The sequence below is a fragment of the Bradyrhizobium sp. CCBAU 53351 genome, from assembly GCF_015291745.1.
GTDB lineage: Bacteria > Pseudomonadota > Alphaproteobacteria > Rhizobiales > Xanthobacteraceae > Bradyrhizobium.
Genome location: NZ_CP030059.1, coordinates 7,298,424 through 7,355,699, shown reverse-complemented (window position 1 = coordinate 7,355,699; position 57,276 = coordinate 7,298,424). Strand labels below are relative to the sequence as shown.

At 64.7% G+C, this 57,276-nt stretch carries 51 protein-coding genes and 1 tRNA gene (2 of these 52 running past the window's edge); 25 read left to right on the top strand and 27 right to left on the bottom strand.

Translation table 11 applies throughout. From position 1 onward, the window contains the following. Both XH83_RS34965 and XH83_RS34960 read left to right on the top strand, forming a co-directional pair. Positions 1-1,469, top strand: partial view of a molybdopterin cofactor-binding domain-containing protein gene (locus XH83_RS34965; protein WP_194405092.1) — the 3' portion only. The gene continues 826 nt to the left of window position 1, outside the view; only the last 1,469 of its 2,295 coding nucleotides appear in the window; its start codon lies off the left edge, out of view; its stop codon occupies positions 1,467-1,469. Between the two features lie 408 nt (positions 1,470-1,877). Next, complete coding sequence (locus XH83_RS34960; RefSeq protein WP_194405091.1) at positions 1,878-2,972, top strand: HD-GYP domain-containing protein; 1,095 nt, start codon at positions 1,878-1,880, stop codon at positions 2,970-2,972. Between the two features lie 114 nt (positions 2,973-3,086). Here the strand turns inward: XH83_RS34960 and XH83_RS34955 are convergent, their stop codons facing one another. Together XH83_RS34955 and XH83_RS34950 are read right to left on the bottom strand one after the other, a co-directional pair. Further along, a complete protein-coding gene (locus XH83_RS34955) occupies positions 3,087-4,667 on the bottom strand; it encodes an AMP-binding protein (protein ID WP_194405090.1) in 1,581 nt (526 codons plus the stop codon). Between the two features lie 208 nt (positions 4,668-4,875). After that, complete coding sequence (locus tag XH83_RS34950) at positions 4,876-5,286, bottom strand: VOC family protein (RefSeq protein ID WP_194405089.1); 411 nt, start codon at positions 5,284-5,286, stop codon at positions 4,876-4,878. A 124-nt stretch (positions 5,287-5,410) separates the two neighbouring features. On the opposite strand from XH83_RS34950, the gene XH83_RS34945 reads away from it, so the two are divergent. The 3 genes from XH83_RS34945 to XH83_RS34935 all read left to right on the top strand — a co-directional run bounded on the left by XH83_RS34945 (position 5,411) and on the right by XH83_RS34935 (position 7,101). Beyond that, on the top strand, positions 5,411-6,385 hold the full coding sequence (locus XH83_RS34945) for a tripartite tricarboxylate transporter substrate binding protein (RefSeq protein ID WP_194405088.1): 975 nt from the start codon (positions 5,411-5,413) through the stop codon (positions 6,383-6,385). Between the two features lie 76 nt (positions 6,386-6,461). Continuing rightward, the gene (locus XH83_RS34940; protein ID WP_194405087.1) at positions 6,462-6,728 is read left to right on the top strand and encodes a DUF3551 domain-containing protein; all 267 of its coding nucleotides are present in this window, start codon (positions 6,462-6,464) and stop codon (positions 6,726-6,728) included. Positions 6,729-6,822: 94 nt separating this feature from the next. Then, complete coding sequence (locus XH83_RS34935; protein ID WP_194405086.1) at positions 6,823-7,101, top strand: DUF3551 domain-containing protein; 279 nt, start codon at positions 6,823-6,825, stop codon at positions 7,099-7,101. Between the two features lie 12 nt (positions 7,102-7,113). Here XH83_RS34935 and XH83_RS34930 read toward each other — a convergent pair whose 3' ends face one another. Further along, positions 7,114-8,358, bottom strand: coding sequence for a S1C family serine protease (locus tag XH83_RS34930; protein ID WP_194405085.1), 1,245 nt, complete (start codon positions 8,356-8,358; stop codon positions 7,114-7,116). Positions 8,359-8,558: 200 nt separating this feature from the next. On the opposite strand from XH83_RS34930, the gene XH83_RS34925 reads away from it, so the two are divergent. The 6 genes from XH83_RS34925 (at position 8,559) to XH83_RS34900 (ending at position 12,351) form a co-directional block, all read left to right on the top strand. Beyond that, entirely contained in the window at positions 8,559-9,176 is a 618-nt protein-coding gene (locus tag XH83_RS34925) for a hypothetical protein (RefSeq protein WP_194405084.1), read from the top strand. Then, a complete protein-coding gene (locus XH83_RS34920) occupies positions 9,163-9,537 on the top strand; it encodes a transcriptional regulator (protein WP_194405083.1) in 375 nt (124 codons plus the stop codon). The genes XH83_RS34925 and XH83_RS34920 overlap by 14 nt, the downstream gene beginning before the upstream one ends. 30 nt (positions 9,538-9,567) lie before the next feature. Next, entirely contained in the window at positions 9,568-10,323 is a 756-nt protein-coding gene (locus XH83_RS34915; protein WP_194405082.1) for a di-trans,poly-cis-decaprenylcistransferase, read from the top strand. Positions 10,324-10,445: 122 nt separating this feature from the next. Then, positions 10,446-10,982, top strand: a complete 537-nt coding sequence (locus tag XH83_RS34910) for a GNAT family N-acetyltransferase (RefSeq protein WP_194405081.1) — start codon at positions 10,446-10,448, stop codon at positions 10,980-10,982. 122 nt (positions 10,983-11,104) lie between these two features. Next, positions 11,105-11,791 carry a DNA-3-methyladenine glycosylase I gene (locus XH83_RS34905; protein WP_194405080.1) on the top strand — a complete coding sequence of 229 codons (687 nt, stop codon included), beginning with the start codon at positions 11,105-11,107 and terminating at the stop codon, positions 11,789-11,791. Positions 11,792-12,057: 266 nt separating this feature from the next. Then, positions 12,058-12,351: a hypothetical protein gene (locus tag XH83_RS34900; RefSeq protein ID WP_194405079.1), complete on the top strand. Its 294-nt coding sequence runs from the start codon at positions 12,058-12,060 to the stop codon at positions 12,349-12,351. Positions 12,352-12,447: 96 nt separating this feature from the next. Here XH83_RS34900 and dinB read toward each other — a convergent pair whose 3' ends face one another. Then, the gene (gene dinB / locus XH83_RS34895; RefSeq protein ID WP_194405078.1) at positions 12,448-13,548 is read right to left on the bottom strand and encodes a DNA polymerase IV; all 1,101 of its coding nucleotides are present in this window, start codon (positions 13,546-13,548) and stop codon (positions 12,448-12,450) included. 42 nt (positions 13,549-13,590) lie between these two features. Between dinB and XH83_RS34890 the strand changes: the two genes are divergently transcribed. Next, positions 13,591-14,034 carry a TspO/MBR family protein gene (locus XH83_RS34890; RefSeq protein ID WP_194405077.1) on the top strand — a complete coding sequence of 148 codons (444 nt, stop codon included), beginning with the start codon at positions 13,591-13,593 and terminating at the stop codon, positions 14,032-14,034. A 94-nt stretch (positions 14,035-14,128) separates the two neighbouring features. After that, positions 14,129-14,338, top strand: a complete 210-nt coding sequence (locus XH83_RS34885; protein WP_194405076.1) for a hypothetical protein — start codon at positions 14,129-14,131, stop codon at positions 14,336-14,338. Positions 14,339-14,365: 27 nt separating this feature from the next. Here XH83_RS34885 and XH83_RS34880 read toward each other — a convergent pair. The 13 genes from XH83_RS34880 to XH83_RS34820 form a co-directional block, all read right to left on the bottom strand. Then, positions 14,366-14,442 (bottom strand) — tRNA-Arg (locus XH83_RS34880). Positions 14,443-14,503: 61 nt separating this feature from the next. Further along, complete coding sequence (locus XH83_RS34875; RefSeq protein WP_246776383.1) at positions 14,504-15,598, bottom strand: diguanylate cyclase; 1,095 nt, start codon at positions 15,596-15,598, stop codon at positions 14,504-14,506. After that, on the bottom strand, positions 15,598-18,720 hold the full coding sequence (locus tag XH83_RS34870; RefSeq protein ID WP_194405075.1) for an EAL domain-containing protein: 3,123 nt from the start codon (positions 18,718-18,720) through the stop codon (positions 15,598-15,600). Before XH83_RS34870 ends, XH83_RS34875 begins: the two co-directional genes overlap by 1 nt. A 175-nt stretch (positions 18,721-18,895) precedes the next feature. Further along, the gene (locus XH83_RS34865; protein WP_194405074.1) at positions 18,896-19,978 is read right to left on the bottom strand and encodes a branched-chain amino acid ABC transporter permease; all 1,083 of its coding nucleotides are present in this window, start codon (positions 19,976-19,978) and stop codon (positions 18,896-18,898) included. Then, positions 19,975-20,985, bottom strand: coding sequence for a branched-chain amino acid ABC transporter permease (locus XH83_RS34860; protein WP_194405073.1), 1,011 nt, complete (start codon positions 20,983-20,985; stop codon positions 19,975-19,977). The genes XH83_RS34865 and XH83_RS34860 overlap by 4 nt, the downstream gene beginning before the upstream one ends. After that, on the bottom strand, positions 20,982-21,704 hold the full coding sequence (locus tag XH83_RS34855) for an ABC transporter ATP-binding protein (protein ID WP_194405072.1): 723 nt from the start codon (positions 21,702-21,704) through the stop codon (positions 20,982-20,984). Before XH83_RS34855 ends, XH83_RS34860 begins: the two co-directional genes overlap by 4 nt. Then, positions 21,701-22,474, bottom strand: a complete 774-nt coding sequence (locus tag XH83_RS34850) for an ABC transporter ATP-binding protein (protein ID WP_194405071.1) — start codon at positions 22,472-22,474, stop codon at positions 21,701-21,703. Before XH83_RS34850 ends, XH83_RS34855 begins: the two co-directional genes overlap by 4 nt. Before the next feature lie 171 nt (positions 22,475-22,645). Beyond that, the gene (locus XH83_RS34845) at positions 22,646-23,830 is read right to left on the bottom strand and encodes a substrate-binding domain-containing protein (protein WP_194405070.1); all 1,185 of its coding nucleotides are present in this window, start codon (positions 23,828-23,830) and stop codon (positions 22,646-22,648) included. Positions 23,831-23,936: 106 nt separating this feature from the next. Then, a complete protein-coding gene (locus tag XH83_RS34840; RefSeq protein WP_194405069.1) occupies positions 23,937-25,964 on the bottom strand; it encodes an acyl CoA:acetate/3-ketoacid CoA transferase in 2,028 nt (675 codons plus the stop codon). 108 nt (positions 25,965-26,072) lie between these two features. Continuing rightward, complete coding sequence (locus XH83_RS34835) at positions 26,073-27,383, bottom strand: MFS transporter (protein WP_246776382.1); 1,311 nt, start codon at positions 27,381-27,383, stop codon at positions 26,073-26,075. Positions 27,384-27,579: 196 nt separating this feature from the next. Further along, entirely contained in the window at positions 27,580-29,019 is a 1,440-nt protein-coding gene (locus tag XH83_RS34830; protein WP_194405067.1) for a sigma-54-dependent Fis family transcriptional regulator, read from the bottom strand. Positions 29,020-29,172: 153 nt separating this feature from the next. Beyond that, positions 29,173-30,909 carry a bifunctional diguanylate cyclase/phosphodiesterase gene (locus XH83_RS34825; RefSeq protein WP_194405066.1) on the bottom strand — a complete coding sequence of 579 codons (1,737 nt, stop codon included), beginning with the start codon at positions 30,907-30,909 and terminating at the stop codon, positions 29,173-29,175. Between the two features lie 220 nt (positions 30,910-31,129). Beyond that, entirely contained in the window at positions 31,130-32,095 is a 966-nt protein-coding gene (locus XH83_RS34820) for a sensor histidine kinase (RefSeq protein WP_194405065.1), read from the bottom strand. Positions 32,096-32,274: 179 nt separating this feature from the next. Here XH83_RS34820 and XH83_RS34815 point away from each other — a divergent pair, with 179 nt between their 5' ends. Beyond that, positions 32,275-33,111, top strand: a complete 837-nt coding sequence (locus tag XH83_RS34815) for an SDR family NAD(P)-dependent oxidoreductase (RefSeq protein ID WP_194405064.1) — start codon at positions 32,275-32,277, stop codon at positions 33,109-33,111. Positions 33,112-33,264: 153 nt separating this feature from the next. Here XH83_RS34815 and XH83_RS34810 read toward each other — a convergent pair whose 3' ends face one another. Both XH83_RS34810 and XH83_RS34805 read right to left on the bottom strand, forming a co-directional pair. Next, positions 33,265-34,641 (bottom strand): cytochrome P450, encoded by a 1,377-nt coding sequence (locus tag XH83_RS34810; RefSeq protein ID WP_194405063.1) that lies wholly within the window; start codon positions 34,639-34,641, stop codon positions 33,265-33,267. Between the two features lie 145 nt (positions 34,642-34,786). Beyond that, the gene (locus XH83_RS34805) at positions 34,787-36,022 is read right to left on the bottom strand and encodes an LLM class flavin-dependent oxidoreductase (protein WP_194405062.1); all 1,236 of its coding nucleotides are present in this window, start codon (positions 36,020-36,022) and stop codon (positions 34,787-34,789) included. Positions 36,023-36,272: 250 nt separating this feature from the next. Here XH83_RS34805 and XH83_RS34800 point away from each other — a divergent pair, with 250 nt between their 5' ends. Continuing rightward, the gene (locus tag XH83_RS34800) at positions 36,273-37,676 is read left to right on the top strand and encodes an MFS transporter (RefSeq protein WP_194405061.1); all 1,404 of its coding nucleotides are present in this window, start codon (positions 36,273-36,275) and stop codon (positions 37,674-37,676) included. 147 nt (positions 37,677-37,823) lie between these two features. Then, the gene (locus tag XH83_RS34795; RefSeq protein ID WP_194405060.1) at positions 37,824-39,029 is read left to right on the top strand and encodes a PHB depolymerase family esterase; all 1,206 of its coding nucleotides are present in this window, start codon (positions 37,824-37,826) and stop codon (positions 39,027-39,029) included. Between the two features lie 155 nt (positions 39,030-39,184). Here the strand turns inward: XH83_RS34795 and XH83_RS34790 are convergent, their stop codons facing one another. After that, positions 39,185-39,508 (bottom strand): hypothetical protein, encoded by a 324-nt coding sequence (locus tag XH83_RS34790; protein ID WP_246776381.1) that lies wholly within the window; start codon positions 39,506-39,508, stop codon positions 39,185-39,187. A gap of 118 nt (positions 39,509-39,626) precedes the next feature. Here XH83_RS34790 and XH83_RS34785 point away from each other — a divergent pair, with 118 nt between their 5' ends. Further along, complete coding sequence (locus XH83_RS34785; RefSeq protein ID WP_194405058.1) at positions 39,627-39,992, top strand: helix-turn-helix domain-containing protein; 366 nt, start codon at positions 39,627-39,629, stop codon at positions 39,990-39,992. 4 nt (positions 39,993-39,996) lie between these two features. Here XH83_RS34785 and XH83_RS34780 read toward each other — a convergent pair whose 3' ends face one another. Beyond that, the gene (locus XH83_RS34780; protein WP_194405057.1) at positions 39,997-40,665 is read right to left on the bottom strand and encodes an MBL fold metallo-hydrolase; all 669 of its coding nucleotides are present in this window, start codon (positions 40,663-40,665) and stop codon (positions 39,997-39,999) included. An 88-nt stretch (positions 40,666-40,753) separates the two neighbouring features. Continuing rightward, on the bottom strand, positions 40,754-41,872 hold the full coding sequence (locus XH83_RS34775; RefSeq protein ID WP_194405056.1) for a VWA domain-containing protein: 1,119 nt from the start codon (positions 41,870-41,872) through the stop codon (positions 40,754-40,756). 225 nt (positions 41,873-42,097) lie between these two features. Here XH83_RS34775 and XH83_RS34770 point away from each other — a divergent pair, with 225 nt between their 5' ends. Continuing rightward, positions 42,098-43,696, top strand: a complete 1,599-nt coding sequence (locus XH83_RS34770) for an alpha-amylase family glycosyl hydrolase (RefSeq protein WP_194405055.1) — start codon at positions 42,098-42,100, stop codon at positions 43,694-43,696. Positions 43,697-43,783: 87 nt separating this feature from the next. Here XH83_RS34770 and XH83_RS34765 read toward each other — a convergent pair whose 3' ends face one another. Beyond that, complete coding sequence (locus tag XH83_RS34765; protein WP_194405054.1) at positions 43,784-45,484, bottom strand: alpha-amylase family protein; 1,701 nt, start codon at positions 45,482-45,484, stop codon at positions 43,784-43,786. A 154-nt stretch (positions 45,485-45,638) separates the two neighbouring features. On the opposite strand from XH83_RS34765, the gene XH83_RS34760 reads away from it, so the two are divergent. Further along, a complete protein-coding gene (locus XH83_RS34760; RefSeq protein WP_194405053.1) occupies positions 45,639-46,130 on the top strand; it encodes an MmcB family DNA repair protein in 492 nt (163 codons plus the stop codon). A 153-nt stretch (positions 46,131-46,283) separates the two neighbouring features. Here XH83_RS34760 and XH83_RS34755 read toward each other — a convergent pair whose 3' ends face one another. Together XH83_RS34755 and XH83_RS34750 are read right to left on the bottom strand one after the other, a co-directional pair. Continuing rightward, a complete protein-coding gene (locus tag XH83_RS34755; protein WP_008141807.1) occupies positions 46,284-46,838 on the bottom strand; it encodes an ActR/PrrA/RegA family redox response regulator transcription factor in 555 nt (184 codons plus the stop codon). A 102-nt stretch (positions 46,839-46,940) separates the two neighbouring features. Then, a complete protein-coding gene (locus XH83_RS34750) occupies positions 46,941-48,263 on the bottom strand; it encodes an ActS/PrrB/RegB family redox-sensitive histidine kinase (protein ID WP_194408498.1) in 1,323 nt (440 codons plus the stop codon). Between the two features lie 106 nt (positions 48,264-48,369). Here XH83_RS34750 and XH83_RS34745 point away from each other — a divergent pair, with 106 nt between their 5' ends. From XH83_RS34745 to XH83_RS34725, 5 genes are all read left to right on the top strand, one after another. Next, complete coding sequence (locus XH83_RS34745) at positions 48,370-49,161, top strand: ABC transporter ATP-binding protein (protein WP_194405052.1); 792 nt, start codon at positions 48,370-48,372, stop codon at positions 49,159-49,161. Positions 49,162-49,270: 109 nt separating this feature from the next. Further along, positions 49,271-50,089 (top strand): ABC transporter permease, encoded by an 819-nt coding sequence (locus XH83_RS34740; RefSeq protein ID WP_194405051.1) that lies wholly within the window; start codon positions 49,271-49,273, stop codon positions 50,087-50,089. Between the two features lie 121 nt (positions 50,090-50,210). Then, positions 50,211-51,539: a polyhydroxyalkanoate depolymerase gene (locus XH83_RS34735; protein ID WP_194405050.1), complete on the top strand. Its 1,329-nt coding sequence runs from the start codon at positions 50,211-50,213 to the stop codon at positions 51,537-51,539. 217 nt (positions 51,540-51,756) lie between these two features. Then, on the top strand, positions 51,757-52,596 hold the full coding sequence (locus tag XH83_RS34730; protein ID WP_194405049.1) for a M48 family metallopeptidase: 840 nt from the start codon (positions 51,757-51,759) through the stop codon (positions 52,594-52,596). A 195-nt stretch (positions 52,597-52,791) separates the two neighbouring features. Next, the gene (locus tag XH83_RS34725; protein WP_194405048.1) at positions 52,792-53,547 is read left to right on the top strand and encodes an SDR family oxidoreductase; all 756 of its coding nucleotides are present in this window, start codon (positions 52,792-52,794) and stop codon (positions 53,545-53,547) included. Between the two features lie 156 nt (positions 53,548-53,703). Here XH83_RS34725 and XH83_RS34720 read toward each other — a convergent pair whose 3' ends face one another. Next, positions 53,704-55,920: a transglycosylase domain-containing protein gene (locus XH83_RS34720; RefSeq protein ID WP_194405047.1), complete on the bottom strand. Its 2,217-nt coding sequence runs from the start codon at positions 55,918-55,920 to the stop codon at positions 53,704-53,706. A 167-nt stretch (positions 55,921-56,087) separates the two neighbouring features. Between XH83_RS34720 and XH83_RS34715 the strand changes: the two genes are divergently transcribed. Then, positions 56,088-56,513: a DUF1330 domain-containing protein gene (locus XH83_RS34715; RefSeq protein WP_128928526.1), complete on the top strand. Its 426-nt coding sequence runs from the start codon at positions 56,088-56,090 to the stop codon at positions 56,511-56,513. 137 nt (positions 56,514-56,650) lie between these two features. Here XH83_RS34715 and XH83_RS34710 read toward each other — a convergent pair whose 3' ends face one another. Further along, positions 56,651-57,276, bottom strand: partial view of an ABC transporter substrate-binding protein gene (locus tag XH83_RS34710; RefSeq protein ID WP_194405046.1) — the 3' portion only. Its footprint extends 601 nt past the window's final position; the window shows 626 of its 1,227 coding nt (coding positions 602-1,227); the start codon falls outside the window, past its right edge; the stop codon is at positions 56,651-56,653.

Here is a 57,276-nt window from a genome sequence, read left to right as displayed (position 1 = left end):
AGACCGGAACGACGTCCGGCTGGGTCGTCGCCGTGGCCAACACCTATGCCAACGCGCGCAAGGCCGCCGACGCGCTGAAGATCGCCTATGACGGCGGTCCGAACGCAAAACTGTCGAGCCAGTCGCTGCTGGATGAAGCCAAGCGGCTTCAGGGTCTGGATGATTCCGGCCAGTTCTTCGTCAAGGACGGCGATCCCGTTGCTGCCTTCGGCTCGGCGGCGAAAGTGGTCGAGGCCGAATACACCACCAGCATCAACATCCATGCGCCGCTGGAGCCGATGAACGCCACTGCGGAGTTCAAGGGCGACATCCTGCACATCTATTCCGGCAACCAGTTCGCGACGCGCTCCGGCGCGATCGCTGCGGGTGCAGCCGGGATCGATCCCAAGTTCGTGGTGATGCACCAGCATTGGCTGGGCGGCGGCTTTGGCCGCAGGCTCGATGCCGACATGATGATTCCGGCCGTGCAGGCGGCGAAGGCAGTGGGCAAGCCGGTCAAGGTGATCTACTCGCGCGAGAACGACATGACTATGGATTTCTCGCGCCCGCTCACCTACCAGAAAGTGAAAGCCGGCGTCGACGGCGACGGCAAGCTCGTCGCGCTCAGCCACGACGTGGTCTCGGCCTGGCCGACCGCGCGCTGGGGAATCCCTGATTTCCTGACGCCCTCGGTCGACAAGAAGGGCCCGCTCGACAGCTTCACGGTCAACGGCGCGGACTTCTTCTACACCGTGCCCAACCATTATGTGCGCGCGATCAAGAACGAGCTCGCGCACAATGCGACGCCTTCCGGCCAGCTCCGCTCGGTGGCGCCGGGCTGGACCTTCTGGGCGGTCGAAAGCATGATCGACGAGATCGCGGCGGCCACGGGCAAGGATCCCGCGCAGTTCCGCATCTCGCTGCTCGACGGCGCCGGCAAGAACGACGGCGGCGCGCAGCGCTTGCGCAACACGCTGCTCGCCGCGATGGGATTGTCGGGCTACGGCACCAGGCCATTGCCGAAAGGCGAGGGCATGGGCGTGGCCTGCGTGTCGTCGCAGGAGCGCGCGACCGCGAGCTGGACGGCATGCGTCGCCCATGTCGCGGTGGCGCCGTCAGGTGCGGTGACCGTGAAGAAGCTCACGGTCGCAACTGACGTCGGCACGCAGGTGCATCCCGACAACATCCGTGCCCAGGTCGAGGGCGCGGCGTTGTGGGGCCTGTCGCTGGCGATGTACGAGAAGGCGACGCTGAAGGACGGTGGCATCGAGCAGACCAATTTCGATACCTACACGCCCTTGCGCATGAGCCAGATGCCCGAGGTCGCGGTCGCCGTGATCGCCAATGGCGAGAAGGCCACCGGCGTCGGCGAGCCCGCGGTGACGGTGGTCGCGCCCGCCATCGGCAACGCCATCTTCAACGCGAGCGGCGCCCGCGTGCGCGCGCTGCCGATCACGGCGGAGGCCGTGAAGGCGAGCATGAAGGCGTAAGGCGAGCTTCGATTGCCGAATGAGATGATCCGCCGGAGGGCAACCTCCGGCGGATTTGTTTTGCGAGGCTACATCCCCATTCTCGGTGTCATGCCCAGCGCAAGGCGGGGCATCCCGTACGCCGCGGCGCCTCGGTTCCAGCCGCGCCGTCTCGGCGTACGGGGTCGCCCGGTCTAGCCGGGCGACGACATGGGGGTGGGGCGAACGCGTCAAAAATTCCCTGTATTTTCAATGCCCGCTCTACTGTGCATGGGGTTGTTTTCGCACTTTTGCGGGGAGCCCCCGGGAACCCAATCTCTAAAATTGCGTGCAATTCTGGAATGTTCCCTTGAGCACGCCTCTTAAGGGCCGGAGAACCTGATCCGGCTTAGGCTGATGCGGAATCCAGTCCCATGCTTTGGGGAAGCCATGAACGCGCCAGCCAAATCCGCCGCCAAACGCCGGCTTCTGCTCGCCTCCGACCGGAGCGACGAGAGCTCCGAGCTCGCCAGCATCCTGAAGGCGGTCGGCGACGTTTCGACGGTGACGACGCAGGAGATCCCCGACAAGCCCGCGCGCGATCTCTCCGGCCTGGTGGTCGACATCAATCTGCGCTCGCCCGAGAGCGTGCAGCGGGTGCGCAACAAGCTGCGCGGCGATGCCTATCGTTCGATGCCGCGCCTGTTCGTGCTGGCCGATGCGCTGCATCACGGCACCATGCAGGCCTGGGCGCTGGGCGCCACCGACACCATTTCGCGGCCGCTCCAGGCCGACGCCATCCTGCAGCGCATCCGCGCCGCCTTCCCGGACACCGCCGTCTATGACGCGACCGATCGCGGCAAGACGCTCAACCGCGGCGTCGAGGCGGCGCATGCGTTGCTGGCGAAGATGTTCGAGAAGCTGCCGCTCGGCGTGCCCCTGACCTTCGACGACGTCATCGCCGCCGAAAGCAAGATCCTGAAAGCGATCAAGCATTCCTCGCTGCGCGAATGGCTCACCACGGTGGGTTGCCACCATGTCGGCAGCTATCGGCACTGCCTGTTCGTCACCGGCTTCGCCGTCGCCTTCGCGCAGCATCTCGGCATGCGCGAGGACGACCAGCGCCGCCTGACCCGCGCCGCGCTGCTGCACGACGTCGGCAAGGCCTTCGTTCCCTCCGCGCTGCTCGACAAGCCCGGCAAGCTCACCGACGAGGAGATGGCCGAAGTCCGCCAGCATCCGCGCCGCGGCTATGACGCGCTGGCCGCCCAGGGCGGCTTCCCGCCGGAGATGCTCGACGTGATCCTGCATCACCACGAATTTCTCGACGGCTCCGGCTATCCGAACGGCCTGTCGTCGAACCAGATCAGCGACATCGTGCGCCTCACGACGATCGTCGACATCTATGCCGCGCTGGTCGAGAAACGGGCCTACCGCATGCCGTTCACGCATTCCCGTGCGTTCGGCATGATGGAAGGCATGGGCGGCAAGCTGGATCAGCAGCTCCTGCAGGCGTTCCGCCCGGTGGCGCTGGGGTCGTTCTGATGATCCAATCCGTGATTCCGGGGCGCGCGTAGCGCGAACCCGGAATCTCGAGGTTCTCAGTTGCGCCAGTGCGCACCGGAGTTCGGTGCTGCGCACCGCCCTGGAGCGACGCTGCTACCCCACCATCTTCCGCAGCTCCGCCTTCGCCACCTTCTCCAGTGTCGAGCGCGGCATGTCGTCGACGAACCGGATCTCGCGCGGCAGCTTGAAGTCGGCGAGGCCCTTGCGGCAGGCTTCCATCACGCGCTCCTGCAGATCGGGCGCAGCGCCGGCGACGCCGCCCTGCGGGATGATGAAGACGACAGGCACCTCGTCCAGCATCGGATGCGACTTCGCCACCACGGCGTTCTCGCGCACGCCTGCGACCAGCGCGATCACCTGCTCGATCTCGGAGGCCGCGACGTTCTCGCCGCCGACCTTCAGCATGTCCTTGGCGCGGTCGCCGAACTTGATGAAGCCGTTCTGCAGTCGCTCGACGCGGTCGCCGGTGAGGAAAAAGCCGCGCTCGTCGAAGCTTTCGCGCGTCGCTTTCTCGTTGTGCAGATATTCGGCGAACAGCGACAGGCCGGGAATGCCCCTGATCGAAAGATTGCCGGTGCCGCCGATTTCGGTGGCCCGCCCGTCGTCGTCGGTGATGCGGATTTCATATTCCGGCGCAGCGCGGCCGATCGACATCGGGATGTTGGGCTGGTCGACTTCGCCGACGATGCCGTGGGTGATGGTCTCGGTCATGCCCCACCAGCCGATCATCTTGATGCCGAACGCGGCAAAGGCCGGCGGCTCGTTGATGGCGGTGCCCCACAGGCGGAATTTGTGGTCTTTCGGGATCTCCTGGTCGAGCAGCGCCTTCATGCAGAACGGTATCGTCGAGGTCCAGGTCGCGCCGTGCTCGCGCGCGACGCCCCAGAACCGGCTCGCCGAGAAACGCGGCTGGATCACGCAGGTCGCCCCGACCCACAGCGTCGCCAGCATGGAATAGGCGAGCGCGTTGGTGTGGAATAGCGGCAGGTAAGCCTGATGCACGTCGCTCGCATGCAGGTCCTCATGCGCGGCGTTGATCTTGGCGCCCCACAGCGCGTTGGCATGGGTCCACAGCACCGCCTTGGGCCGCGACGTCGTGCCCGAGGTGTATTGCACGCTGCATGGCGCGAGCGGATCGGCCGCGCGTTTCGGACGGTCGGCGCTGTCGGCGAACAGGGATTCAAAACTGTCGCCGCGCGAGACCGCCTGCGCCGGTGCCGCGCCCGCATCGTGCGAGGTCACCGCGAGCCAGCGGAGGTTGCCGCAATTCCGCGCGACGATGTCCGCATAGGCGGGCTGCGTGATCGCGGCGACCGCACCGCAATGATCGGCGAAATAAGCGATCTCGGCCGGCGCCGAGCGGGTGTTGGTGGTGACCGCGATGGCTCCGAGCTCGACACAGGCAAACCAGGCCAGCATCGCCTCGATGCAATTGTCCAGGTGAATGAGCACATATTCGCCCGGCTTCACGCCGCGCCGTGCCAGTCCCGCCGCGAGCGCACCGACCCGCTCGTGAAACTCGCCATAGCTCCAGCGCCGCGCCGGCGCATCGAACGGCGCCCAGATCAGGAACGGATGATCACGCCGGACCTCGGCGCGCATCCTCAAGAGCCAGGGCACGTCGAGCCCGTCGAACGGCCCGACGATTCCGGCTGTGGCTTGTTGAAGTGGCATGGCTCCTCCCCGTGCAGCCTGCATCTTGATGGCGGCCGTCTTTCGATGATTGCGTCTTCCTGCCATCGGATGAGGCGGGGCGCAAATCGGAAGGGGGGAGGGGCATGGTGCATCGTGCGTCGTGAGGCGCGTACTCTCTCCGTCGTCATGGCCGGGACAAGCCCGGGCATGACGACGGAGTGTGCGGCCGGCAGCGCGCTTCTGTGCGCTAATCCCCGTACGACGAAATCTCGATCAGGCTGCCATCCGGGTCCCGGCAATAGACCGAGCGCAGTGTGCCGCGTGCGCCCTGCTTGGGAACCGGGCCTTCCTCGATCGCGACGCCGTGGGCCTGCAAATGCGCCACCACCTCGTCGGGGACGGCGGAGGTGAGGAAGCAGAGGTCCTCGCTGCCGGCCGTCTGGTGGTCGGCGGTGAACCATTCCACCTTGTCGGCATCGCGCGGCCGGACGTTGATCTTCTGGTTACCAAAGTGAAGCGAAGTCCGCGGCGCTTTGCCGCCGCCGGGATCGAACACCTTGACTTCCATGCCGAGAATCCTGCGGTACCACTCCGTCGTGGCCGCGACATCGGCGACGTTGATCACGAGATGATCGAGAGCTTCGACCTTGACCGGCATGCCTTATCCTTTCGTCGTGATGCGCCCCGTGCACTTTCCGCCTGCGGCAAGCTTTGTTACAACCCCACCGACGCCGGGTTCAAGCTATCTGGCTTCAAGAACAACACTTGGGAGAACCCTTGAGATGATCACTCGCCGTACCGCGCTGGGCCTGCTCGCCGCCAGTCCGCTTGCAGCCACCCCGCTGTCGAAGGCCTTTGCCGCCGATTATCCGGCCCGGCCCGTGAAATGGGTGGTCGGCTATCCGCCGGGCGGCGCCACCGACATCCTGGCGCGGCTGATCGGCCAGCGGCTCTCGGAAAAGCTCGGCCAGCAATTCGTGATCGAGAACAAGCCGGGCGCCGGCAACAACATCGCCACCGAATCGGTCATCAATGCCGAACCAGACGGCTACACGCTGCAGCTGGTCAATCCGGCCAACTACATCAACACCTCGCTCTACAAGAATCTGAAGTTCAACTTCGTGACCGACATGGCGCCGGTCGCCTCGTTCCAGCGCGTGCCGAACGTGATGACCGTCAACAAGGACGTGCCGGCGAAGAACGTCGCCGAGTTCATCGAATATGTGAAGGCCAATCCCGGCAAGGTGAACATGGCCTCGTCCGGCAACGGCACCTCGGTGCATCTGTCTGGCGAGATGTTCATGGCCATGACCGGCTGCAAGATGCAGCACGTGCCCTATCGCGGCGCGGCGCCCGCGATCACCGACATGCTCGGCGGTCAGGTGCAGGTGATCTTCGACAACATGCCCTCGATCATCCAGCACATCCGCTCCGGCTCGCTTCGTGCGATCGGCGTCACCACCACGGAGCGCTCGGCGCAATTGCCCGACGTGCAACCGATCGCCGACACCGTGAAGGGCTATGAGGCCAGCGCACTGTTCGGCATGGGTGCGCCGAAGAACACTCCGAAGGAGATCATCGCCAAGCTCAACGCCGAGGTCAACGCGCTGATCAAGGAGCCCGACATGGCCAAGCGTCTGGTCGAGCTCGGCGGCGAGCCGCGGGCGCAGACGCCCGAGGCGTTCGGCGAGGAGATCAAGGCCGAGACCGAAAAGTGGAAGAAGGTTGTCGAGTTCGCCGGCCTGAAGGTCGAGTAGGCGATAGCAACCTTGCGGCCTTGCCGGCGTTCTCAGGAGGCCTATTCTTCTGAGGCATCCGGCAAGGAGCACGCAAATGCGCAAGGCAATATTCGCAATGGTCGCGCTGGCTGGATTGGGCGTCGGCAGCCTTGCCGGCATCAGTCCAGCTGCGGCTTATGATTATCCCTGGTGTGCCCAGGGCAGGGGCACCGGCTACCCCGGTGAATGCTCCTATCGGACGTTGCAGCAATGCCAGGCCAGCGTCTCCGGGCGCCTCTTGACCTGCGGGGTCAATCCGCGCACGGCGTACAACCAGCAGCGGCCATCGCGGCGGTATCTGCGTGAGTATGCGCCTTATTAGGACGCGACCCAGCGACGCGATCTGGAATAAAGTGGCTTGAGGCGACCTCGTTAAAGGGGGCGCGCCTTATCTTCATTGCACGGGAGACCGGATCGTGACCAGGAATCAATGTCTGTTCGCCGCGCTGGGGGCCATCGCTCTCGGCTTCGCCGCCGTCCCGCCCGCAGCTGCCCGCGACTATCCATGGTGCGCCCAGGGCGGGGACTATGATTATCCCGGCGAATGCGCCTACGCGACCTACGAGCAGTGCCAGGCCAGCGTGTCCGGCCGGCTGCTCTACTGCGATCGCAATCCGCGCTTCGCCTACGGCCAGGTGCAGCCCGTGCAACCGCCGCCGCCGCCGCGGCGCGCGCGGCCCGTCACGCCGTATTGAGAGCAGAGCGGTTCACCGCTTCGCGTCGGCCTGCTCCGTAGCGGTACACGAGATCAGCATCGTGTAGGCGCGGGCGTTGCCGGCGATGTCGGTGGTCTTCAGTTCGCCCTTCGGCTCTGCGGTCTGGTAGGGCACGACGGAATTGTCGAGGAAATCGCGCAGCGCCCCGGTCTTGATGGCGAAGTTGATGTTCTCGGGAATATCGCCGGTCATGGCGGCGATACGCAATCCCGGGATCTTTCCGGTGACTACGCCCACGATCTGGCCCGAGGTATCGAACAGCGGGCCGCCGCTGTTGCCGGGTTGCACGGGCGCGCTGATTTGCAGGAAGCGCGTGTCATTGCGCATGCCGCTGAGCGAGCTCACGATGCCGGTCGTCACTCTCAGATCCGAGCTGAGCAATCCGTGGTAGGGAAAGCCGATCGCGACGACGGAATCGCCTGCGTGGAACGAGCGGTCGCGGATGCGGGCGAAATCCTTGAAGGTCGACGACGACGGCGCCTGAAGCAAGGCGAGATCATTGTTGGCGTCGGTCGAAACGACGCGCAGCACCATCGCGGCCTCGCCGGTGAGGTTGCCCTTGATGTCGCCGACGCAGCCATTGACCACGTGATTGTTGGTGACGATGTGGCCGCTGGCGCTCACGACGAAACCGGTGCCGCTCTTGGCCCCGCCGAGCTTGCCGGACGCCGGCGGCGCCGGCTTGTCCGGTGCGGCCTGCGGCTTGGCGGTAACCTTTGTAAAGTCGCCGGCCTTGTCCAGCCCGTCGGCCTTCACTCGCGTGACGCAATTGGTGACCGCGGTGATCAAAGGCGCTGTTGACGTCAGGCTGAATTGAAAAGGTGTGCCCCTCGCCACTGCCACCATCAGGCTCGCCTTCTGGAAAGCACGCGCGACATTCGTGGGCAGAACCGCCGAGACCATCACCTCGGAGAATGCGGTCGCGAAGAGTTTCACCTCGGCCTGACCATCGAATGTCACGTCGATCGTGAGGTTCTCGCCCTTCTTGAAACGAAACGCTGGATTGGCAAAGCCGAGCAGCCACGCCTTGTTCGAATCCTGGCCGACAAGCAGCGTCATGCCATTGGCGTAGGGTGTGCTTGCGGCGCAGTGGGAGAACGCGCCGGTTGAATCGTTGGTGTACGCGCCGCCGTTCCAGTTGCCGACGTGGATGGTGCCGAAAGGCCCCGCCGCATGAGCGGGACCGGCGATCATCGCCTGGGACACAAACGCAACGATTAACGATCTAAGCCACATACCCAGCCCCCTGGACGCTTTTGGCCGCATCTTATCCGTGGAAGCGGGGCTCGCGCAACCGGCAGTTGTCCTCGGGGCGCAAATCCCCTCTCGGCAATTCCTGGCTTGCCTTTACTTTGCACCGCTATATACTTTGCAATACAAAGTAACGGGTCGGCAATCCCGGCAAATCCGTGCGGAGCGAGGTTCTGGCGTTGCCAATGCGCGATCTCGACAAGGCCCTGGCCGATATCGTGGCGATCCGCAGCCAGATCGCGGCGGGCACGGCGTTCCGCGGCTATGGTCCGGCGACGATGGCCGCGACTGCCGTCGTTGCGCTGCTTACAGCGGTCCTGCAATTCTGGCTGCTCGGCGATCCCACCAATGAACCGCTCGGCTTCTTCGTCGGCTGGTTCGTCGCCGCCGCGCTATCCGTCCTGATGATCGGGATCGAGATGCGCGCGCGGTCGCGCCGCCATCATTCGGGCCTGGCCGATGCCATGATCCACCAGGCGGTCGAGCAGTTCCTGCCCGCAGGCGTTGCCGGCGTGCTGCTCGCGGTGGTGATGTGGAAGTTCGCGGCCGAGACGCTGTGGCTGCTCCCGGGCCTGTGGCAGGTCCTGGTGTCGCTCGGCATTTTCGCCTCCGTCCGCTCGCTGCCGCGCACCGTTGCGCTCGCTGGCGCCTGGTATTTCGTGTCCGGCTTCCTGGTGGTGGTGATCGCGAGCCAGACCCACACGCTGTCGCCATGGACCATGGGGCTGCCCTTCGTGATCGGGCAGTCGCTGATGGCGGCCATTCTGCATGTCGCATCCGGAGACCATGATGTCGAAGACTGACAGCGCACCCTTCTCCTACGAAGGGCTCGACCGCGTGATCCACGAGAAGGCGAGGCTCGGGCTTCTGACCTCGCTGATGGCGCATCCGAAGGGGCTGGCATTCGCCGATCTCAAGCAGCTGTGCGGCCTCACCGACGGCAATCTCAGCCGGCATCTCGCCGTGCTCCAGGAGGCCGGCCTGGTCGACGTGACCAAGGGTTACGAGGGCAACCGTCCGCACACCACCTGCCGCCTCACCAAGACCGGGCGCCGACGTTTCCTCGACTATCTCGCCGTGCTGGAACGCCTGGTGCGCGACGCCGCCAAGGCCGCCGGCCGCGAGGCGCCGCCGCTCGGCCGCCTCGGCATCATCTCGACCTGATCCTCCCCCTTTTTGACCGGAGACTTTGCAATGCAAAGTGACAAGACCTCTCGTAATGTGAGCTCCCATAACGAGAAGATTCACGTCGGCATCATCATGGACGGCAACGGGCGATGGGCGACGCGCCGCGGCCTGTCGCGCGTCCGCGGCCACGAGGCCGGCGTCGAAGCCATCCGTCGCATCGTCGAGGCCGCACCCAAGCAGGGCATCGGCACGCTGACGCTCTACGCCTTCTCCACCGACAATTGGCGCAGGCCAAAGGCCGAGGTTGCCGCATTGATGACCTTGCTGCGCTTCTATCTCGCCAATGAGGTGCAGAGCCTGATCGAGAACGGTGTGCGCCTCACCGTGATCGGTCGTCGTGATCGCCTGCCTGAAGGCGTCGCGGGCGCAATCACGCGCGCCGAGGAAGCCACTTCCCGCGGCGGCACGCTGCACCTGCGCATCGCGGTCGACTATTCCGCGCGCGACGCCATTCTCAACGCCGCAGCGAAGGCGGCCGCGTTGACCAGTCTCACCCGCGAAGCCTTCTCGCAGCTCGTCACCGGCGAAGCCGGCCTGCGCGACGTCGATCTCATCATCCGCACCTCGGGCGAGAAGCGGCTGTCGGACTTCCTGCTCTGGGAAGGCGCCTATGCCGAGCTGCATTTCACCGAGCGGATGTGGCCCGAGTTCGACGCGGGCGATCTCGCCGCCGCCCTGGCGTCCTTCCATGGCCGCGAGCGCCGCTTCGGCGGTCTTCAGGCGATCATGCCCGAGGAGGTGCCGTCACTCTCCCGTGTGTGACGTGCGGCACACGAGAACGAGCTGTTCGTTTTCAGCCGCATGATTGGCAGCAACGTCCAAGCGGATGGCGTGCGGCCTCGGCTAGGTCTGCAACTCCCAGCAACCTGCCGAGAGCATCACGCATGTCACAGCTGTTTCCGGGAGCTGTCGTCGAGCCGGTCGAACTGGCCGAAGCGAAGGGCATGGTCTGCATCAGGACCGCCAGCGCGTCCGACGTCGAGAGCCTGTCGGTCTATTTCACCGACCTCTCCACGACGTCCCGCAACAAGCGCTTCAGCGGCGCGCGAGCGGACCCCGGCGTGGTCGCGGCCGAATGCATCGCCAGGAGCAGCGGTCTCGACAATTTCACTTTGCTTGCCGAGCTCAGGGAGGATGGGCGGGGCAGGATCATCGGCGAAGCGCGATATGCCTATGACGCGGCGGCACGGCATGGCGAATTTGCCATCTCGGTCGCCGATGCCTTCCAGCGCAAAGGTCTTGGCCTTCAGATGATGACGGCGATGGAGACGCGCGCGATCGATCTCGGCCATGAGATGATCGCCGCCGAGACGGCGCGCACCAATGCGGAGATGCGGGGTCTCGCGAAGAAGGCGGGCTTCAACGATACCGGGCTCGGAGACTGGCAGTCGGTTCACATCGCAAAGCGCCTGTCGCGATAGCCGAGCCTGATTTGCCTGCCGGCGCAGACCGAGCGGCTCAACGCCAGCCCCGCCCATCCGCGGGACTGGACGGCATCGCCGAATTCTGATGCCGTGGCGTGCCCTCAATTGCCTGTGTCCGCATGCCCGCCTTCAAGACCATTCGCGCCCGCGCCGAGAAACGCAAGGGCGGCCCCAAGGCCCTGGAAAAGCTGATGCCGGCGAAGCCCGACCTGAAGCGTCTGGCCAAGCTCGGCGACGATCGCATCCTGGCCGAGATGACGAAGCGCGTGTTCTGTGCCGGCTTCGCCTGGAGCGTGATCGATTCGAAATGGGATGGCTTTGAAGAGGCCTTCCTGCATTTCCAGCCGGCCAAGCTCAGCTTCCAGCCGGAAGACTATTGGGAAGGCCTTCTGCGCGATGCGCGCATCGTGCGCAACGGGGCCAAGATCATGTCGGTGCGCGACAACGCCGCTTTCGTGCAGGAGATCGCGAAGGAGCACGGCAGCTTCGGCAAGTTTCTGGCGAAATGGCCTTCGTCCAACGAGATCGGCCTGCTCGATCTCCTGACCAAGCGCGGCAGCCGTCTCGGCGGCAACACCGGCCAGATGCTGCTGCGCTTCGTCGGCTGGGACGGCTTTGTCACGTCGAGAGATGTCGCCACCTGCCTGCGCGATGCCGGTCTCGACATTGCCGAGGAGGTCAAGTCGAAGGGCGATCTCGCCAAGGTGCAGGCGCAGTTCAATGCCTGGGCCGAGGAGACCGGCCTGCCTTACACCCATCTGTCGCGCATTTGCGCGCTCTCGGTCGGCGAGAACCGCAGCGAATAGCAGATCGCAACACCAGCTCGAACACGTGCGGATCGCGACATCCGGATCGTCGAAGCCGCCGATGAGCGCAGCGCGCGGTCAGATCGTGTGCATCTTGTGGCGATCTCGTGCCGCGAGCGCGGCGGATGCAACGCGCGATCACAAAATACATTTCGCCGGAACATTTACCGGCAGCGCCTGTTCGGGTTTGAGCCAGGCGAGAAAAGTGCAGGGAACACGCGCTCCCGCCCGGGCCAATGAAACCGGACACAGAAACGGAGCAGCTCATGAAGCTCACATCCGAACAGGTGAAGCAGACCGTCAACCAACTCGGCGCTCAGGTGCTGCCCGACGAACATCCCGCCATGCCGCAGCTCAACAGCATGTTCGGCGAACACACCTTCTTCGTCGACGAGACGGGCCTCAAGGTCCTCGAGCCGACGCCGTCGCTCGGTGCCGACCGCCAGAGCGGTGAAGTTGTCAGCCTCGCCGATTGGGGCGATTCCGAACTGACGCGCCTGATGGCGCACGAGCCCGAGCCGACCGGCGTGATCGTGGTATTCGAGCACATGCGGCATTGAGCGGCTGACCCGGTCGTCTTTCAATCGGTGTCGGGTCTGAAAAGGCCCGCCACCGTCGCTCGCGCTTGGCGAGCGCCATGCCGCTGTCGGGGAGCCTCAAATGCCCAATGTCAGCTGCGGCTCCGCATCGTCTTCGGCCTGCAGGGCCGACAGCGACACGCCCAGCAGCCTGACGCGCTTTCGCAGCGGCATCTCGGCCTCGAGCAGGCCGCAGGCCAACCGCTCGAGATCGTCCCGGTCCCTCACCGCGGTGACGGCGGATTTGCTGCGCGTGATGATCTCGAAGTCGGCGAACTTGATCTTCAGGGTCACCGTGCGGCCGCGATTTCCGGTTGCCTCGCAATGGCGCCAGACCTTGTCGACGAGCGGTTTCAGCTCGGCGGCCAGCGCGTCATATTCGGCAAGGTCGATCGAGAAGGTATTCTCCGCCCCGATGGATTTGCGAATCCGGTTGGCCCGCACCGGCCGTTCGTCGACGCCGCGCGAGATCCAGTAATAATAGGCGCCCGACTTGCCGAAATTCGCGTTCATGAATTCCAGCGTCTGGTTGCGGATGTCGAGACCGGTGAACAGGCCGAGCGCGTTCATCTTCGCGGCCGTCGCCGGCCCGATGCCGTGGAATTTGCCGACGGGCAGGTTTTCGACGAAGGCCGGTCCCATCTCCGGCGCGATCACGTACTGGCCGTTGGGCTTGCGATGGTCGGAGGCGAGCTTTGCCAGGAACTTGTTGTAGGAGATGCCGGCCGACGCGTTGAGGCCGGTCTCTGCCTTGATCTTCTCGCGGATCCGCAGCGCGATGTCGCGCGCCAGCGGGATGCCTTGCAGATTTTCCGTCACGTCGAGATAGGCCTCGTCGAGTGACAGCGGTTCGATAACAGGCGTGTGCTCGGCGAAGATGTCGCGGATCTGCCTGGAGACCGCCTTGTAGACCTCGAAGCGCGGCCGGACGAAGATCAGATCGGGACATTGCCGCTTCGCCGTCACCGACGGCATGGCGGAGCGCACGCCGAACTTGCGGGCCTCATAGCTCGCGGCCGCGACGACGCCGCGCTCCGCCGAGCCTCCGACCGCCACGGGCTTTCCGCGCAGCTCCGGATTGTCGCGTTGCTCCACCGACGCATAGAATGCATCCATGTCGATATGGATGATCTTGCGCACCGGCGCGATCTCGCCGGTCATCGTGTCGGATTCGCTCATGGAAAGATGATACAATCGCACGATAGGAAGCGCGAGGTGAGGATGTTGCAGCTGTTGGTCTTCGTGGTGGGCGTGGTTGGCCTTGGCTGGCTGATCGGCGCAACCAATCTCCCGGGAGAATGGTATGCCGGCCTCGTCAAGCCGGGCTTCGTTCCGCCGAACTGGGCGTTCCCGGTGGCCTGGACCATCCTTTACGTCATGATCGCAATCGCGGGCTGGCGGACCTTCCGCAGCGAACCAAAGGGAAAGGCGATGCTGGTCTGGGCCGTGCAGCTCGGGCTCAACTTCGCCTGGTCTCCAGTCATGTTCACGATGCACCAGATCGGCGCCGCGCTCGTCATCCTCATCGGCCTGTTCGTCGCGATCGTGACCTATATCGGCCTTGAGATATCACGTGACCGATTGGCCGCCGCATTGTTCGTACCCTACGCAGCCTGGGTCGCGTTCGCCGGCGTGCTCAATGCGGCGATCTGGCGGATGAACTGAGGCGTTCAGCTCGCCGTTCATCAAAGAGGAATCGCAGGCTTGTGAGTGGCAGAGCCGGGCATGCGATCTAATATGAGCTGGCGGAGGACAGCCAATGCAATACAGCTCCGAGCTCGTTCAAACCATGCGTCAGGCCCTCGAGACCGTGATGGCGAGCGTACCCGCCGAGCAATCGGTCTTTGGCCTCAAAGCAGCCGTCGCCGAATGCATCCTGAAGGCCGCCGCACACGGTCATACGTCGTATGACGGACTGGTGACGTCCGCCAGCGACCAGATTCAGTCGATCATTTCGATGCTGACATGAGCGCCGGCGCGAAAACGGCGGCAAGACTGGCGCACCCGACACGATTCGAACGTGTGACCTTTGCCTTCGGAGGGCAACGCTCTATCCAGCTGAGCTACGGGTGCAGTCGAAGTTCATTTAGCCGATTGGCGAGAGGGGAGCAACCGCTTCTCGCCGCAATGGGTCTCAGGCCGATTTGCGCCGGAAGGGGCCCGGAACAGCTGCGTCCTGCCGTCCCAGGCTTGCGAACTCGGCCAGCACCCGTTCGGCGCAGATGACGCGATTGCGGCCGAGCCGCTTGGCGACGTAGAGCGCCTCGTCGGCCGCGCCCAGCAGCCGATCGGGGCTGCCGTCGACCGCGCCGGGAATGTGGCTGGCGACGCCGACGCTGAGGGTGACGTGGTCGCCCGCGCCCGCAGCGCCATGGGCGATCCGCAAGGCCATGACGGCGCCGCGGATCTCCTCGGCGATGACGCAGGCGCTGTCGCAATCCATGTCCGGCAGGATCAGCGCGAACTCCTCGCCACCGTAGCGGCTGGCGAGATCGAGCGGGCGCACGGCGTGGCGGCTGACGACGGAGGCGACCACGCGCAGGCATTCATCGCCGTTCTGGTGGCCGTGATGGTCGTTGAACAGCTTGAAATGATCGACGTCGACGAACAGCAGCGCCAGCGGCTTCTGCGTGCGTTGGGCGCGGGCCCATTCGCTCATCAGCATCTGGTCGAACGAGCGGCGGTTCGACAGCCCGGTCAGCCCGTCCTTGGTGGCGAGCTCCTTCAGCGCCATCTCGGCGCGCTTCTGGTCGGTGAGGTCGCGCAGCGTCTCCACCACGGCGATCAGGTGTTCGGCCTCGTCGTGGATCGGGCCGGCGTCGATGGCGAGATAGAGCTGGTTGCCGAGCTTCGGCATCGTGCACCAGTTCTCCGCGGAAAAGCCGAGCCCGTTATGGCCGCGCGCGGCGTATTCCGAATAGAACTCTGGAAGCCGCTCCGGCCGGTCGAGTGCGACGAGATCGGCCAGGCAGGGGCGCCGGGTCTCGTAGAAGGCCTGCCAGTGCTTGCTGGTGCCGATCACCTCCGAGGCCGTGACGCCCGTCAATCGTTCGCACGCCCTGTTCCAGATCACGACGCGGCGCCTCGGATCGATCACGAAAGTCGGCACCACCAGATGCTGCATCAGCCGCACGGCATAGGAATCCGCGACGTCGACAGTCTTGTTCGAGACGGTCTTGTCCGAAGTCCTTCTTGGCGTCTTGCTTGGCGACTTCACGGGTCTTGCCATCAGGCCACCGCCGCCACCGGCAAGACTGCGGGCAGGCCGTCACTCGGGCCGAACAGCTTGCGCACCTCGGCGGCCGGCTTCGGCGCGCTGAACAGATAGCCCTGCATCTGCGTGCAGCCGAGGGCGCGCAGCAGCTCGCGCTGCGCCTCGGTCTCGACCCCTTCGGCGACCGTGGTCATGCTGCTGGCGGCGGCGATGTTCACCACCGCCTGCACGATCACGGGTGCACCGCTCGTCTCCGCGATGTCGGCGACGAAGCAGCGGTCGATCTTGATCTTGTCGAACGGGAATCGCTTGAGATAGCTGAGCGAGGAATAGCCGGTGCCGAAATCGTCGAGCGCGATGCGCACGCCGATCGAGCGGAGCTGGTGCAGGATCGAGAGCGCAGCCTCGTCGTCGCGGATCAGCACGGCCTCGGTGATCTCGAGCTCGAGGCGGCGCGGGTCGAGGCCGGAGGCGGCGAGCGCGCCTGCGATCCGCAGCGCCAGCGTGTCGCATTTGAGCTGCACCGGCGACACGTTGACCGCGACACGTATATTCGCGGGCCAGGTCGCGGCCTCGTTGCAGGCCATGCGCAGCACCCAGTCGCCGAGCTCGTTGATCAGGCCGGTGTCCTCGGCGACGGGAATGAACTCCGCCGGCGAGACCATGCCGCGCTCGGGATGCCGCCAGCGCAGCAGCGCCTCGCAGCCCGCGACCTCGTTGGTGCGCAGGTCGACCAGCGGCTGGTAGTGGATCTCGAAGCCGCCGTTCACCAGGGCCTGGCGCAAATCCTGCTCCATGCTCAGGCGCGCCTTGGCGCTCGCATCCATCGCCGGCTCGAAGAAGCGGTGGGTGCGGCGGCCTTCACCCTTGGCGCCGTACATCGCGAGATCGGCATTCTTGACGAGCTGGTCGAGATCGGTGCCGTCCTGCGGCGCAAGCGCGATGCCGATGCTCGCGTCCGTGGAGAGCTGATGGCCGAGACAATGATAGGGCTGGCGGATGGCTTCATAGATGCGCGTCACGAAGGACAGCACGTCGGCAGGGGACTGGATGGCGGTCTGGATCACGGCGAATTCGTCGCCGCCGAGCCGCGCGATCAGATCGCCCTGCTTGAGGCAGCCGCGCAGACGGCCGGCAATCGCCTTCAACAGCTCGTCGCCGACATGGTGGCCGAGCGAATCGTTGATGCCCTTGAATTCGTCGACGTCGATATAGAGCAGCGCGAACTGTCCGCCGCCGGCGACGTTCGCCAGCTCGCGTTCGATCTGCTCGCGGAACAGGGTGCGGTTCGGCAAATCGGTCAGCGCATCGTAATGCGCCATATGCGCGATCTTCTCGTGGGCGCGCCGCCGCTCGGTGACGTCCTCGACGACGTTGATGATGTAGCGCGGCTCGCCGGACTTGTCGCGGATGCCGATCCGGGTCGAGGTGATATAGCGCGCTCCGGCGGCCGGCGTATTCCAGACGTGCTCGTCCAGAAACAGCCCGTTCGGCGACTGCAGCACCCTGTCGTCGTCCCGGGTGATGATCTCGGCTGCGTCCGTCGGATAAATGTCGAACGCACTCCTGCCGACGATCGTCTCCTTGGTTTCGCCGAGCTGTTCCTCGGCCACCTGGTTGGCCAGGAGGTAGCGCCGCGTCCGGGCGTCCTTCACGGTGATCCGGGACGGAATATGGTCGATGATCTCGCGCAGGAAGGTGTGGTTGCGATCGCGCTCCTGCTCCAGATGGCGGCGCTCGGTGATGTCCTCGATCGTGGCGACCCAGCCGCCCTGCGCGAGCGGGGTGTTGATGACTTGGAAGGCGCGGCCGTTGGCCAGCTGATGCACGCGTGTGGAGACCGTGCCTTCGGCGACGACCCTCATGACGTCGGCACAGAATTCCTCGACGTCGCCGTCGAACGCGCCGCACTCCTTGCGATGATACATCGCCTGGCGGATGTGGCAGCCGGGCTTGATGACGTCGTGAGAGAGGCCGAACATGTCGGCGTAGCGGCGGTTGCAGGTGACGATGGTGCCGCCCGCGTCATACAGGATCAGCCCCTGGGTCATGTTGTTCAAGGCGGTGTCGAGCCGCAGCCGCTCCGCTTCCAGGCGTTCCTGCGCTTCGCGATTCTGCCGGTTGATCAGCCGGATGATCAGATAGAGGATGAGCGCGATCACGGCCGCCGAAAGTGCAGCGGTCGTGACCATGAAACTGGTTTGCTGCCGCCAGTCCGCCAGGGCCGCGGCCGTCGTGTTGGTGGCGAGGATGACCAGCGGGAAGTGTGTTAGCGATGCCGCCGAGCCGAGCCGCTCCTCGCCGTCGACGGGGCTCGTGCCACGGAGCGTCTGCTGGCCGCCTTGGGCCAGCACCTTCTGCATCAGCGGCGCGTCCTTGAAGCTCCGCCCGATCAGCTCCTCGCGATGCGGATAGCGTGCGAGCAATTTGCCTTCGCGATCGAACAGCGAGATGGCGGTGCCTTCGGCAAGCGCGACCGATGCGAAATAGTGCTGGTAGCTATCCGGATCGATCCGGCGGACCATCGCACCGAGGAAGGTGCCGTCCGGGCCGTTCAACCGGCGAGCGACGATCGTGGTCCATTTGTTGATGATGAAGCTGCGGACGGATTCCAGCAGCACCGGCTCGGACCGCGGATTCGTCTTGAACGTCTGGAAATAGGCCCGGGTTGAAACGTTGATCTTGGGCAGGGGCTGGGCCCGCGACCAGTTGATCAGCTCGCCGTCGACATCGTAGATCGCGATATCGCCGAGGTAGGACACGGAGCTGATCTTGCTGCGCAGCATCTGGTTCGCCGCGGGTCCGGACATGCGCTCGCGGAACATCGCCGGCGAGGTCATCTCCACCAGGTTCATCTGCCCGATCAGATCGGCGGCGACGACGTCGGAATCCTCGAATTGCTGATCAAAGTGCCGCGCGATCAGCTGCACCGTGTTTTCCAGCTCGCGCTCGCGATTGGTCAGGGTGCGCTCGCGAAACTCGCCGACGGCCATGGCGGTCACGGCGAAGATGCCCGCGACCAGGAGCACGCCGCACAGGGTCAACCACAGGACGGGACCACGCCGCGCCAAGACCTCCCAGCCGTTCCTTGCGGCTAGAGACATTGCGGCTGCCACCGTGGAAAAGACCTGGCGCATTCCCCCCTCCCTGGAGGAACACGAATACACCGCACAAATGGCCTAAACCTTAGGAAAGCCAGTTACCTAAGCATTAATCGAGTTGCGCAATCGCGTCCGTATGCAGCGGAGCGGGAATCGCGTGACGGTTGTGCCCTGTGCGCGGCAATCGCCGCGCTGCATCATTAACGGCGGCTTAATGCGCGCCGCCGCTCTTGTCGCCGGCGGGATTGCGCAGCCGTCCGACCACGCCGGTCGGAAAGAAGTAGACGCTGGCGATGAACAGCAGCCCCAGCCAGAGCAGCCAGCGGTCGGGATGCAGCAGCCCGGGCAGCAGCGGCAGGCCGGCTTCGGATGCTGCCGTTGAGGCGGCGCCCATCAGTGACTGCAGATAGTTCTGGGCGAGGATGAAGATGGTGGCACCGATGATCGCGCCGTAGATCGTGCCCATGCCGCCGATCACCACCATCAGCAGGATGTCCAGCATGATCGAGAAGCTCAGCGAGGTATCGGGGCCGGCATAGCGCAGCCACAGCGCGTTCAGGATGCCGGCGCTGGCGGCGACCAGCGCGGCGAGGCAGTTGGCGTAGGTCAGGTGGAACACGGTGCGGAAGCCGAGCGCCTCGGCGCGGAAACGGTTCTCGCGGATGGCCTGCAACACGCGCCCGAACGGCGAGTTCACCACCCGCAGCAGTGCGAGGATCATCAGCGCCGAGACGGCGAACACCAGGTAGAAGGTCAGGATGCGGCCGTTGATCTCGAAGCCGAACAGGTTTTTCGAGATCAGTACCGTGCCGGGGCGCAGCAGCTCCGGCAGCTGGAAGCTGCGCCCGTCCTCACCGCCGGTCAGCCAGGACAGTTGCGAGGCCAGCACCTGGAAGGCGGAGGCGACCGCGAGCGTGATCATGGCAAAGAAGATCGCGGCGACCCGCAGCGAGAACAGGCCGATCGCAAGCGCGAGCAGGGCCGCGAGCGGCAGGCCGACGACGATTCCGGTTGCGACCGCGGCCCAGTTCGGGCCCATCCCGTACAGCGCGATGGCGATCGCGTAGCTACCGATGCCGTAGAACATGGTGTGGGCGAACGACACCGAGCCGGTATAGCCGAGCAGCAGGTCATAGGAGGCGACCAGCGCGGCAAAGACGCAGATCTTGGCCGCGACGTTCAGCGCCTTGGCGCCTGGAAACAGGAACGGCGTCGCCGCCAGTGCCAGGATGATGACGACGAGGACGAGCGTGAGGACGCGGCTGCGCGGCGGATCGCCGGAAAGAATCATCATCGGCTGGTCACCGCATAAAGGCCGCGCGGCCGCCACATCAAAATGGCGACCATCAGCAGGATGTTGGAAACGAGGGCGAGTTTCGGCACCAGGAAGCCGCCGTAATTGGCGACCATGGCCACGAGGATCGCGCCGATGAAGCAGCCGCCGATCGATCCCAGGCCGCCGATGATGACGACGATGAAGATCAGCACGGTGAGGTCGTCGCTCATGGAGGCGTGGACCTGTTCGCGATAGAGCGCCCACATCACGCCGCCGAGGCCGGCGAGCGCCGATCCGGTCATGAAGACGCCGAGGAACAGCCGGCGAATGCGATAGCCGAGCGCCTCGACCATTTCGCGGTTCTCGACGCCGGCCCGGATCAGAAGGCCGAGCTTGCTGCGATTGAGCACGAGCTGGATCGCGATGAAGACGGCAAGGCCGATCAGCATCGCCAGCACGCGGTATTTGGCGATCGCGACGTCGCCGAAGATGAAGGAGCCGCGCAGCGAGGCCGGCAGCGGCATCGGAATGATCTGCGGTCCCCACAGCGCATACATCGTCTGCTCGGCGACGATCAGGCCGCCCGTCGTCATCAGGATCTGCTTCAGATGCTGGCCGTATACGGGGAGGATCAGCACGCGCTCGACCACGAGGCCGAGGGCGCCCGACACCGCCATCGAGAGCAGCGCGGCCGGTGCCAGCACCGCAAGGTTCATCCACAGCGAATCGGCCTGCATCGAGGCCGCGAACGGCGCCAGCACCAGGGTCGCGACATAGGCGCCGACGGCGATGAAGGCGCCGTGGCCGAAATTGAGCACGTCCATCAGGCCGAACACCAGCGTCAGCCCGGAGGCCATGATGAAGATCATCATGCCCATCGCAAGGCTTGCCGCCGTCAGCGTCAGCCAGGAGGAGGTCGAGCCGATCAGCGGGATCATGAGAAGCGCGAGCGCGACGGGCAGCAGGATCGGCGCGATGTCGCGCTTCGGCTTCGGCAGGGGATCGGTTGCGGCGAGTTCAGTCACTGATGTGTCTCCAGGCTCAGGCCGAGCAGCCGCTCCTGCAGCGGCACGTCGGCGGCGAGCGCCGCCATCGCGCCGCGGTGGACGATGGTGCCGTTGTCCATGACCAGCACATTGTCGCCGAGCTCGCGGGCGGCGAAGAAATTCTGCTCGACAAGCAGGATCGTGGCGCCCTTGCGTTTGATTTCCTTCAGGCACTCGATCAGCGCCATCACGATCGCGGGCGCCAGGCCCTTGGTCGGCTCGTCGATCAAGAGCAGCTTGCGCGGCTCGATGATGGCGCGGGCGATGGACAACATCTGCTTTTGTCCGCCCGAGAGACTTCCCGCGCGCGACAGCCAGAACCGGCGCAGCGCCGGGAAGAAGCCGAAGATCCAGTCGAGCTGGGCATCGTCCAGCGGGCCGTCGCGCGCCGCCAGCACGAGGTTCTCCTTCACCGTGAGATCCGAGAACACCGCCATGCTCTCCGGCACGTAGCCGACGCCGAGCCGTGCGATGTCGGGCGTGGCGTGGCTTTCGATGCGCATTCCGCCGAGGCTGATCTCGCCGCTTGTAGCCTGCCACAGCCCCATGATGGTGCGCAGCGTCGTGGTCTTGCCGGCGCCGTTACGGCCGAGCAGCATCGTGACCTGTCCTTGCGGAACAGTGAGATCGATGCCCTGGAGGATGTGGTAGCGGCCGATATGGGTGTGCACGCCGGAAAGCTCGAGCAAATCGGTCATGCGACGCTCGCTGCGGTTTTGGGCGCGACGCCGAGATAGGCCTCCTGCACGATCGGCGAGGCGATCACCTCGGCAGGCGGGCCGTCGGCGACGAGCTGGCCGTTATGCAGCACGATGATGCGGTCGGCGAGCGAGCGCACCACGTCCATCTTGTGTTCGACCAGGAGAATGATCTTGCTCTTGTCCTGCTTGAGCTGCGCGATCAGGTTGAGCACGACGGGCACCTCGTCGATGCTCATGCCGGCGGTCGGCTCGTCGAACATGAAAACCTTCGGCTCCAGCCCGATCATCAGCGCGACCTCGAGCTTGCGCTGGTCGCCATGCGACAGCGCGGTTGCGGCGACACCGCGGCGGCCGCCGAGCGCGACCTGGTCGAGGATGGCGTCGGCGCGCGCGATCAGGTCGCGGCGCACCATCCAGGGCCGCAGCATGTCGTAATGGGTGCCGTTCGCCGCCTGCACCGCGAGGCGCACGTTCTCTTCCACGCTGAGGTTCGGAAAGAGATTGGTGAGCTGGAAGGCGCGCCCGAGGCCGGCGCGGGTGCGCAGCGGCGCGGACTGCTGGGTGATGTCGGTGCCGTCGAACAGGATGCTGCCGTGCGACGCGCGCAGCTGGCCGGAGATCAGGTTGAAATAAGTGGTCTTGCCGGCGCCGTTCGGCCCGACGATCGCGGTGAGCTCGCCCGGACGGAACGTGCAGGAGACGTTGTTGACCGCAACGTGACCGCCGAAGCGGATGGTGAGGTCGCGGGTTTCGAGGGTGAGGGGCATGTGATGTCGGGCGAATGATGTGGACGAAGACTTTAACCGCGGGCGCGCTGCGCTCCCTCCGCCGCTTGCGGGCGAGGGCGGGGGAGAGGGTGCTTCCGCAACGGGGAAATCCCCAAGAGGAAAACCCTCTCCCGGCCTCTCCCGCAAGCGGGAGAGGTGAAGCAAGACGACTCAGCGCTTGTTCTTGACCGGGACGTCCATGTCCTCGATCTTCAGCTCGCGCACCGGCTCGAGCACGGCCCAGGCGATGTTCGGATCGACCTTGACCTTGAACGCGTACATGCTCTGCAGCGCCTGATGATCTTCTTTCCGGAACACCATCTTGCCCTTCGGCGTGTCGAACTCCAGGCCTTCCATCGCCGTGATCAGCTTCTCGCTGTCGGTCGACTTCGCCTTGGTGACGGCGGCGACGACGGACATCGCGGCAGCGAAGCCGCCCGCGGTGAAGAAGTCCGGCGGCGCGTTGAAGCGCTTCTGGTGTTCGGCCACCAGCCAGTCGTTCACCGGGTTCTTCGGGATCTCGTAGAAATAGTAGGTCGCGCCTTCCATGCCGGGCAGGCCCTTATAGGCCGCGAGCGCCGGCAGGATGTTGCCGCCGGTGGAGAGCTCGATGCCGTAGCGCTTCGGGTCCATGTCCTGGAGCTTGGCCAGCGGATTGCCGGCGCCGGCCCAGATCACCCAGATCACCTTGCGGCCCGGCTTGTCCTTCAGCGCGTCGAACAGGCGCTGGCCGACCGCGGTGAAGTCGGTGGTGTTGGTCGGAGCATATTCTTCCGCAGCGAGCGTCGCGCCGGTCTTGCCGAGCGCCTCCTTGAAGGCGGCGACGCCGTCGCGGCCGAAAGCATAGTCCTGCGCCAGCGTCGCGACGGTGACGCCCTGCTTGCCGATCGCGACCGCGTTGGAGATCGCGTCCTGCGAGGAGTTGCGCGCGGTGCGGAAGATGTAGCGATTCCATTTCTCGCCGGTAATCTGATCCGCGACGGCGGGCTCGACGATCAGGATCTTCTTGTTCTCCTCGGCGACCGGGAGAATGGCGAGCGCCGCGGCCGACGATGTGGTGCCGATCGCGATGTCGGCCTTGTCGTCCTGATAGGCTTCGGCGAGCGCGGCCTTGGCGAGGTCCGGCTTGCCCTGGTCGTCCTTGGTGATGATGACGATCTTGCGACCGTCGAGCGTCATCGTGCCCTTGGTGGCGTATTCAAAGCCCATCTTCAGGCCGGTCTCGGTCTGCTTGGCGTAGGCCTCGAGCGGACCGGTCTTGCCGTAGATCAGCGCGACCTTGAGATCGTCGGCTCGCGCGGAGGTCCCCGTGGCGAGTGCGAGAATGGTTGTTGTTATGATGAGTGATCGACGCACGATGGTCCCTCCTGATTCAAAGTTTCTCGGCAGCAGCGATTTGCACAACACTACGAACATTGCAATTGATCCTTCCGGCCGAGCGTGTCGGCCACTCGAACATGCATCATTTTTGGGCCGGCCGCGTATTGCCGGCTCCCTCGGCCTGACGCCGATCCGACTGCGCTTCGTCGGCGCTTTCGAAAATATGCGGCGCGACGCCGCGCTTCTCCAGGGCTTCGCCGAGCTTGATGCGCAGGAAGCCCGACGTGGTGTAGCGCGACACGCCGGAATAGAAGCGGTCGACGAGGCTGCGCACCATGGCTGAATAATCGTCCATCAACTCCGGCAGGATGGAAAAATTGTCATAATTGACGATGGCGTAGACCCGCCGCCCCAGCGGTGCGAGCTTGGCCTCGACGATGGAAGCGATGGTGTCGATCTCGGCCCTGCTGCGCAGCGGGTAGCGTTCCAGATTGACGAAGAACAGGTTCTGCTGCTCGTCCAGCGTGAAGCGCTGGTCGAGCGGAATGGTGAGCAGGCGCTCGCGCAGATCCATCAGGCCTTCGCGGAAGATGCGTGCGTCCATCAGCCCTGGATCGCGCGGGATCAACGGCTTGAAATCCATCAGGCGTAGAATGTCGCGCTCGATGTCGATGCCGGGCGCGATTTCCGTCAGCTCCAGCCCGTCGGGCCTGAGCTCGAACACGCAGCGCTCGGTGACATACAGGGTGCGTTGCTTGCGCGCGGCCGCGAACGGGCCGCTGAAGGTGACATGCTCGACGTGATCCACGAATTTGCGCGACTTGGCTTCGTCGAGAATGACGAGCTTGCCGTCGTTCACCGAGATACTTTGCTTACCCGCGCCGAAGGTGCCGACGAAGATGACCTCCTTGGCGTTCTGGCTGATGTTGATGAAGCCGCCGGCGCCCGCGAGCTTCGGCCCGAACTTGCTGACATTGAGGTTGCCGGCGCGATCGACCTGGGCGAGTCCGAGGAAGGCGGCATCGAGCCCGCCGCCGTCATAGAAGTCGAACTGATAGGGCTGGTCGATCACCGCCTGCGTGTTGATCGCCGCGCCGAAATCGATGCCGCTCGCGGGGATGCCGCCGATCACGCCGGGCTCCGCCGTCAGCGTGATGAGATCGATGATCCGCTCCTCATTGGCAATTGAGGCGATCCCCTCGGGCATGCCGATGCCGAGATTGACGACGCTGTTGGCCTTGAGTTCGAGGGCGGCACGCCGCGCGATGATCTTGCGCTCGCTGACCGGCATCACCGGCAGCGAGGCGGCGCGGACCCGGATCTCGCTCGAGAAAGCCGGATTGTATTGGGTGCCGAAGGTCTGCCAGTGATTCTCGGGCTTCGCCACCACGACGCAGTCGACGAGGATGCCGGGAATCTTGACCTGGCGCGGATTGAGGCTGCCGGCCTCGGCGACGCGTTCGACCTGGGCAATGACGATGCCGCCGGAATTATGCGCCGCCATGGCGATGGCGAGCGCTTCCAGCGTCAGCGCCTCCTTCTCCATCGTGAGGTTGCCGTCGGGGTCGCCGGTGGTGGCCCGGATGATGCCGACGTTGATCGGAAAGGTCTTGTAGAGCAGGCACTCCTCGCCGCCGATCGTGATCAGCTCGACCAGATCCTCGGTGGTGCGTGCATTGAGCTTGCCGCCGCCCTGCCGGGGGTCGACGAACGTGCCCATGCCGACGCGGGTGACATGGCCGGGCCGGTGCGCGGCGATGTCCCGGAACAGATGCGTGATGACGCCCTGCGGCAAATTGTAGGCCTCGATCTGGCCTGAGATCGCGAGCTGCTGCAATTTCGGCGCAAGCCCCCAATGTCCGCCGATCACGCGGCGGACCAGGCCTTCATGCGCGAAATGATTGAGGCCGCGATCCTTGCCGTCGCCCTGGCCGGCCGCATAGACCAGCGTCAGATTGCGCGGCTTGCCCTGCGTATAGGGCGCGTCGCCCTCGTGCGAGAGATAGAGCTCCTCCAGCGCGATCGCGATCTCCTCGGCAAAGCCGATGCCGACGAAGCCGCCGGTCGCCACCGTGTCGCCATCGCGGATCAGCATGACCGCTTCGGCGGCCGTGACGACCTTGCCTTTCTCGGAATTGCGTAGGTAGGGCAGAGCTGGATGATGGCTCACGGTGGTCCTCCCGATCCTTTCGACCGTATGCCGTTGTTGCTTGATCCTATCGCGAGGAGCAGCGCTGGAACAGCGTGCTCCTCTCGACGGACGACACGATCAGGCCGTTCAGCCCTGAACTATCTTGCGTGTTTCGGTGGCGAAATAGACCGACACCACGGTGATGAGCGCGAGCGCGATCATGTAGAGCGAGATCGGCCAGGTTGCCGGCGCATAGGCCGTCATCAACCCCGTCGCGATCAGCGGCGACAGCGCGCCGGCGAAGATCGAGGCGAGGTTGTAGCCGAGCGAGACGCCGCTATAGCGCACCTTGGTGCCGAACAGCTCCGACAGGAAGCTCGCCTGCGGCCCGTACATCGCGGCGTGCCCGATGGCGAGACCGAGCACGATCGCGATCCAGGCATATTGCGGGTTCCTGGTCGAAAGCAGCATGAACAGCGGGAACGACATCAGCGCCGAGAACACCGCGCCGAAGATGTAGATCGGCCGCCGCCCGACGCGATCGGACAGCGCGCCGAACGCCGGGATGGTGAAAGTTTCGACGGCGGCGCCGATCAAGACGCCGTTGAGCATGTCCTGCTTGTTCATGCCGAGCGATTGCGTGGCATAAGCGAGCACGAAGGTGGCGTAGATGTAGAAGAAGCCGTTCTCGGCGAAGCGCGCGCCCATCGCCAGCAGGATGTTCTTGGGATACATCCTGATGGCCTCGAGGATCGGCATCTTCACTTCCTGCTTGGTGTCCTTGACCTTCTGGAATTCCGGTGATTCCGCGATGGTGAAGCGGATCCACAGCCCGACCAGCACCAGCGCGATCGAGAACAGGAACGGGATGCGCCAGCCCCAGGCATAGAGCTGCGCGTCGGTCAGCGTGGCGGAGACCACGGAGAAGACCAGCGTGCCGAGGACGAGGCCGAGCGGTGCCCCCAGCTGCGGCCAGCTGCCGTAAAAACCCTTCTTGTCCGCAGGCGCATGCTCGACCGCCATCAGCACCGCGCCGCCCCATTCGCCGCCGAGGCCAAAGCCCTGGATCAGCCGGCAGGCGACGAGCAGGATCGCGGCCCAGATGCCGGCGGTCTCGTAGGTCGGCAGGAAGCCGATGGCCGCGGTCGCCACGCCCATGATCAGCAGCGTCAGGTACAGCATGGTCTTGCGGCCGATCTTGTCGCCGTAATGGCCGAAAACGATGCCGCCGAGCGGGCGCGCGATGAAGCCGAGCGCGTAGGTGGCGAACGCCAGCAACGTTCCCATCATGGGGTCGAAGGTCGGAAAGAACAGCTTGTTGAAGATCAGCGCCGCGGCAGTGCCGTAGAGGAAGAAATCGTACCACTCGATGGCGGTGCCGATCAGGCTCGCGGTGGCGACCGTGACGTGCGAGGGCTGTCTCGCCTGAAGCTGATGGACCGAGATCGCTTCACTCATCTTGCGTCCTCCCTGTTTGCGAATGCGCATGTGCAGCATGCGTCATTGTGCAAAGCGAAGAGCAAGGTCCGCGCCAGATGCGGATGGTTTGCGCAATTTGGCTGAAAACACGGCAATTTCCGCATTTGCGGACAGCGAGAGGGGCGCGACGCCGTGTCAGGAATCCGAGACTCCGGACAATCCCGTGTCTCGAAACTCAGACGGAGGCCGGCCCTGTGGCGAGGCCGAATTTGGCGAGCTTCTTGTAGAAGGTCGCGCGCGAGATCCGCAGCATCTTGGCGGCCTCGGTGATCTGCCCGTTGCTGGCGGCGAGCGCCTGTTCGAGCGTGTGCTTCTCGAATTCGGCCTCGGCCTCGGCGTAGGGCACGACGAGGCCGGCCGGGCGCTCGGATGTTGCGGACCTGACCTCGGTGCCGACGGGAAGAATCCGCGCGAAATCGTCACCGGTCAGCCGGCCGGAATCGCTGAGGATCAGCGCCCGCTCCAGGATGTTGCGGAGCTCGCGAACGTTGCCCGGCCAGTCATAGCGCGCGAGCGCGGCGAGCGCGCTCGGCGTGATCTTGGCCTTGACGTAGTCGCCGGATGCGCTGATCTCCTCCAGCAGCCGGGCGCTGATCTCCGGGAGATCGTCCAGGCACTGGCGCAGCGGCGGCAGGTCGATCGAGAGCACGTTCAGCCGATAATAGAGATCGGCGCGGAACGCGCCGTCGCTGACCCGCTTGCGCAAGTCCACATTGGTCGCCGCGACCACGCGCACATCGACCTTGGAGATCTTGTCCGAGCCGAGCGGCTCGATCTCGCGCTCCTGCAGCACGCGCAGCAGCTTGGCCTGCAATTGCAGCGGCATCTCGCCGATCTCGTCGAGAAACAGCGTGCCGCCGTCGGCGATCCGGAATTTTCCCTCGCGCCCTTTGCGGTCGGCGCCGGTATAGGCGCCGGGCGCGGTGCCGAAAAATTCCGACTCGATCAGCGTCTCCGGAACCGCGGCGACATTGACGCTGACGAACGGCTTCTCGGCGCGCGAGGAGGCATTGTGAATCGCCTGCGCCAGCATCTCTTTGCCCGTTCCGGTCTCGCCGGTGAGCAGCACGGTGACGCTCTGCCGCGCGGCGCGGCTGGCGAGCTGCTTGGCCTGCGCGATGCCGGGCGTGGTGCCGACGAAGTCGGCGAAGGTGAAGCGCGCGGCGCGGGCGTTGGACAATTGCCGCCGCGCCAGCCGCAAATCGCTCTCGAGCTGGGCGACGCGGGCGAGCAGCGGCTTCAGGCTTTCGAGGTGGTCATAGAGCACGAAGCCGATCGCGCCGATCACCGTCCCGTTCTCGTCCTCGATCGGCATGCGGGTGACGACGAGCTGCTCGCCGCCGAGCTCCATGATGTCGAGCAGGATCGGCTCGCCGGTCTCGGCCACCTTCCGCATCAGGCTGTTCGGGATGACCTCCTCGATCGGGCGGCCGATCGCCTCGAAGGTATGCTTGAGGCCGAGTGCCGCGAGATATTTTTCATTGACGTAGACGACCCGCCCGCCGCGGTCGATCGCAATGGCGCCCTCGCACAGCTGTTCCAGCCGTTCGAACAGCGTCTCCATCGCGCGCGCACGGAGATAGGCTGGATCACTGATCGAGGCGGAAGCGGACATGACATATCCCACGGGAAGTCCGCTCGTGTATTAGCAAAAGGGCAGCGATTTCAAAGCGGGAAATGGGCATTGAGGCGCCGCTCCATTCCCCGCTGTCATGCCCCGGCTTGACCGGGGCATCCAGTCCATCGAGATTGCAGCGCCGCTCTCGCCCTACCTTCGATACCCGCTCGCGCGCGAATAGCCCTGGCGGTTCTGCTGCATCGGTCGGGTCGCGACGCTGGCGCGCGACTCGCTGGACGCAGGCGTTGCCAGCTTCAGCTCTTCCAGGAAGATCGGACGGGAGAAGTAATAGCCCTGCGCGTAGCGGATCTTGGTCGCGGCCTGGAGATAGGCGAGCTCCTCGTAGGATTCGAGGCCTTCGGCGATCACGGTCATGCCGAGCGCTTCGCTCAAGGATTCGATCGCGCGCAAAATGCCCTGGCTGCGCGGGCGCTTATGAATGTCGGTGATGAAGGAGCGGTCGATCTTGATCTCGTCCGCGGTGATGTCGGCCAGCGCCGAGAGCGAGGAGTAACCGGTGCCGAAATCGTCGATCGAGATGCCGACGCCGAGCTTGCGGAACATCGGCAGGATCTCGGCCTGGAAGTGGCTCTTGGCGACGAAGGCGTCTTCCGTCACCTCGATCATGAAGCGCTGGGGGAAACCGGTCTCCTCCAGCGCGCGCGCGAAGCTGCGCATGAATTCGGGGTTGCCCGCCTGCTTGGCGGCGACGTTGATGCTGATGGTCGCGTCGGCGCCGAACGTGTCGTTGATCGGATCGATCGATCTGACGATTTCGGCGAGCACGAGGTGAGTGAGCTCGTCGATCAAGCCGAGCTCGCCGGCGAGATTGATGAACGAGCCGGGTGCCTGGATCACGCCTTCGTCGTCGCGCAGGCGCACCAAGGCTTCGATGCCCTTCACGGCCTGGGTGCGGATGTCGACCTTGGACTGGAAGGCGCAGCAGAAGCGCTTCTCCAGGATGGCGAGCCGCAGCGATTGCTCGATCTTCGTCCGCGCCAATGCCTCTCGCTCCATGCTGGAGTCGAAGAAGGCCGCCGATCCCTTGCCGTCGTTCTTGACGCGGTACATCGCGATGTCGGCGTTCTGTCGCAGCGTCTCGAAGCTGCTGCCGTGATCGGGATACATGCTGACGCCGACCGAGGTCGAGACGAAGACTTCCGAATTTTCGATGAAGAACGGTGCCGTCAGCCGCTCGAGCGTCGACTGCATGAATTCGGCGACCTCTTCCAGGCTCTGGATCGGCGACAGCAGCAGCAGGAATTCGTCGCCGGAAATGCGCGACAGCATGTCGGAATCGCGCAAGTCGCGTCCGAGCCGCTTCGACAGCTCGACCAGCAGCGCATCGCCGACGGCGTGGCCGTAATAGTCGTTGATGTGCTTGAAATTGTCGACGTCGAGGAAGGCCAGTGCGAAACGCTCGCCGCCGCTGTTCTCCGCAAGCAAATTGTTGGCACGATGTTCGATCACGCGCCGCGAGGGCAATCCGGTCAGCTCGTCGAAATAGGCCGAGCGGAACAGCTGGTCCTCGAAATTCTTTTGCTCGGTGATGTCGGAGGATGCCGAGATCAGGAGCTCGCGTCCGGCGAGGCGAACGGGACGATGGGTCGTGAGCAGCACCTGGCGCGTGGCGCCGCCGTGAAGCGCTTCCTCTGTGACGACGGCCTGGCCGGCGCTCAGGGCCCGGCGACAGGCCTCGCGGCGCGGCGCGAGATCCGGTGAGGGACGGCTGCCGTCCATGCCGAGCTGCGCGGCCGCGGCGTCGTTAACCAGCAAAAGCTCGCCATGGGCGTCCTGCACGGTCAGGCCGGCCGGCAGCATTCTAACGATTTCCTTGAGAAACCCGAGCTCGGCTTCGCTCGCGCCGGAATATCTGTTGTCGTTCATAGAAGTCATGAATCTTGTTGTTTCAGCGCGCCTTTGCAATGGACGCGATCTTGCGCGGTTCCCTCTTAAGTTTGGTTAAGGGCTCCGGAGAAATACGGGGGTGTTTTGAAGGAAACCTGGGACAAGGCGGCGCGTGCTGACGATCGTCATTAACAGAGGGTCAACAGCGCACGAGAAAGGGCGGCGACGACGCGGGTGCGCTTTCGCTTGGAGCGCGATGCTATTCGCTTCGCGGGATCCGGCACTGCATGATGCAATGCAGCCCGGTCTTCAAATACGAGATCTCGGTTCTGCCGTCGAAGGCCGACAGCGCCGATTTCAGCAGCTTGGTGCCGAAGCCGGGCTCGGAGACCTTGTCCACGCTCGGTCCCTCGGTTTCGTCCCAGGTGATGGTCAGGCGATCGTCGCTGACGGTCCACGACACCTGCAGCAGGCCGCGCGGTGAGGAGAATGCGCCGTACTTGCCGGCATTGGTGGCGAGCTCGTGAAACATCAATGACAGCGTGACCGCGAGCTTCGGCGGCAGGAACAGCCGCTCGCCATTGAGAGTGAAGCGGACATGCCCGTAAGGGCCGAGCTCCGAGATCAGGAGATCGCGGATGTCGCAGCCGGCTTTGTCGATCCGTGAGATCAGATCGTCGGTCGCGGCCAGCGAGCGCAGCCGCGGATCGACGCGGGCCCAGACCAGCGGCTGGTCATGCAGCACCTGGTGCAGCACGGCGTGCACGGTCGACAGCTTGTTCTTCAGCCGGTGCTGCAGCTCGTCGACCAGCAGCTTGCGATACTCTTCTTCCTCGGTCAGGCTCTTGGAGATCCGGCGCTGCTCCGCCAGCATGGTGCGATAGTGCTCGACGCCCCAGATGGTGAGCGCGCAGACCGCCCAATAGAGCGCGAGCAGGGCAAACCGCGCGCGATCGGCAAAGGCATCGCCGAAATTCACGATGACGCCGAGCACGCCGCCGACCAGCGCGGTCACGATCCCGATCCGGAAGCCTCCGAACGCCGCGGCAAAGAACACGGCCGGAAAGTAAGGGGTGAAGTAGACGTCGGGCCGCACATGGGCGAGCGCCCAGCGCGCCAGCGTCGCAACCAATAGGCAGGCCACCGCAAAGGCAATGCTCAGACCGAGCGAGGGTGGCGCCGCACCCTGCCAACCCCTGCGGAATTCCTCGATCAGCTTCCCCATGCGCAGCCCAGTTGCGATATGCGTTCGAAAATCGAGCGGCCCATCAGGATGTTACGCAAACCGTCCGCACAAGCATAGCTTGCCTTGCCGGAGACGGGCAGGGATACTAGCCGGCGCGGCGATGGCAGCGGCCGATGTTCGCCATTTGGCATCAAATCGTTCGAAAACAGGAACATTCCATGGGCAGGCTGGACGGCAAGGTTGCGGTGATTACGGGAGCGACGAGCGGGATCGGATTGCGCACCGCGGAAGTCTTCGTTGCCGAAGGTGCCAAAATTGTGATCGCGGGCCGGCGTATACCGGAAGGCGAGGCGTTGGCATCGCGGCTCGGGCAGACTTGCATCTTCCGCCAGACCGACGTGACGGTCGAGGCGCAGATGCAGGCTCTGATCGCGCTCGCCGTGGACAAGTTCGGCCGGATCGATTGCCTGTTCAACAATGCCGGCGGCCCGGCGCAGACCGGCGGCATCGAGGGCCTCGAAGTCGAGCGTTTCGATGCGGCGATGGCGACGCTGGTGCGCAGCGTCATGCTCGGCATGAAGCACGCCGCGCCCGTCATGAAGAAGCAGGGCAGCGGCAGCATCATCAACAATGGCAGCATCGCCGGCCGCCTCGCCGGCTTCTCCTCCTCGATGGTCTACAGCGCGGCCAAGGCGGCGGTGATCCATCTCACCAAATGCGTGGCAATGGAGCTCGGCGAGTCCAATGTGCGCGTCAACGCGATCTCGCCCGGCGCGATCGCGACCGGCATTTTCGGCAAGGCACTTGGGCTGTCGACCGACGCCGCGGAGAAGACGCCGGCGGTGATGCGCGAGGTCTACAAGACCGCGCAGCCGATCCCACGTGCCGGCCTGCCCGACGACATCGCCCAGGCTGCCGTGTTCCTCGCCAGCGACGAATCCAGCTTCATCAACGGCCACGATCTCGTCGTCGACGGCGCCATGACCGGCGGCCGCAACTGGAGCCAGCAGCAGCAGGGCTATGTGGCCCTGCGCAAGGCGTTCGATCAGGGGTAGCCGATAGGTCTCGTGTCCCGGACGCGCTGCAGCGCTTGCGCTGCTGCGCAAAGCCGGGACCCGGGGATCTTGGGGCACATTGCGCTTGGGGAGATGGGCCCCGGCTCTGCGGAGCGGCACTTCGCGCCGCACCGCGTCCGGGGCACGAGAAAGTCACACCGCCTTCACCCGCACCCTCAACCCGTCCCGCGGTTTCGGGATCGGCCACATCTGCCAGTCCGGCTTGTAGCCCGGCTCCAGCGACACCTCGATGTTCTGCAAAAAGTGCCGCGCGAAGCATTTCGCCTGCATGTAGGCGAAGTGCAGGCCGAGGCACATATGCGCGCCGCCGCCGAACGGGACCCAGGCGAAGCGGTGGCGGCCGCGCTGGGCCTCGTCGGTGAAACGCATGGGATCGAAGCGGTCCGGCTCCGGCCAGATGTCCTTCATGTGATGGGTATAGAGCGGATTGACGCCGACCGCGGTGCCGGCGGGAATCGTGAAGCCCTTGAAGGTGAAATCGCGCATCGCGCGGCGCGGCATCGAGGGCACCGGCGGCTTGATCCGCAACGCTTCCTTGAACGCCATCTCCGACAGCGGCATCTTCTCGAGATCGTCGAAGCTGCTCGGCGCGCCCGGCGCAAGCCCGAGCGCGAGAACTTCCGCGCGCAGCCGGTCCTGCCAGTCCGGATTGGCGGCGAGCTCGCCGATGAAGGAGGTCAGCGACGAGGTCAGGGTGTCGTGCGCCGCCATCATCAGGAAGCTCATATGGTCGATGATGTCCTGCTCGGACAGCAGCGCGCCGTCCTCATGGGTGGCGCGGCAGAGCTGCGAGAACAGATCGTCGCCGCCGTGATTGCCGCGTCGCAGCGGGATCTGCTCGCGGAAATAGGCGACGATGCGCTTGCGGCCCCTGACGCCGGCAGCCATCTGGGTGCCGGGCAGGGGGCGCCGGATCGGGGCGACGGCGGCCGCGACCATGTCGACGAAGGCGCGGTTGATCTCGTCGACCTCAGGCCCGATGTCGGCGCCGAGGAACGAGGCCGCGGCGAGATCGAGCGTGAGCTGCTTCATCGCCGGGTAGAGCTGCATCTCCCCGGGTTTGGCCTTCCACTGCGCGACCCGCGCGGCGATGCCGCGGTCGAGATCGGCGAGGTAGGATTTCATCGGCCCGGACTTGAACGCGACCGACAGCGTCTTGCGGTGCAGCCGGTGCTCGTCGAAATCGAGCAGCATCAAGCCGCGCGGAAACAACAGGCCGAGCACCTTGTTCCAGCCGTGGGTCGAGGAGAACAGTTTCTGCTGATCGAACATCACGAGCTCGTTGGCCTCCGGCCCGAGCAGCACGACATTGGTCTCGCCGAACACATGGGTGCGGTAGACCGGACCGTATTTGGCGCCGTTCGCCTCGATATGGCCCTTGGGATCAGCCAGCACCTGCAAGGTCTTGCCGATGATCGGCCAGCCTTCGTCGCCGGGAATGTGCGTCAGCGCGTTACGCTTGGGCGCGGTGTAGTCGGGCGCCGTTGCGGCCACATTCTGCATCGACATGACGATTGCTCCGGTTGGCGGGCGCTTCCAGCGTAGCACAATCCAGGCCCGGTGATGCGACGCTTGCTGGCGCAAATGACCGCAGGCGACATCGTCTCCCCCGGGCTCGCGCTGCGCGCGCCCGGGGGCGACGAGTGGATCCGTCCTACCGCTTCGCCGCTTCCTTCTGCAGATCCGGGGCGTTGACGGCGGGAATGGCGACACGGCCCGGGCCGGTCACCTTCAGCGCCTCGGCGGCCTTCTCGTTCTCCATGATCTTGGCCATCACCGCCTGACCCGCGCGCTCGAAGATCGCGCGGTTCTCGATCACGAATTTTTGCGAGCGGCGCAGGGCGTCGATATAACCGTTGATTTCAGGCACGACGTAGCGCGCCACCATGTCCCAGCTACGGCGCGTCGCTTCCGGATTGGCCCAGTCGTGCACGAAGCCGATGATGGCGCCGACCCCGCCCGACACCTGCATCACGTTCTTGATGGTTTTGACGAGATCGTCGGGCGTGCCGATGGTGGAGGCCGCGCCCTCGACGAAGGCGGTCTTGTCCACGGCCTCATCCGGGGAGGAGAATGCGGTGAGGCCCGGCCGCTGCAGCGTGCCGACATTATATTCGTTGTGCCAGCGCATCAGCCCGGCACCGGCCTCGCGGCGCGCCTGCTCGCGGGTCTCGGCGATGTGGAAGGTCAGGAGCACGCGCCAGTCGGCACGGTCGACCTTCGTGCCGTGCTTCTTGGCGGCGTCCTCGGCGAACTGCCATTGCTGCTGCAGCGACATCAGGCCCTGCGTCGTCATCGATCCCAGCGAGATGATGCCGATGCCGTATTTGCCCGCGAGCGTCATGCCAGAGGGCGAAATCTGCGAGGCCACGACGAACGGCATCTCTTCCTGCAAGGGGAGGATCTGCAGCGCGGCGTCGTTCATGGTGAACCAGTCGCTCTTCGCCGTGACGCGCTCGCCGTTGAACAGGCGCCGGATCACGCCGATCGCCTCGTCCTGGCGGTCGCGCTGCGTCATCGGGTCGATGCCGAGCGTATGCGCGTCGGAGGCGAGCGCGCCGGGGCCTGAGCCGAAGATGGCGCGGCCGCCGGTCATGTGGTCGAGCTGCACCATGCGCTGGGCGACGTTGTAGGGATGGTGATAGGGCAGTGACACCACGCCGGTGCCGAGCTTGATCCGCTTGGTGCGCTCGCCGGCCGCGGCCAGGAACATCTCCGGAGAGGCGATCATCTCCCAGCCGGATGAATGGTGCTCGCCGCACCAGAACTCGTCATAACCGAGCGCATCGAGCTGCTCGACCAGGTCGAGATCGCGCCGGAACTGGAGCATCGGATGCTCCCCGATCGGGTGATGCGGGGCAAGGAAGGCTCCGAACTTCAGGCGTGCCATGACGTTTTCTCCGGCTTTGATTTTCTGTTTGTTGAGGCGACAAGGCTACGTGCCTGATGGCACGAACGCAATCGCGCGGTGTCCCGCGCGACGGAATGCAGGCATGCGTGTTTTTTCCCTCTCCCCGCTTCCGGGGAGAGGCGAAGGGTCGCGCCTTCGAATGAAGGAAGCGCGGAGTCCTACCTCGGAGGTAATCGCGGCGCTGCAAACGATCTGAAATCATCGGCCGCGTCTTCAGGGACCTGGACCGATGCATCAAATCGTCACAAGGCCGATCGATTCGACCCGCCGCTGGTGGGTGCTGGCGATCGTGGTCGCCGCCCAGTTCATGTTCGGCGTCGATGCCTTCATTGTGAACGTTGCCATTCCCACCATTGCGGCGGAGCTGAAGGCGACTCCGGCGCAGATCGAATCCGTCATTGCCATCTATCTGATCGCCTATGCCACGCTGGTCGTCACCGGCGGCCGGCTCGGCGACATCCATGGCACCAAAAAAATATTCCTCACCGGTGTGCTCGGCTTCACCCTGACATCGCTGTGGTGCGGCCTCGCGCAATCCGGCGCGGAGCTGATCATCGCCCGGCTGGCGCAGGGCGCGACCGCCGCGCTGATGGTGCCTCAGGTGCTGGCGACGCTGCATCTGTTGTTCACGGACGGCCAGCGCAGCCGCGCCTTCGCCGTCTACGGCATCGTGCTCGGGCTTGCCGGCGCTGCGGGCTTCCTGCTCGGCGGCCTCTTGATCACGGTTGATCTGGCCGGCACCGGCTGGCGTTCGGTGTTCTTCGTCAACGTGCCCTGCGGCCTCGTCATTGCAGTTGCCGCCTGGCGCATCATGCCGTCGGCGCCGCGGCGGTCAGGGACACGGCTCGACATCAAAGGCAGCGTGGTCCTGTTCGCAGGGCTGCTGTGCCTGATCGGCCCGCTGCTGTTCGGTCACGATGTCAGCTGGGCGCCCTGGCTGTGGGCGGTGATGGCGCTCGGCGGGGTCATCCTGGCCGCATTCCCACGGCTGGAGCGCGCCGTCGCGCGCGCGGGCATGCCGCTGATCGACCTGGCGCTGCTGGCGGACGCCGCTTTCCTGCGCGGGCTCGGCGCCGCCTTCTTTTTCTTCTTCGCCAATCTCTCCTTTTACCTCGTCATGACCCTGTTCATGCAGCGGGGCCTGAAGATCCCGCCACTCGCGGCCGGCATGGCGTTCCTCCCGCTGGCGCTCGCTTTCGTCGTAGCGTCGCGTCATAGCGGCGTGCGGGCGCGGCATCGCGGCAGCAAGGTCTTGATCGAGGGATGCGCGATTCAGGTCGCGGGCCTCGCCGCGCTCGCGCTCGTCGCAGGCTGCGTCGACGCACCGTCGGCGCTCCTGCTCGCGCTCACCATGATCATCTTCGGCTATGGACAGGGATTGGTGATGGCCCCGCTTTCCGGCGCGGTGCTCTCGACCGTGAAGCCCGTCGCTGCAGGCTCGGCCTCCGGCATGTACGGCACCATTGCGCAGATCGGAAATGCGGCCGGAGTGGCCGCAATCGGCGCGGTGTTCTTCGCGGTCGAAGCGTTGCAATCAACGCGCGCAGGATTCCTGGTCTCGCTTGTGCTGTTTGTGACATTAATCATGATCTGCGCCGCATTTTTGTCGTGCCAGCGTCGTGCGCCTGCATGAAGTTGAGGCAATGCGGTTAATGCGTGCGAGTTTCCGCGGGATTTCCGGGGATTTTCGCCGGATTGACAGCGCACGGTCTTTTTATTTTGCAATGCAGCAACTATCTGGTCTGGCTGGACGTTGAATGTCGCCCACCAGGAAGTTGCCGTGTCACTCGCCAAAAATATCGATCTGTTGAGACGTCTGCCCAGGCTGGACGGTCTGCGCTTCGCCGAGCTCGGCCGCGGCGCGGACGCACCCAGTCCGTTGCAGGAGGTCGCGGATTTCGGCGGCAATCCCGGAGCGTTGCGCATGTTCGCGTTCGTGCCGGAGCAGTTGCAGAAGCCGCGCGCGCTCGTCGTCGTGCTGCATGGCTGTGGCCAGACCGCAGCAGCCTACGATCTCGGCGCCGGCTGGTCGACGCTGGCCGAGCACTATGGCTTCGCGCTTCTGATGCCCGAGCAGCAGCGCATCAACAACGGCAACACCTGCTTCAACTGGTTCAATCCCGAAGACATTGCGCGGGGCAGCGGCGAAGCGCATTCGATCCGCGAGATGATCGCGCACATGGTCGGCGCGCATCGCATCGATCCCAGGCGAATCTTCATCACCGGTCTCTCCGCCGGCGGTGGCATGACGTCGGTGATGCTCGCGACCTATCCGGAGATCTTCGCGGCCGGCGCGGTCATTGCCGGATTGCCCTACGGCATCGCCATGAACCTGCGCGAGGCGCTCGACGGGATGTTTCATTCCCCAATGCGCCCGGCGCGCGAGCTCGGCGATCTCGTGCGCAACGCGTCCGATCATAGCGGCCCCTGGCCGAAAATCTCGGTGTGGCACGGCAGTGCCGACCGCACCGTCAATCCGGGCAATGCCAACGAGATCGTCAAGCAATGGCTCGATCTGCACGATCTGCCTGAAACGCCGATGGCGGAGACCATCGTCGACGGCTATCCGCGCCAGGCTTGGTGGGGCAAGGACGGCGAGACGCTGGTCGAATCCTTTGCCATCACCGACATGGCGCACGGCACGCCGCTCGGCCTTGCCGACAACGATCAGCGCTATGGCGTCGAAGGCGCCTTCCTGATCGAAGCCGGGATCTCCTCATCCTATCACATCGCTAAGTTCTTCGGCCTCACCGACTGGATTGCAGACGCTGCCAAGGCGGAAGCCAAATCGGCAACCAAGCCGGCAGCCAAGCCTGTAAGCAAGCCGGCAACCAAGCCTGGGCTCTCGCCCGCGCCGCATCTCGCCCGTTCGATCCGCGCGGCGATCGCCGAACAGCCGGCCGAGCCGAAGCGCGAGCAGGCCCGCAGCTTCGATCTCGGCCAGATCATCACCCGCGCGCTGACCGCAGCGGGATTGATGAAGTAGCGGCAAAACTGGTGTCGTCCCTGCGCACGCAGGGACCCATACCGCGTGATCTATCGATCGTGGCCGGTAGACGTACCGAACTCCGAGCGCCCGTACTCACTCCTCCCTGGGGTTATGGGTCCCTGCGTGCGCAGGGACGACAGAGGAGTTTGCGGCTACCCCGTCTGATCGATCCACTCGATCGGCGTTGCCGTCACCTCGCCGCCGGACACTTGCCGTGTCATCGCCGAATAGGCCTTGAAGAAATCGCGCGATTGCAGCGTTTTCTGCGCATCCTCGTCGGCGACGCTGGCGAGATGGAAGTAGTGGCCATCGTCGCGGTTCTTGAGGACGCGATAGCCGACCCGCCCTTTCAGTTCCGGATCGCCGTCGATCGCCTTGATGAAGCGCGCGATCTCCTGATGCCAGGCTTCCGTCGTACCGTTCCTGAATTCGTACTTGATCATGAAGTGCTTCATGTGACGCTCCCTGTTCGTCATGTGCGTCTTCATCTGCGCCTTGTGGGCGCCGCTGCAAGTATGGACAAAATTGATAGTATGGACTTTTTCGCCGTCGCTCCTATCCTCTCCCAAGCTGGATGCGCATGGAGAAGACGACATGGCAAAGGCAATTCCGGCGCGCAGCTGTCCGGTCGCGGCCTTTCAGAAGATGATCAGCGGCAAGTACAAGCTCCGCATCGTCTGGGATTTGAAGGACGGTCCGCGCCGCTATGGTGAGATCCGAAGCGGCCTGTTGCGCGGTACCACCGGCAGCGCCGAGATCACCCCGCGCGTGCTCAGCCGCGAGCTGAAGGCGCTCACGGCGAGCGGCCTGATCGATCGCAAGGACTTTGGCGAGGTGCCGCCGAAGGTCGAGTATCGCCTCACCCGCAAGGGCAAGAGCTTCGTGCCCGTCGTCGCGGCGATCCGCGAATGGGGCGAGCGCAACCTTGGTGAGACGGCGCTTGTGGACGCCGCCGAATAGACTCTCACATCTCGCCGGTGATGAACGGATTGGTCATCCGCTCCTGGCCGATGCTCGAGCCGGCGCCGTGGCCGCAGATGAAGCCGACGTCGTCGCCGAGCGGCATCAGCTTCGTCAGGATCGAGTTGATCAGCGTCGCGTGACTGCCGCCGGGCAGATCGGTACGCCCGACCGAGCCCGCGAACAGGACGTCGCCGACATGGGCGAACCGCAATTCCTTGTTGAAGAACACCACGCTGCCCGGCGAGTGGCCGGGGCAGTGGAAGATGTCGAACGTGAGATCGCCGATCGACACGGTGTCGCCCTCGTTGAGCCAGCGGTCCGGCGCAAAGTTGCGCACGCCGGTCATGCCGAAGCGCGCGCCGCTTTCGACCACATTGTCGAGCAGGAATTTGTCCGCTTCATGCGGCCCCTCGATCGGCACTTTCAGCGCATCGCGCAGATCGGCTGCGCCGCCGACATGGTCGATATGGCCGTGGGTCAGCCAGATCTTCTCGACGGTGACGCCAGTCTGCTTGATCGCGTCCAGGATCTTCGGCACGTCCCCGCCGGGATCGATCACCACGGCCTTCTTGGAGGGCTCGTCCCAGATGATGGTGCAGTTCTGCTCGAACAGCGTCACGGGGACGATGATCGCGCCCGCCTTGGCTTTGGTGTCGTTTTGCTCGGTCATGGCGCCACAATGCCGATTTTTGCCATGCCGCCAAGCAAAAGATTCGCGCGAGGGATCCGGGGAACGGGTGTTCCCCGGATCGCCGCGATTACCGCTTGATCTGCGCCTTCAGCGTCTCCTGGACGACCCCGTCGAAGGACGAGGTTTTCGGCGACTTCACGGCCTGATCGGCGATGTATTTGTCGCGCTTGGCGACCAGCGCGGCGAGCTTCTCGTTCAGGGTCTTGCGCTGTCCGACCTGCTTGGCGACTTCGGCCTCGCGCTGCTCGGGCTTCATCGCGCGCAGGTTCTCCGGCAGGTCCGCGTCCTTGACGGCGGCGACGCTGGTCGTGCCCTTGGCCGCATCGGCAACGAGGTCGCCGCCGCCGGTGACCGCTTCCGCGGTCGCGCGGGCCCGCTTGCCGATATAGCTCGTCATGTCGGCCGCGACTGACGGTGCGGCCGCCGCCACGCTCGCCGTCTGCTGCATCTTCATCTCCGTGCGCTTCTGCATCTCGCGCGGCCCATAGGGGATCACCGTGCCGTTGAGCTGCTGCTGCAGGATGATGATGTCCTGGTCGTACGGCGTCTCGATCACCACGATTTGGCCGCCATCCTGCGGAATCGGGATGAAGCGGCCTTGGCCGATCTGCGCGATGTCGCGCCACACCCGCTCGGTATCGCGGGCATCGCCGGCGAGCACGGCGTTGACGATGATGTCCTTTTGCCTGGCGGCCGCGAGTGTCGTCGGATATTTCGTGTCCTGCGCGTAGTCCATGTGCGGCGGCGCATCGCCGACCAGGAAGACGATGTGCCTGGCGTCGCTGCCATCAGTCCATTGCAGCTTGTTGACGGCGATGTCGAGCGCCTCGTTGACGCTTTCGGGCCAGTCGCCGCCGCCGCGCGCCTTCAGCTCTAACAGGTTGGCATAGAGATCCTGGATGTCGCGGGTCAGCTCGATTTTCGATGTCACGTAATCGTCGCCGATGTCGCGATAGGCGACGAGGCCCATGCGGATATCGGCATCCGGGTTGGAATCGACGATCGCGGTGGCGATCGACCAGATCTTGCGCTTGGCGCCCTCGATCAATCGCGCCATCGAGCCCGTGGTATCCAGCACGAAAGCGACTTCGACGGTGGGCCGTGCCAGGGCCGGGGACAATCCGGCCGACAGCGGCAGGGCAGCGAGCGCGAAAGCGAGCGAGCACAGTGTGATGCGTGACCTCATGGGGTCCCTCCAGTGGGTTTCGTCCCTCGGAACCGAGGTTCCACTGGCATCGCGGTGGGCTGAGGCCGGAACAAAGGCCGGACTGGTGCGAAATTACGGCGATTCCCGGCGAAATCCGCGCCATGCGGTCCCTGGCGACGCCCTCTCAGCGGCGGCCGTCACCCCTGTGTGAACCCTTGGCGCGGTTCCGCGTTGCTGTCCGCGAAGCGCATTCGGGGGATGATCTTGGCTCGGAACGACAAGAACTGGTGGCGTGACGGCATTTTCTATCAGATCTACCCGCGCTCGTTTCAGGACGCCGACGGTGACGGCGTTGGCGATCTCGCCGGCATCTTGCGCCGGCTGCCTTATGTGAAATCGCTCGGTGTCGACGCGATCTGGCTGTCGCCGATCTTCCCCTCGCCGATGGCCGATTTCGGCTACGACATTTCCGACTATACCGGCATCGAGCCGCTGTTCGGCACGATGGAAGATTTCGACGCGCTGATCGCGGCCGTCCATGACAACGGCCTGAAGCTGATCCTCGATCTCGTGCCCAACCACACCTCGGACCAGCATCCCTGGTTCGTCGAGAGCCGATCCTCGCGCGACAATCCCAAACGCGATTGGTACATCTGGCGCGATCCGGCCGGCGACGGCGGTGTGCCGAACAATTGGTTGTCCGAGTTCGGCGGCAGTGCGTGGCAGCTCGACGAGGCCACGGGCCAGTATTATTACCACGCCTTCCTCGCCCAGCAGCCCGATTTGAACTGGCGCAATCCGGATGTCCGCAGCGCCATCTACGACGTGATGCGGTTCTGGCTGGAGAAGGGCGTCGACGGCTTCCGCGTCGACGTGATCTGGCACCTCGTCAAGGATGCCGAATTCCGCGACAATCCGCCGAACCCGCGTTACGTCGAGGGCCGGCCGCCGAACGAGCGCATCCTGACGCAATACTCCACCGACCAGCCCGAGGTGCACGACGTGATCGCCGAGATGCGCCGCGTCACCGATGCATATTCCGCGCGCGTCCTGATCGGCGAGATCTATCTGCCGCTGCACCGGCTCATGGCCTATTACGGCAACGATCTCACCGGCGCGCAGATGCCGTTCAACTTCGCGCTGCTCTCGACATTCTGGAGCGCGCGCTCGATCGAGAAGATCGTCGAGGATTACGAGAAGGCGCTGCCGCGCGGCGCCTGGCCGAACTGGGTGCTCGGCAATCACGATCGCCCGCGCGTGGCGAGCCGCGTCGGCACGGAGCAGGCCCGGGTCGCCGCCATGCTGCTGCTGACGTTGCGCGGCACGCCGACGCTCTATTACGGCGACGAGATCGGCATGCACCAGGTCGCGATCGCGCCGGAGGATGTCCGCGATCCCTTCGAGAAGAACGTGCCCGGCATCGGTGTCGGCCGCGACGGCTGCCGCACGCCGATGCAGTGGGATGCGTCGAAATTCGCCGGCTTCTCATCGGTGCGGCCGTGGCTGCCGCTGCCCGAGCACTGTGTGCGCGACAATGTCGCCAGTCTCGAAGCCGATCCACGCTCGATCCTCAACCTCTACAAGCGCCTGATCGGCTTGCGGCAGAGTTGCCCACAACTGATCGCGGGCGACTATCATCCGGTCGCCGCGCAAGGCGATCTCCTGATCTATCGCCGCGAGGCCGAGGGCCGGGCGGTGATCGTGGCGCTCAATCTCGGTGCGGACCCGGTCACCGCGACGACGAGCGCCGTCCGCTTCGGCAGCAGGATTTTGCTGTCGACGTTCCTGGATCGTGAGGGGGAAGGAATCGAAGGCGTGCTGGAGCTGCGTGGCAATGAGGGAGTGATCGTCGCTCCACCCTAGCTGTTGTCTCGGATCTGCGCGCGCTTAGGGCGCGCTTGTCCGGGACATTCATTGGAGTCTATGGATACAGCGAGGCATGTCGATACGTCACCCCGGATGCTTATTCCCGCGCACCGTATTCCCGTCGATGTCGCTCCGCTTCAACAGATAATCCAGCCCGCCGACGCGGTACCAGCGATAGCCATAGGGCTCCAGCACGATGCGGTGCTGGCCGCGCTTGTCGGCATGGCTGTGGTCCTCCGCGAGCAGATTGATCAAATGCGCGCCGGCCTCGCCCGATAGCCCCACCGAGAACGCGATCTCGCGCGGCTTCTCGTCGAGATTATGCACGAACAGCACCGAATTGTTGCGCCAGTCGTAGCGCATGATGAACACGGCGGGATCGCGCGTCGGGACGATGGCGAAATCGCCCCAGCCGACCTCCGGCACTTCCTTCCGCATGCGGACGATGCGCTCGGTCCAGTTCAGCATGGAGTTGGGGTCGCGCCGCTGCTTTGCCACGTTGACGTGCGGATAGCCGTACGGTCCCTTGTCGATGACGGGGCAGGCCGGCTTGTCGCTCTTGGTGAAGCCGCCATGCGGCTCGGTCGACCATTGCATCGGCGTGCGCGCGCAATTGCGCTCGGGCAGCGAAAGGTCGTCGCCCATCGCGATCTCGTCGCCATAGCGGATCACGGGCGTTCCCGGCAGCGTGCACATCAGGCTGTAGGCGAGCTCCAGCCGCCTGCGGTCGCCGCCCAGCATCGGCGCGAGGCGGCGGCGAATGCCGCGGTCGTAGAGCTGCATGTCCTTGTCGGGGCCGAACGATTTGAACACCGCATCGCGCTGCGCCTTGGTCAGGCGTCCGAGATCGAGCTCGTCGTGATTGCGCAGGAACAGGCCCCATTGCGCCGTGGCCGGCCGCGGTTTTGTTGCTTTCAGCGCCTTGGCCAGAGGGCGCGAGTCCGCCGAGGCCAGCGCATAGAACAGATGCTGGTTGACGTGGAAATTGAACATCATGTGCATGCGGTCGGCGTCGCGGCCGAAATATTCCATGTCGGTTTCCGGCAGCACGTTGGCCTCGGCGAGAATGATGGCGTCGCCCTGCCGCCATTGCAGGAATTCGCGGAACGCGCGCAGCATGTCGTACTGCTCGACCGGCTTCTTCACCTTCGCGCCCTTGGTTGCGATCACGAAGGGCACGGCGTCCATGCGGAAGCCGGAGACGCCGAGCTGGATCCAGAAGCCCATGATCTTGAGAATTTCCGCCTGCACGTAAGGATTCGACGTGTTGAGGTCGGGCTGGAAATCGTAGAAGCGATGGAAGTAATAGGCGCCCGCTTCCTTGTCGCGCGTCCATGTCGATTTCTGCACGCCGGGAAACACCATGCCCTTGTTGGCATTGGCGGGCTTCTTGTCGGACCACACATACCAGTCGCGATAAGGCGAGTTCTTGTCGCGCCGCGCCTCCTTGAACCATTGATGCTGGTCCGAGGTGTGGTTGACGACGAGGTCGATGATGATACGGATGCCGCGCTGCTTGCAGCCATGGGTGAACTCGACGAAATCGCCGAGCGTGCCGTAGCGGGGATCGACGCTGTAAAAATCGGCGATGTCGTAGCCGTCGTCGCGGCCCGGCGAGCTCTGGAACGGCATCAGCCAGATCGTGGTGATGCCGAGGCCGTGCAGATAATCGAGCCGGCGCAGCAGGCCCTTGAAGTCGCCGATGCCGTCGCCGTTGGCGTCCATATAGGAGCCGACGGAGAGGCAATAGATCACGCCGTTCTTGTACCAGAGATCGTCGATCATGCGCGCGCCGCCTCGGTGGTTCCGCCGAGGACCGGCGGCTGCGTGATAAGTGCGTGGGAGAGGGGGAGGTTCCGCATCCTCACCGGTTGTGCGGTAACAGCCCGCCCCTATCGGACAGTGTCCGCCCCACACGGAATCGGCTATCCTCCTCGCCATGGACAACCCCGCCCGCAACCTCTCCCTCGTTCCGCCACCGGATCGCCGCCAATCCGAGACGGCGCTTGCGATCGCGCGCGGCACCTCGCGGCTGTTACGTTCGCTCGGCTTCTCCTGCATCAGCGAATTGCCGCTGCCCTCGGGGCGGCGCGCGGATCTGGTCGCGCTGAACGAGCGCGGCGAGATCTGGATCGTCGAGATCAAATCGTCGGTGGAGGATCTGCGCGCCGATCAGAAATGGCACGAATACCGCGCCCATTGCGACCGGCTGTTCTTCGCCTTCACGCAGGATCTGCCTTGCGAGATCTTTCCTGAAGAGACCGGCCTGATCGTCGCCGACGCCTACGGCGCGCACCTGCATTGCGAAGCGCCCGAGCACAAGCTCGCGGCCGCCACGCGCAAGCAGATGACGGTGCGGTTTGCAATGGCAGCAGCGTTACGGATCAACCGCCTGGTCGATCCGCAGGGGCACGCGGAGTTTTGGGAGTAGGACGGTCTCGTGTCCCGGACGCGCTGCAGCGCGTAGCGTTGCTGCGCAGAGCCGCGACCTGGAAGGCGGCAATGGATTCTGAGAAATGGGCCCCGGCTCTGCAGCGCATCACTTCGTGCTGCGCTGCGTCCGGGGCGCGAGAGCCGTCGAAGCTTACCGCGGCGCGCGCTTGGCCAGAATGCGCTGCAGGGTCCGCCGGTGCATGTTGAGCCGGCGCGCCGTTTCCGAGACGTTGCGGTTGCACATCTCGTAGATGCGCTGGATGTGCTCCCAGCGCACGCGATCGGCGGACATCGGGTTGGTCGGCAGCTCGGACTTCTCCGCGCTGGTCGACAGCAGCGCCGCGACGACGTCGTCGGCATCCGCGGGCTTGGAGAGATAATCGATCGCGCCCATCTTCACCGCGGTGACGGCGGTGGCGATGTTGCCATAGCCGGTCAGCACGATCGCGCGCGCATCCGGGCGCTTCTTCTTCAGCGCCGAGACGACGTCGAGGCCGTTGCCGTCGCCGAGCCGCAAATCGACCACGGCGAATGCGGGCGCCGCCTTGCCGATCTGTGCAAGACCGTCCGACACGGTGTCACATGACGTCACCGCAAAGCCGCGCGTCTCCATGGCGCGCGACAACCGCTCCAGGAACGGCTTGTCGTCCTCCACGATGAGCAGCGAGCGGTCGGTCTGTTCGTTCAGTTCGGCGATGGCGTTCAAGGTTTTGTCCTCTCTCCAACGCGTCTACATATGGCCTCGCAATCGGGCGGTGCCAAGGCCGCCGATAGTCGATCGGCCCTGTTGTGCGACGCAAGGTCGCGGCTATCCTATTGTTTCTTCGAGCGTCTCGATAGCCTCAAAGCGCTCTCGCGGCCAACTGATGTGGACCACGGCACCGTGTTCCGGAAAGGTCCGGTTGGTAAACGAGACCTTGGCGCCGGTGCGCTCGAGCAGTGTCCGGGCGATGAACACGCCCAATCCGAGGCCGCGCCGTTCACCGCCGCCCTCGTCCACGGTTCGCCGCCGCGACAGATAGGGCTCGCCGATCCGGTTCAGGATATCAGGGGGAATGCCGGGGCCGTCGTCGGAGATCACGAGCTCGATCGTATCCTTGTTCCACCACGCATTCACCTCGACCGTGGTGCGGGCGAAATCGACCGCGTTCTCGACGATGTTGCCGACGCCGTAGAGGATCGCCGGATTGCGCGAGCCGACCGGCTCGGCCACGGCGGCGACCGCGATCCGCACCTTGATCTCGACGCCGAAATCGCGGTGCGGGGCCACCACCTCCTCGATCAGCTCCGACAGCTTCATGCGGTCGAACGGCGCGCCGGTGGAGGAGAGCTGGGTGATCTTGCTCAATATGTCGCGGCAGCGCTGGGTCTGCTCGCGCAGCGTCTTCAGGTCGGCGGCAAAACTGGCGTCCTTCACCGTCTTCTCCAGCTCGCGCGAGATCAGGAAGATCGTGGCGAGCGGCGTGCCGAGCTCGTGCGCGGCGGCAGCGGCAAGGCCGTCGAGCTGGGTCAGATGCTGCTCGCGCGTCAGCACCAGCTCGGTCGCGGCCAGCGCGTCCGCGAGCTTGCGCGCCTCTTCAGTCACCTGGAAGGAATAGAGGCTGGTGACGCCGATCGCGAGCACGATCGAGAGCCAGACGCCGACCAGGTAGATCGGCGGCAGCACCAAGGGATCGTCGGAATCCCAGGGCAGCGGCAGATGGAAGAAAAACAGCACCGAGGCGCAGGCGACCGCGAGCAGGCCGAGGCCGAAGGTGAGGCGCGCCGGCAGCGCCGTGGCCGAGATCAGCACCGGCGCGAGGAACAGGAACGAGAACGGGTTCTGCAAGCCGCCGGTAAAGTACAGCAGACCGGCCAATTCCACGATGTTCAGCGCGAGCAGGCCGGCCGCCTGGATCGGCTCCAGCCGCTGCATCGGATTGGCCGCGGTCTGCAGCGCCAGGTTCAGGGCCGCCGACAGAGCGATGATGCTGACGCAGGGGACGATCTCGACGTTGAACTCCAGCCCCTGCGCCACGATGAAGATCGCGGCGAGCTGCCCCAGCACCGCAAGCCAGCGCAGCCGCAGGATCGTATCCAGGCGGATATGCCGCTGCGAGGGGCGGAAGTCGGAAGCAGCAATTTCGGTCATATCGGCCAATGTGGCGGCGCCTTCCAAGGTCACAAACGCTGGGCTCGCGGAACTACCGGATTACAAGCCTTGCGCTCCCTGCCGCAATAGCAGAAGAACGGTCAGCATGACGGAGAATGACGAGGCTTCAAGTCGGCCGACTGTCGCGGAGCGCAGCTCGTCCGCGGCGATCGCGGTCGAGCATCTCGTCAAGGTCTACAAGCAGACTTGCGCCGTCGACGACATCTCCTTTGTCCTGCCGCGCGGCAGCATCACCGGCCTTCTGGGCGGCAACGGCGCCGGCAAGACCACGACCATCGCGATGATCATGGGGCTGGTGCTGCCGACCTCCGGCCGCGTGCAGGTGCTCGGGCATCGGATGCCCGAGGAGAGCGCTGCCGTGCTGGGGCGGATGAACTTCGAGAGCCCCTATGTCGACATGCCGATGCGGCTCACGGTACGGCAGAACCTCACAATCTTCGGCAAGCTCTATGCGGTGAAGAACCTCGCGGGCCGCATCGCAGAGCTTGCGGGCGATCTCGATCTCACCGACTTCATCGATCGCGCCAACGGCAAGCTCTCCGCCGGGCAGAAGACCCGCGTCGCGCTGGCCAAAGCGCTGATCAACCAGCCCGAGCTCCTGCTGCTGGACGAGCCGACCGCTTCGCTCGACCCCGACACGGCCGACTGGGTGCGGGCGCATCTGGAGCGCTATCGCAAGGCGAACAACGCCACCATTCTGCTGGCTTCGCACAACATGCTCGAGGTCGAGCGGCTCTGCGACCGCGTCATCATCATGAAGCGCGGCCGCATCGAGGACGACGACACGCCCGAGGCGATCATGGCGCGCTACAACCGCACCACTCTGGAAGAGGTGTTTCTCGACGTCGCGCGCGGCCGGAAGGAGGCGGTGCGATGAGCAGACGCAGCCGTAGCCCGGATGGAGCGAAGCGTAATCCGGGACGCCTGTCGCTTGTGGCACGATTCCCGGATTGCGCTGCGCCCCATCCGGGCTACGGGGTGTCCTCATGACCGACATCTCCCACCATCACGGCATCTCCGCCCATCGCATCGGCGCGATGATCCTGCGCTATTGGTATCTCCTGCTGTCGTCCTGGCCGCGGTTGCTCGAGCTGTTGTACTGGCCGGCGCTGCAGGTCATCACCTGGGGCTTCATCCAATATTACATCGCGGAGAATGCCAGCTTCTTCGCGCGCGCCGGCGGCACGCTGATCGGCGCCGTCATCCTCTGGGACATCCTGTTCCGCGGCCAGCTCGGCTTCTCCATCTCGTTCCTTGAAGAGATGTGGGCGCGCAATCTCGGCAACCTCATGATGAGTCCGCTCAAGCCGATCGAGTTTCTGCTCTCGCTGATGGTCATGAGCCTGATCCGGCTCGCGATCGGAATCATTCCGATGACGCTGCTGGCGCTGTTCCTGTTTCACTTCAACGTCTATGCGCTCGGCCTGCCGTTGATCGCGTTCTTCTGCAATCTGATCTTCACGAGCTGGTCGGTCGGCATCTTCGTCTCGGGCCTGGTGCTGCGAAACGGCCTTGGCGCCGAGAGCATCGTCTGGACCTTGATGTTCGTGATCTTGCCGCTCGCCTGCATCTACTATCCCGTCAGCGTGCTGCCGGTTTGGCTGCAATATGTCGCCTGGACGCTGCCGCCGACCTACGTGTTCGAAGGAATGCGCGCGCTCCTGATCGAGAACACCTTCCGCACCGACCTGATGCTGGATGCACTGGCCATCAATGTGGTGCTTCTGGTTGCATCTTTTGGGGCATTTCTTGCCCTTTTACGCAGCGCTAGGAAGCACGGCTCGCTGCTGGCGGGCGGCGAATAGCGACACTTTCTCGTGGATTCAGGCCGGTTGAGCCGTTTCGGCCACGTAGATGTACGGAACCATGCATTGACGCAATATTACGCATTCGGCAGTATGCTGCGATGCGAAGAGGAATATAGCGATGCCTATTGGTGAGTTTGGCGGCGCGCCGCCCCTGGCGGCCGAAGGCAGTCCGGTCCTGACGACGCCGATGTACTGGATGTACGAGATGGCGCACGCCTCTCTCAATCCGGCACGTGCGGTCACTGACGCCACCAAGTTGCTGTTTCAAAATCCGCTCAATCCCTGGGCGCGCACCGAGATCGGCAAGTCGGTCGCCGCAGCCTGCGAATTGTTCGAGCGCACCACGCGCCGTTACGGCAAGCCGGAATGGGGTCTCAACGATACCGAGGTCAACGGCATCCGCGTTCCCGTCGAGGTCCGCTCGGTCTGGGAAAAGCCGTTCTGCCGGCTGCTCTATTTCGATCGCAAATTCGCGCGGCCCTTGCGCAGCCCGCAGCCGCGCGTGCTGATCGTCGCGCCGATGTCCGGCCATTATGCGACGCTGCTGCGTGGCACTGTCGAAGCCTTCCTGCCCGCGCATGAGGTCTACATCACCGACTGGGCCGATGCCCGCATGGTGCCGCTCAGCGACGGCCGCTTCGATCTCGACGACTACATCGATTACGTCATCGAGATGCTGCATGTCCTCGGCGGCAACACGCATGTGCTGGCCGTGTGCCAGCCCTCCGTGCCCGTCGTCGCCGCCGTCTCGATCATGGAAGCGCGGCGAGATCCCTTTGTGCCGACCTCGATGACGCTGATGGGCGGGCCGATCGACACTCGCCGCAATCCGACCGCGGTGAACAACCTCGCCCAGGAGCGCGGCATCGACTGGTTCCGCAACCACGTCATCACCAAGGTGCCGTTCCCGCATCCGGGCATGATGCGCGACGTTTATCCGGGATTCCTGCAGCTCAACGGTTTCATCAGCATGAATCTCGATAGGCATATGGACGCCCACAAGCAGCTCTTTGCCCATCTGGTGAAGGGCGACGGCGACCTCGTCGACAAGCATCGCGAGTTCTATGACGAATATCTCGCGGTGATGGATCTCTCCGCAGAATATTACCTGCAGACGGTCGACACCGTGTTCGTGAAGCACTCGCTGCCGAAGGGCGAGATGACCCATCGCGGAACACGCGTCGATCCCTCCAAGGTCACGCGCGTGGCGTTGATGACGGTCGAAGGCGAGAACGACGACATCTCCGGTCTCGGCCAGACCGAAGCAACGCACACATTGTGCAGCTCGATCCCGGATCATCGCCGCATTCATTACGTCCAGAAGGGTGTCGGGCATTACGGCGTGTTCAACGGCTCGCGCTTCAGGTCGGAAATCGTGCCGCGAATTCACGACTTCATGGTTTCGGCGGCGAATCCGAGCTCGTTGCAGGCGCGCGCGGCCGAATAACCTGCTTTTTCGGCTTTCCCGTCGAAAATCCGGTCCCGGCCGGACGTTCCGGATGGGGTGAATACCCGCCAGATTCGCGGTATTTAGGTAGCTTTATAGGAGTGAGTCAGCACTCACCTCTTGGGGGTGCCGCATGCATCCAGCGAGGGCGAAAAAAGCCGGTTCCAACCCCAGTCTGTAGGGTCTCCCGGAAGCCTGACCGCTGTATATTGGGCAAATGATTTGTTTTTGCGCCGAGCGCTTCCCATGGCGGCGGTTATGGCAGAATCCGGGCGCCCTCCTGCCCCCCGGACTGACAGACATGGCCACCCGCGCACTCCTTTATCGTCGGCCCCACGAACCAAAGACCGTCCTGATCACCCACGGATCGCAATTTTTTGCCATCCGATTGCGCCGGCACCGCCGCGCGCGCCGTTATACGCTCAGAATTCATCCGAGCGATCGCGAAGCCATCCTCACGATGCCGCCGCGCGGCACGCTGGCCGAAGCCAAAGACTTCGCGCAGCGTCATGGCGCGTGGATCGCCGCGCGTCTCGGTCGCTTGCCGAAGGCGGCGCCGTTCCAGCCGGGCACGGTGATACCGCTCCGCGGCACGCCACATCGCATCGTTCATCGCGCCGGCACGCGCGGCACGGTGTGGACCGAGACTCGCGATAGCGGAGAGAAGATTCTCTGCATCGCCGGCGGGCTCGAACATGTCGATCGCCGCGTCAGCGACTTCCTCAAGCGCGAGGCGCGCCGCGATCTGCAGCGTTCGGCGGAGGCCTACGCCGCCGAGCTCGGTGTCAGGGTCAAGCGCCTGTCGATCCGCGATCAGTCCAGCCGCTGGGGTTCGTGCACCTCCGCGGGCTCGCTGTCGTTCTCCTGGCGCCTGATCCTCGCGCCGCCCTTCGTGCTGGACTATCTCGCCGCCCACGAGGTCGCCCATCTCGTCGAGATGAACCACTCGGCGCGGTTCTGGCGCGTCTGCGGAAAAGTCTGCCCCTCGATGGAGCGCGCCAAGAAGTGGCTCGATACCTACGGCAACGACCTGCACCGCTACGGCGTCGAGGATTAGGGCTCGCTTTTGCCTCATCTGACGCTGTCATCGCCCGCCTTGTGCGCGAGGGCTTGCAGCCGCGCGCGCCGATGGATTGATGGGACTTTGTTCTCAGCGGCCTCGGTGTCCGACCAGCCCTTTCGCTCAAGTCGACAGCCTCTCCATTGATCGTCAATCCACGGGCATCCCCCTGATTTGTGAGGAGATCAACGGATGAACCTCGGACTGGAAGGCAAGACCGCCCTCATAACGGCGGCCAGTGGCGGAATTGGCAGCGGCATCGCCGGCTCACTGGCAGACGCGGGGGTGCGGGTCGCAATCAGTGCGCGGACGGCGGCCGCGCTGGAGAAGGTAGCCGGAGCCCTCGCCTCGCGCGCCGGCGGTCGTCCAGTGATGGTGGTGGGAGACGTGTGCGCGCAAGGCGGCCCGGCGCAAATTGCAGCCGAAGCGTCGGCCGCGCTCGGCGGGCACGTCGATATCCTCGTCAACAACGCCGGTGGGGCGAGGCCCGTGACGGGCGAGGCCGACGATGCCTTCTGGGACGAGGCGATGACGCTCAACTTCCTTGCGGCACGTCGCTTGACCGATCTCATCTCGCCGGGAATGAAGGCTCGAAACTGGGGGCGGATCGTCAACATCTCGGGTGCGCTTGTTGCGCCTAAACTCAATGGAGCAGCGCCGGCCAAGGCCGCTCTCGTCAGCTGGTCCCGAACGCTATCGTCCGAACTCGGCCCCTATGGTGTCACCGTCAACACGATCGCACCGGGCCGCATCAACACCGCTCAAATTCAGAAATTGCATCCAACGGAGCAATCGAAGGCGGACTTCATCAAGCAGAACATCCCTGCCGGCTATTTCGGGGAGCCTGAGGATATCGGGCACCTCGTCGCGTTTCTCGCCTCTCCACTCGCCCGCTACATCAATGGCGCTGCGATCCCGGTTGATGGGGGCGCGATCCGCCGGGTGTAGAACGTCAATCCCGATGGGTTGCAGCTGACGTCCAAGCCCGCACTTCGAACGTCAGTGCTTCCCCCGCAAGCCGTTGATTTGGTTAGCGCCGGCTACTGTGCATGGGGTTGTTTTCGCGGTTTTTGTGTTGAGGTCGCCAAAGCCCTCAGGCCGCGCCTATCGGTTTCCGCCGAACAACCGGTCCATCAGCCAGCCATCGAGTCCCGCCGCGGCCTCCGGCCGTGCATTGGCGCGCGTCGGCGGCGGGCGATAGCCGCCATTGTTGGCCGGCGCCGGTGCGGGCGCGATCGCTGTCGGCGGTGACACTTGCGAAGCCGCCTGCGCAAGGTTCGACAGGCCCCAGCCGCCTGGCGAGCTCGGCAAGTTTGCCACCGCCACACCCTCGTGCGCCGTCTTCATGAAGCGCGACCAGACTTCCACCGGCAGGCCGCCGCCGGTAGCCTTCTTGGTCGGCGAGTTGTCGTCATTGCCGAGCCAGACGCCGGTGACGAGGTTTGCGGTGTAGCCGATGAACCAGGCGTCGCGATAATCCTGGCTGGTGCCGGTCTTGCCGGCCGCGGGCCATCCCGGGATCTCCGCCTTCTTGGCGGTCCCTGAAACAAGCGTCTCCCGCATCATCGCGTTCATCATGCCGACATAGCGGGGGTCGATCACCGGGTTGCGCTCTTCGGGCTGGCGCATATAGAGCAGCTTGCCGCTGAGCGTCCTGATGCGCGTCACGACATGCGGCGCCACTGCGAAGCCGCCATTGGCGAAGGGCGCGTAGGCGCCGACCAGCTCGACGACCGAGACTTCCGACGTGCCGAGCGCGATCGAGGCATTGGGCTCGAGCTTTGAGGAGATGCCGAGCCGGTGCGCGGTGCGCACCACGTTCTTCGGTCCGACTTCGAGGCCGAGACGGATGGCGACGGTGTTGAGCGACATCGCCAGCGCCTGGGTCAGCGTCACCGCGCCGAAATATTCATGGGTGTAGTTCTCGGGCCTCCAGCCCTTGACCTCGATCGGCGCGTCCTGGCGCATCGTGTCCGGCGTCAGGCCCTGCTCGAGCGCCGTGAGGTACACGAACGGCTTGAAAGAGGAGCCCGGCTGTCGTTTGGCGGTGACCGCACGGTTGTACTGGCTCTCGGAATAGTTCCGTCCGCCGACCATCGCGCGCACCGCGCCGTCGGGCGTCATCGCCACCAGCGCGCCTTGGCTGACATTGAACTTCACGCTCTTGGCCGCGAGCTCGTCGATGATGGCGGCTTCCGCCACGCTCTGCAGCTTGGGATCGATCGTGGTTTCGACCTTGATGCTCTCGTCGATCTGGCCGACCAGATCGTCCAGGACTTCGCCGATCCAGTCGGCGACGTAATTGACGGTGCCGGCGCCGGCCGGCTTCACATTGTAGGAGGGATGGCCGATCGAGGCCTTGGCCTGCGCGTCGGTGATGAATTTTGCATCCGCCATCGCCGCGAGCACGATTTGCGCACGCGCTTCGGCGCCTTCGGGATTGCGGTTCGGGGCGAGGCGCGAGGGCGATTTGACGAGACCGGCCAGCATCGCCGCCTCGGCCACGGTGACGTTCTTCGCCGACTTGCCGAAATATTTTTGCGCGGCGGCTTCGACGCCGTAGGCCCCGGAGCCGAAATAGACGCGATTGAGATAGAGCTCCAGGATCTCGTCCTTGGAGTGCTTGCGCTCCAGCCAGATCGCGAGCTCCGCCTCCTGCAGCTTGCGCTGCATGGTGCGCTCCTGGGTCAGGAACAGGTTCTTGGCGAGCTGCTGCGTCAGCGTCGAGCCGCCCTGCGAGACGCCGCGATGCAGAACGTTGGTGACGAGGGCGCGCAGGATGCCGACGGGATCGATGCCGAAATGCGAATAGAAGCGGCGATCCTCGATGGCGATGAACGCCTTCGGCAAATAGGGCGGCAGGTCCTTCAGCGCGACATTGGCGCCGGCCATCTCGCCGCGCTGCGCCAGCATGCTGCCGTCGATGCCGACGATCTGGATCGTCGGCGGGCGTTTTGGAATCTCCAGCGACTGGATCGGCGGCAAATGGGCGCCGACATAGATCACGACGCCGATCACCGCGATGCCGCCCCACAGGCTCAGCACAGCGCCCCAATAGACCAGACGGCCGAGGCCGAAACCCCCACGCGACTTCGCGCGCCGCTTGGCGCCGCTCCGGCCGGCCGGCGCTTTGCGTTCGCGCGGCGGCTCGTCGCCGGGCACTTCAGCCTTGCGCTTGGCGGATGATTTCGCTGATTTCTTCGGCTTGTCGTCGCCGCCGCCGGGAACGCGATCCGCCGCGGTCAGGCGCAGATCGGAGAGCGCCGCGGGCAAGCCGAACAGCGGCTCCTTCCGCCCACCCTTTTTCTTTCCCCACGCCATACGCAAAACGCCCGGTCAGCCCGCCCCGTCGCACGCTAGCGGTCGCTGTTTAAGGCCCGGTTACCCCGGCGTTAACGCGTGATTAGGAGGTGGGGCATTCGCACCCCGCTGTTCCGCATCCTCGGCGGCAAAGCTAAGATCGCCGGCATCAAGAAGAGGGAGCGCTCATGGGCCATATCGATCCGACCAAGGAGATTTTTGCGCAGTTCCGGGAGAACGACCGTCCCGGCCCGATCCATATGCTCAACCTGGTGCGGTTGCGGAAAGAGGCGGCCTATCCGGACGGACGCAAGGCGAGCGGCGCGGAAGCCTACGCGGCCTATGGCCGCGAGAGCGGCCCGGTGTTCGAACGCCTCGGCGGCCGCATCGTCTGGCAGGGCAGGTTCGAGCTGATGCTGATCGGCCCGCAGGACGAACGCTGGGACCATTGCTTCATCGCGGAGTATCCGAGCGTCGCCGCCTTCGTCGAGATGATCCGCGACCCCGTTTATCGCGAAGCCGTGAAACATCGCCAGGCCGCGGTGGAGGATTCCCGCCTGATCCGGCACGCGGTGCTGCCCGTGGGGAAGAATTTTGGCGAGATCCCGGCGTGAATGCCGTTGGACCGATCTCTCGTGGTCGTCATGGCCGGGCTTGACCCGGCCATCCACGACTTCCTTTCGCGCCTCCAAGAACGTGGATGCCCGGGACAAGCCCGGGCATGACGTCGTTGAGGCAGCGTTCTTGAGAACTAACCCGCCGGACCCGCATCCTCCAGGATCGGGCCGAACAGCTCCCAGCGCTCGCCGTTGAACTTCATCATCTGAAGCTGCTTGTTGACGCGGTAGTCGGTCGGCGACGTATTGGCCTTGATGCCGGGCAGCGACAGGTCGAGTTCAACGTCCTTCAGGCTGGTGGCGACCTTCATGACGTTCTCGCGGGTCAGGTTGTCGCCGCATTTCTGGAGCACGTAGGCCATCAACTGCGAGGTCGAGTAGCCGTAGCTGTTGAAGCTCGAATCCTTGTCGCCGTCCGGATAGTACTTGGCCATGAACTCGAAATATTTCTTCATGCCCGGATCATCCTTCCAGCTCGGATCGAGCGGATCCTTGCCATAGTTGACGCTGATCACGCCCTTGGATGCTTCAAGTCCAGCGGGCTTCATCACGGCGCCGACCGAAGTGGCGTTGATGTCGAGAATATGCACGGGGTGCCAGTCGAGCTCGGCGATCTTCTTGATCGCCTGTGCGGCCTGTTTCGGCGTCGTGGCGCTGAAGAACAAATCGGCGCCTGCCGACTTGATCTTGAGGATCTGTGAATCGACGGTGGGATCGGACACCTCGTAGGAAGCTTCCGCGACGATCATGCTGGAGGCCT

Bases quoted from the DNA above. Each gene is read 5' to 3' on its own strand.
- XH83_RS34950 (WP_194405089.1), bottom strand. From the start codon at position 5,286: ATGCCGGTCAAGGTCGAAGCTCTCGATCATCTCGTGATCAACGTCGCC.
- XH83_RS34850 (WP_194405071.1), bottom strand. From the start codon at position 22,474: ATGCCCCTCACCCTCGAAACCCGCGACCTCACCATCCGCTTCGGCGGT.
- XH83_RS34865 (WP_194405074.1), bottom strand. From the start codon at position 19,978: ATGATGATTCTTTCCGGCGATCCGCCGCGCAGCCGCGTCCTCACGCTC.
- XH83_RS34745 (WP_194405052.1), top strand. From the start codon at position 48,370: ATGACGGAGAATGACGAGGCTTCAAGTCGGCCGACTGTCGCGGAGCGC.
- XH83_RS34765 (WP_194405054.1), bottom strand. From the start codon at position 45,484: ATGATCGACGATCTCTGGTACAAGAACGGCGTGATCTATTGCCTCTCC.
- dinB (WP_194405078.1), bottom strand. From the start codon at position 13,548: ATGAGCGAATCCGACACGATGACCGGCGAGATCGCGCCGGTGCGCAAG.
- XH83_RS34960 (WP_194405091.1), top strand. From the start codon at position 1,878: ATGAACGCGCCAGCCAAATCCGCCGCCAAACGCCGGCTTCTGCTCGCC.
- XH83_RS34825 (WP_194405066.1), bottom strand. From the start codon at position 30,909: ATGAACGACAACAGATATTCCGGCGCGAGCGAAGCCGAGCTCGGGTTT.
- XH83_RS34740 (WP_194405051.1), top strand. From the start codon at position 49,271: ATGACCGACATCTCCCACCATCACGGCATCTCCGCCCATCGCATCGGC.
- XH83_RS34870 (WP_194405075.1), bottom strand. From the start codon at position 18,720: ATGCGCCAGGTCTTTTCCACGGTGGCAGCCGCAATGTCTCTAGCCGCA.
- XH83_RS34915 (WP_194405082.1), top strand. From the start codon at position 9,568: ATGCAAAGTGACAAGACCTCTCGTAATGTGAGCTCCCATAACGAGAAG.
- XH83_RS34905 (WP_194405080.1), top strand. From the start codon at position 11,105: ATGCCCGCCTTCAAGACCATTCGCGCCCGCGCCGAGAAACGCAAGGGC.
- XH83_RS34800 (WP_194405061.1), top strand. From the start codon at position 36,273: ATGCATCAAATCGTCACAAGGCCGATCGATTCGACCCGCCGCTGGTGG.
- XH83_RS34955 (WP_194405090.1), bottom strand. From the start codon at position 4,667: ATGCCACTTCAACAAGCCACAGCCGGAATCGTCGGGCCGTTCGACGGG.
- XH83_RS34940 (WP_194405087.1), top strand. From the start codon at position 6,462: ATGCGCAAGGCAATATTCGCAATGGTCGCGCTGGCTGGATTGGGCGTC.
- XH83_RS34925 (WP_194405084.1), top strand. From the start codon at position 8,559: ATGCGCGATCTCGACAAGGCCCTGGCCGATATCGTGGCGATCCGCAGC.
- XH83_RS34815 (WP_194405064.1), top strand. From the start codon at position 32,275: ATGGGCAGGCTGGACGGCAAGGTTGCGGTGATTACGGGAGCGACGAGC.
- XH83_RS34885 (WP_194405076.1), top strand. From the start codon at position 14,129: ATGCAATACAGCTCCGAGCTCGTTCAAACCATGCGTCAGGCCCTCGAG.
- XH83_RS34785 (WP_194405058.1), top strand. From the start codon at position 39,627: ATGGCAAAGGCAATTCCGGCGCGCAGCTGTCCGGTCGCGGCCTTTCAG.
- XH83_RS34820 (WP_194405065.1), bottom strand. From the start codon at position 32,095: ATGGGGAAGCTGATCGAGGAATTCCGCAGGGGTTGGCAGGGTGCGGCG.
- XH83_RS34835 (WP_246776382.1), bottom strand. From the start codon at position 27,383: ATGAGTGAAGCGATCTCGGTCCATCAGCTTCAGGCGAGACAGCCCTCG.
- XH83_RS34780 (WP_194405057.1), bottom strand. From the start codon at position 40,665: ATGACCGAGCAAAACGACACCAAAGCCAAGGCGGGCGCGATCATCGTC.
- XH83_RS34750 (WP_194408498.1), bottom strand. From the start codon at position 48,263: ATGACCGAAATTGCTGCTTCCGACTTCCGCCCCTCGCAGCGGCATATC.
- XH83_RS34775 (WP_194405056.1), bottom strand. From the start codon at position 41,872: ATGAGGTCACGCATCACACTGTGCTCGCTCGCTTTCGCGCTCGCTGCC.
- XH83_RS34890 (WP_194405077.1), top strand. From the start codon at position 13,591: ATGTTGCAGCTGTTGGTCTTCGTGGTGGGCGTGGTTGGCCTTGGCTGG.
- XH83_RS34930 (WP_194405085.1), bottom strand. From the start codon at position 8,358: ATGTGGCTTAGATCGTTAATCGTTGCGTTTGTGTCCCAGGCGATGATC.
- XH83_RS34855 (WP_194405072.1), bottom strand. From the start codon at position 21,704: ATGACCGATTTGCTCGAGCTTTCCGGCGTGCACACCCATATCGGCCGC.
- XH83_RS34790 (WP_246776381.1), bottom strand. From the start codon at position 39,508: ATGACGAACAGGGAGCGTCACATGAAGCACTTCATGATCAAGTACGAA.
- XH83_RS34810 (WP_194405063.1), bottom strand. From the start codon at position 34,641: ATGTCGATGCAGAATGTGGCCGCAACGGCGCCCGACTACACCGCGCCC.
- XH83_RS34875 (WP_246776383.1), bottom strand. From the start codon at position 15,598: ATGGCAAGACCCGTGAAGTCGCCAAGCAAGACGCCAAGAAGGACTTCG.
- XH83_RS34715 (WP_128928526.1), top strand. From the start codon at position 56,088: ATGGGCCATATCGATCCGACCAAGGAGATTTTTGCGCAGTTCCGGGAG.
- XH83_RS34910 (WP_194405081.1), top strand. From the start codon at position 10,446: ATGTCACAGCTGTTTCCGGGAGCTGTCGTCGAGCCGGTCGAACTGGCC.
- XH83_RS34900 (WP_194405079.1), top strand. From the start codon at position 12,058: ATGAAGCTCACATCCGAACAGGTGAAGCAGACCGTCAACCAACTCGGC.
- XH83_RS34720 (WP_194405047.1), bottom strand. From the start codon at position 55,920: ATGGCGTGGGGAAAGAAAAAGGGTGGGCGGAAGGAGCCGCTGTTCGGC.
- XH83_RS34945 (WP_194405088.1), top strand. From the start codon at position 5,411: ATGATCACTCGCCGTACCGCGCTGGGCCTGCTCGCCGCCAGTCCGCTT.
- XH83_RS34920 (WP_194405083.1), top strand. From the start codon at position 9,163: ATGTCGAAGACTGACAGCGCACCCTTCTCCTACGAAGGGCTCGACCGC.
- XH83_RS34830 (WP_194405067.1), bottom strand. From the start codon at position 29,019: ATGTCCGCTTCCGCCTCGATCAGTGATCCAGCCTATCTCCGTGCGCGC.
- XH83_RS34735 (WP_194405050.1), top strand. From the start codon at position 50,211: ATGCCTATTGGTGAGTTTGGCGGCGCGCCGCCCCTGGCGGCCGAAGGC.
- XH83_RS34730 (WP_194405049.1), top strand. From the start codon at position 51,757: ATGATTTGTTTTTGCGCCGAGCGCTTCCCATGGCGGCGGTTATGGCAG.
- XH83_RS34760 (WP_194405053.1), top strand. From the start codon at position 45,639: ATGGACAACCCCGCCCGCAACCTCTCCCTCGTTCCGCCACCGGATCGC.
- XH83_RS34725 (WP_194405048.1), top strand. From the start codon at position 52,792: ATGAACCTCGGACTGGAAGGCAAGACCGCCCTCATAACGGCGGCCAGT.
- XH83_RS34805 (WP_194405062.1), bottom strand. From the start codon at position 36,022: ATGGCACGCCTGAAGTTCGGAGCCTTCCTTGCCCCGCATCACCCGATC.